The 55,855-nt window shown below is 74.6% G+C and carries 53 protein-coding genes, 1 tRNA gene, 1 other RNA gene and 1 pseudogene (2 of these 56 cut by a window edge); 23 read left to right on the top strand and 33 right to left on the bottom strand.

The window, feature by feature from the left end:
* Both GL259_RS12945 and GL259_RS12940 read left to right on the top strand, forming a co-directional pair.
* Window positions 1-599, top strand: the 3' portion of a protein-coding gene (locus GL259_RS12945; protein ID WP_208026467.1) for a sensor histidine kinase. 544 nt of this gene lie to the left of the window's left edge; only the last 599 of its 1,143 coding nucleotides appear in the window; the start codon falls outside the window, past its left edge; the stop codon is at window positions 597-599.
* Window positions 590-1,237 (top strand): response regulator transcription factor, encoded by a 648-nt coding sequence (locus tag GL259_RS12940; RefSeq protein WP_166461480.1) that lies wholly within the window; start codon window positions 590-592, stop codon window positions 1,235-1,237. The genes GL259_RS12945 and GL259_RS12940 overlap by 10 nt, the downstream gene beginning before the upstream one ends.
* A gap of 24 nt (window positions 1,238-1,261) precedes the next feature.
* On the opposite strand, the gene GL259_RS12935 is transcribed toward GL259_RS12940, so the two are convergent.
* From GL259_RS12935 to GL259_RS12925, 3 genes are all read right to left on the bottom strand, one after another.
* Entirely contained in the window at window positions 1,262-1,483 is a 222-nt protein-coding gene (locus GL259_RS12935; protein WP_159532286.1) for a zinc ribbon domain-containing protein, read from the bottom strand.
* Window positions 1,484-1,510: 27 nt separating this feature from the next.
* Window positions 1,511-2,947, bottom strand: coding sequence for a hypothetical protein (locus GL259_RS12930; RefSeq protein ID WP_159532284.1), 1,437 nt, complete (start codon window positions 2,945-2,947; stop codon window positions 1,511-1,513).
* 74 nt (window positions 2,948-3,021) lie between these two features.
* Window positions 3,022-3,846, bottom strand: coding sequence for a DUF4097 family beta strand repeat-containing protein (locus GL259_RS12925; protein WP_159532282.1), 825 nt, complete (start codon window positions 3,844-3,846; stop codon window positions 3,022-3,024).
* A gap of 196 nt (window positions 3,847-4,042) precedes the next feature.
* Between GL259_RS12925 and GL259_RS12920 the strand changes: the two genes are divergently transcribed.
* A tRNA-Val gene (locus GL259_RS12920) sits at window positions 4,043-4,114 on the top strand.
* Between the two features lie 64 nt (window positions 4,115-4,178).
* Here GL259_RS12920 and GL259_RS12915 read toward each other — a convergent pair.
* Complete coding sequence (locus GL259_RS12915) at window positions 4,179-4,538, bottom strand: hypothetical protein (protein WP_159532280.1); 360 nt, start codon at window positions 4,536-4,538, stop codon at window positions 4,179-4,181.
* A gap of 518 nt (window positions 4,539-5,056) precedes the next feature.
* Here GL259_RS12915 and GL259_RS12910 point away from each other — a divergent pair.
* A complete protein-coding gene (locus GL259_RS12910; protein ID WP_159532278.1) occupies window positions 5,057-5,287 on the top strand; it encodes a DUF2277 domain-containing protein in 231 nt (76 codons plus the stop codon).
* Between the two features lie 95 nt (window positions 5,288-5,382).
* Here the strand turns inward: GL259_RS12910 and GL259_RS12905 are convergent, their stop codons facing one another.
* The 4 genes from GL259_RS12905 to GL259_RS12890 form a co-directional block, all read right to left on the bottom strand.
* Window positions 5,383-5,985 carry a VTT domain-containing protein gene (locus GL259_RS12905; protein WP_159532276.1) on the bottom strand — a complete coding sequence of 201 codons (603 nt, stop codon included), beginning with the start codon at window positions 5,983-5,985 and terminating at the stop codon, window positions 5,383-5,385.
* A 237-nt stretch (window positions 5,986-6,222) separates the two neighbouring features.
* Window positions 6,223-6,675, bottom strand: a complete 453-nt coding sequence (locus GL259_RS12900) for a DoxX family protein (protein ID WP_159532274.1) — start codon at window positions 6,673-6,675, stop codon at window positions 6,223-6,225.
* A 254-nt stretch (window positions 6,676-6,929) separates the two neighbouring features.
* Window positions 6,930-8,576 carry an alkaline phosphatase D family protein gene (locus GL259_RS12895; RefSeq protein WP_159532272.1) on the bottom strand — a complete coding sequence of 549 codons (1,647 nt, stop codon included), beginning with the start codon at window positions 8,574-8,576 and terminating at the stop codon, window positions 6,930-6,932.
* Window positions 8,577-8,643: 67 nt separating this feature from the next.
* Complete coding sequence (locus tag GL259_RS12890) at window positions 8,644-9,288, bottom strand: HNH endonuclease family protein (RefSeq protein ID WP_159532270.1); 645 nt, start codon at window positions 9,286-9,288, stop codon at window positions 8,644-8,646.
* 400 nt (window positions 9,289-9,688) lie between these two features.
* On the opposite strand from GL259_RS12890, the gene GL259_RS12885 reads away from it, so the two are divergent.
* Window positions 9,689-10,270, top strand: coding sequence for a TMEM165/GDT1 family protein (locus tag GL259_RS12885; RefSeq protein ID WP_159532268.1), 582 nt, complete (start codon window positions 9,689-9,691; stop codon window positions 10,268-10,270).
* Between the two features lie 251 nt (window positions 10,271-10,521).
* Window positions 10,522-11,190 (top strand): HAD-IA family hydrolase, encoded by a 669-nt coding sequence (locus GL259_RS12880; protein ID WP_159532266.1) that lies wholly within the window; start codon window positions 10,522-10,524, stop codon window positions 11,188-11,190.
* Window positions 11,191-11,342: 152 nt separating this feature from the next.
* Here the strand turns inward: GL259_RS12880 and GL259_RS12875 are convergent, their stop codons facing one another.
* Entirely contained in the window at window positions 11,343-12,566 is a 1,224-nt protein-coding gene (locus tag GL259_RS12875; protein WP_243762292.1) for a peptidoglycan-binding protein, read from the bottom strand.
* A gap of 159 nt (window positions 12,567-12,725) precedes the next feature.
* Here GL259_RS12875 and GL259_RS12870 point away from each other — a divergent pair, with 159 nt between their 5' ends.
* A complete protein-coding gene (locus GL259_RS12870) occupies window positions 12,726-14,816 on the top strand; it encodes an MFS transporter (RefSeq protein ID WP_159532261.1) in 2,091 nt (696 codons plus the stop codon).
* Here GL259_RS12870 and GL259_RS12865 read toward each other — a convergent pair.
* Window positions 14,800-15,300, bottom strand: coding sequence for a GNAT family N-acetyltransferase (locus GL259_RS12865; RefSeq protein ID WP_159532259.1), 501 nt, complete (start codon window positions 15,298-15,300; stop codon window positions 14,800-14,802). The genes GL259_RS12870 and GL259_RS12865 overlap by 17 nt on opposite strands.
* Before the next feature lie 181 nt (window positions 15,301-15,481).
* Between GL259_RS12865 and GL259_RS12860 the strand changes: the two genes are divergently transcribed.
* Entirely contained in the window at window positions 15,482-16,150 is a 669-nt protein-coding gene (locus GL259_RS12860; protein WP_159532257.1) for a hypothetical protein, read from the top strand.
* 603 nt (window positions 16,151-16,753) lie between these two features.
* On the opposite strand, the gene GL259_RS12855 is transcribed toward GL259_RS12860, so the two are convergent.
* Complete coding sequence (locus GL259_RS12855; protein ID WP_159532255.1) at window positions 16,754-17,173, bottom strand: DUF1992 domain-containing protein; 420 nt, start codon at window positions 17,171-17,173, stop codon at window positions 16,754-16,756.
* Between the two features lie 143 nt (window positions 17,174-17,316).
* On the opposite strand from GL259_RS12855, the gene GL259_RS12850 reads away from it, so the two are divergent.
* Window positions 17,317-17,709: an FHA domain-containing protein gene (locus GL259_RS12850; RefSeq protein WP_159532253.1), complete on the top strand. Its 393-nt coding sequence runs from the start codon at window positions 17,317-17,319 to the stop codon at window positions 17,707-17,709.
* Window positions 17,710-17,765: 56 nt separating this feature from the next.
* Here the strand turns inward: GL259_RS12850 and GL259_RS12845 are convergent, their stop codons facing one another.
* Entirely contained in the window at window positions 17,766-18,446 is a 681-nt protein-coding gene (locus GL259_RS12845) for an O-methyltransferase (RefSeq protein ID WP_159532251.1), read from the bottom strand.
* Between the two features lie 79 nt (window positions 18,447-18,525).
* Window positions 18,526-19,938, bottom strand: coding sequence for a glycine betaine/L-proline transporter ProP (proP, locus tag GL259_RS12840; RefSeq protein WP_159532249.1), 1,413 nt, complete (start codon window positions 19,936-19,938; stop codon window positions 18,526-18,528).
* A gap of 388 nt (window positions 19,939-20,326) precedes the next feature.
* On the opposite strand from proP, the gene GL259_RS12835 reads away from it, so the two are divergent.
* Window positions 20,327-22,462 carry a phosphatase PAP2 family protein gene (locus GL259_RS12835; protein WP_159532247.1) on the top strand — a complete coding sequence of 712 codons (2,136 nt, stop codon included), beginning with the start codon at window positions 20,327-20,329 and terminating at the stop codon, window positions 22,460-22,462.
* A 412-nt stretch (window positions 22,463-22,874) separates the two neighbouring features.
* Window positions 22,875-23,528, top strand: coding sequence for a maleylpyruvate isomerase N-terminal domain-containing protein (locus GL259_RS12825; RefSeq protein WP_159532243.1), 654 nt, complete (start codon window positions 22,875-22,877; stop codon window positions 23,526-23,528).
* 128 nt (window positions 23,529-23,656) lie between these two features.
* On the opposite strand, the gene GL259_RS12820 is transcribed toward GL259_RS12825, so the two are convergent.
* From GL259_RS12820 to GL259_RS12785, 8 genes are all read right to left on the bottom strand, one after another.
* Window positions 23,657-24,073 carry a transglycosylase SLT domain-containing protein gene (locus GL259_RS12820; RefSeq protein ID WP_159532240.1) on the bottom strand — a complete coding sequence of 139 codons (417 nt, stop codon included), beginning with the start codon at window positions 24,071-24,073 and terminating at the stop codon, window positions 23,657-23,659.
* A 327-nt stretch (window positions 24,074-24,400) separates the two neighbouring features.
* A complete protein-coding gene (locus GL259_RS12815; RefSeq protein WP_159532238.1) occupies window positions 24,401-25,249 on the bottom strand; it encodes an ECF transporter S component in 849 nt (282 codons plus the stop codon).
* Window positions 25,246-26,907, bottom strand: a complete 1,662-nt coding sequence (locus GL259_RS12810; RefSeq protein ID WP_159532236.1) for an ABC transporter ATP-binding protein — start codon at window positions 26,905-26,907, stop codon at window positions 25,246-25,248. The genes GL259_RS12815 and GL259_RS12810 overlap by 4 nt, the downstream gene beginning before the upstream one ends.
* Entirely contained in the window at window positions 26,904-27,953 is a 1,050-nt protein-coding gene (locus GL259_RS12805) for a CbiQ family ECF transporter T component (RefSeq protein ID WP_243762562.1), read from the bottom strand. The genes GL259_RS12810 and GL259_RS12805 overlap by 4 nt, the downstream gene beginning before the upstream one ends.
* A gap of 103 nt (window positions 27,954-28,056) precedes the next feature.
* Entirely contained in the window at window positions 28,057-28,719 is a 663-nt protein-coding gene (locus GL259_RS12800) for an SCO2322 family protein (protein WP_159532232.1), read from the bottom strand.
* Window positions 28,716-29,942 carry a prenyltransferase/squalene oxidase repeat-containing protein gene (locus GL259_RS12795; RefSeq protein WP_159532230.1) on the bottom strand — a complete coding sequence of 409 codons (1,227 nt, stop codon included), beginning with the start codon at window positions 29,940-29,942 and terminating at the stop codon, window positions 28,716-28,718. Before GL259_RS12795 ends, GL259_RS12800 begins: the two co-directional genes overlap by 4 nt.
* Window positions 29,943-30,339: 397 nt before the next feature.
* Entirely contained in the window at window positions 30,340-31,734 is a 1,395-nt protein-coding gene (locus tag GL259_RS12790; RefSeq protein ID WP_159532228.1) for an endo-1,4-beta-xylanase, read from the bottom strand.
* Between the two features lie 202 nt (window positions 31,735-31,936).
* Window positions 31,937-32,710, bottom strand: a complete 774-nt coding sequence (locus GL259_RS12785) for a TetR family transcriptional regulator (RefSeq protein WP_159532226.1) — start codon at window positions 32,708-32,710, stop codon at window positions 31,937-31,939.
* 205 nt (window positions 32,711-32,915) lie between these two features.
* Between GL259_RS12785 and GL259_RS12780 the strand changes: the two genes are divergently transcribed.
* Genes GL259_RS12780 through GL259_RS12770 form a run of 3 tightly spaced genes read left to right on the top strand, consistent with a single transcriptional unit; the run spans window position 32,916 to window position 36,239 of the window.
* The gene (locus tag GL259_RS12780; RefSeq protein WP_243762291.1) at window positions 32,916-34,373 is read left to right on the top strand and encodes a glycosyltransferase family 4 protein; all 1,458 of its coding nucleotides are present in this window, start codon (window positions 32,916-32,918) and stop codon (window positions 34,371-34,373) included.
* 37 nt (window positions 34,374-34,410) lie between these two features.
* A complete protein-coding gene (locus GL259_RS12775) occupies window positions 34,411-35,157 on the top strand; it encodes a class I SAM-dependent methyltransferase (protein WP_159532224.1) in 747 nt (248 codons plus the stop codon).
* Window positions 35,154-36,239 carry a prenyltransferase/squalene oxidase repeat-containing protein gene (locus GL259_RS12770; RefSeq protein ID WP_159532222.1) on the top strand — a complete coding sequence of 362 codons (1,086 nt, stop codon included), beginning with the start codon at window positions 35,154-35,156 and terminating at the stop codon, window positions 36,237-36,239. The genes GL259_RS12775 and GL259_RS12770 overlap by 4 nt, the downstream gene beginning before the upstream one ends.
* Before the next feature lie 25 nt (window positions 36,240-36,264).
* Here the strand turns inward: GL259_RS12770 and GL259_RS12765 are convergent, their stop codons facing one another.
* The 4 genes from GL259_RS12765 to GL259_RS12750 all read right to left on the bottom strand — a co-directional run bounded on the left by GL259_RS12765 (window position 36,265) and on the right by GL259_RS12750 (window position 39,430).
* Complete coding sequence (locus GL259_RS12765) at window positions 36,265-36,558, bottom strand: hypothetical protein (protein ID WP_145869494.1); 294 nt, start codon at window positions 36,556-36,558, stop codon at window positions 36,265-36,267.
* Between the two features lie 145 nt (window positions 36,559-36,703).
* The gene (locus tag GL259_RS12760) at window positions 36,704-37,534 is read right to left on the bottom strand and encodes a DUF5336 domain-containing protein (RefSeq protein ID WP_159532201.1); all 831 of its coding nucleotides are present in this window, start codon (window positions 37,532-37,534) and stop codon (window positions 36,704-36,706) included.
* Between the two features lie 142 nt (window positions 37,535-37,676).
* Window positions 37,677-38,678 (bottom strand): N-acetylmuramoyl-L-alanine amidase, encoded by a 1,002-nt coding sequence (locus GL259_RS12755; protein ID WP_159532199.1) that lies wholly within the window; start codon window positions 38,676-38,678, stop codon window positions 37,677-37,679.
* 101 nt (window positions 38,679-38,779) lie between these two features.
* The gene (locus GL259_RS12750) at window positions 38,780-39,430 is read right to left on the bottom strand and encodes a class I SAM-dependent methyltransferase (protein ID WP_159532197.1); all 651 of its coding nucleotides are present in this window, start codon (window positions 39,428-39,430) and stop codon (window positions 38,780-38,782) included.
* Window positions 39,431-39,791: 361 nt separating this feature from the next.
* On the opposite strand from GL259_RS12750, the gene GL259_RS12745 reads away from it, so the two are divergent.
* Entirely contained in the window at window positions 39,792-41,240 is a 1,449-nt protein-coding gene (locus GL259_RS12745) for an MFS transporter (RefSeq protein ID WP_159532195.1), read from the top strand.
* A gap of 119 nt (window positions 41,241-41,359) precedes the next feature.
* On the opposite strand, the gene GL259_RS12740 is transcribed toward GL259_RS12745, so the two are convergent.
* Entirely contained in the window at window positions 41,360-42,859 is a 1,500-nt protein-coding gene (locus tag GL259_RS12740; protein WP_159532193.1) for an alpha/beta hydrolase, read from the bottom strand.
* 326 nt (window positions 42,860-43,185) lie between these two features.
* Between GL259_RS12740 and GL259_RS12735 the strand changes: the two genes are divergently transcribed.
* Window positions 43,186-44,043, top strand: coding sequence for a MaoC/PaaZ C-terminal domain-containing protein (locus tag GL259_RS12735; RefSeq protein ID WP_159532191.1), 858 nt, complete (start codon window positions 43,186-43,188; stop codon window positions 44,041-44,043).
* Between the two features lie 145 nt (window positions 44,044-44,188).
* Here GL259_RS12735 and GL259_RS37640 read toward each other — a convergent pair whose 3' ends face one another.
* On the bottom strand, window positions 44,189-44,356 hold the full coding sequence (locus GL259_RS37640) for a hypothetical protein (protein WP_166461479.1): 168 nt from the start codon (window positions 44,354-44,356) through the stop codon (window positions 44,189-44,191).
* 97 nt (window positions 44,357-44,453) lie between these two features.
* Complete coding sequence (locus tag GL259_RS12730) at window positions 44,454-45,791, bottom strand: hypothetical protein (RefSeq protein WP_159532189.1); 1,338 nt, start codon at window positions 45,789-45,791, stop codon at window positions 44,454-44,456.
* A 196-nt stretch (window positions 45,792-45,987) separates the two neighbouring features.
* On the opposite strand from GL259_RS12730, the gene GL259_RS12725 reads away from it, so the two are divergent.
* The 3 genes from GL259_RS12725 to GL259_RS12715 are packed head-to-tail and all read left to right on the top strand — an operon-like array spanning window position 45,988 to window position 48,898.
* On the top strand, window positions 45,988-46,893 hold the full coding sequence (locus tag GL259_RS12725; RefSeq protein ID WP_159532187.1) for a Nif3-like dinuclear metal center hexameric protein: 906 nt from the start codon (window positions 45,988-45,990) through the stop codon (window positions 46,891-46,893).
* Complete coding sequence (locus GL259_RS12720; protein ID WP_159538595.1) at window positions 46,890-47,633, top strand: C4-type zinc ribbon domain-containing protein; 744 nt, start codon at window positions 46,890-46,892, stop codon at window positions 47,631-47,633. The genes GL259_RS12725 and GL259_RS12720 overlap by 4 nt, the downstream gene beginning before the upstream one ends.
* Window positions 47,634-47,656: 23 nt before the next feature.
* The gene (locus GL259_RS12715; protein ID WP_159538593.1) at window positions 47,657-48,898 is read left to right on the top strand and encodes a bifunctional RNase H/acid phosphatase; all 1,242 of its coding nucleotides are present in this window, start codon (window positions 47,657-47,659) and stop codon (window positions 48,896-48,898) included.
* Here GL259_RS12715 and eda read toward each other — a convergent pair.
* From eda to GL259_RS12690, 5 genes are all read right to left on the bottom strand, one after another.
* Window positions 48,873-49,532: a bifunctional 4-hydroxy-2-oxoglutarate aldolase/2-dehydro-3-deoxy-phosphogluconate aldolase gene (eda, locus tag GL259_RS12710; protein WP_159532185.1), complete on the bottom strand. Its 660-nt coding sequence runs from the start codon at window positions 49,530-49,532 to the stop codon at window positions 48,873-48,875. The genes GL259_RS12715 and eda overlap by 26 nt on opposite strands.
* Before the next feature lie 73 nt (window positions 49,533-49,605).
* Window positions 49,606-50,388, bottom strand: coding sequence for a peroxide stress protein YaaA (gene yaaA, locus GL259_RS12705; RefSeq protein WP_159532183.1), 783 nt, complete (start codon window positions 50,386-50,388; stop codon window positions 49,606-49,608).
* Between the two features lie 26 nt (window positions 50,389-50,414).
* A complete protein-coding gene (locus tag GL259_RS12700) occupies window positions 50,415-51,083 on the bottom strand; it encodes a TetR/AcrR family transcriptional regulator (RefSeq protein WP_159532181.1) in 669 nt (222 codons plus the stop codon).
* A 29-nt stretch (window positions 51,084-51,112) separates the two neighbouring features.
* Entirely contained in the window at window positions 51,113-51,685 is a 573-nt protein-coding gene (locus tag GL259_RS12695) for a hypothetical protein (RefSeq protein WP_159538591.1), read from the bottom strand.
* Between the two features lie 107 nt (window positions 51,686-51,792).
* Window positions 51,793-52,548 carry a MerR family transcriptional regulator gene (locus GL259_RS12690; protein WP_159532179.1) on the bottom strand — a complete coding sequence of 252 codons (756 nt, stop codon included), beginning with the start codon at window positions 52,546-52,548 and terminating at the stop codon, window positions 51,793-51,795.
* Window positions 52,549-52,711: 163 nt separating this feature from the next.
* On the opposite strand from GL259_RS12690, the pseudogene GL259_RS12685 reads away from it, so the two are divergent.
* The 4 genes and pseudogenes from GL259_RS12685 to GL259_RS12665 form a co-directional block, all read left to right on the top strand.
* Window positions 52,712-53,288 (top strand): annotated as a pseudogene (locus GL259_RS12685) (Uma2 family endonuclease).
* A gap of 24 nt (window positions 53,289-53,312) precedes the next feature.
* Window positions 53,313-54,143: an AraC family transcriptional regulator gene (locus tag GL259_RS12680; protein WP_159532177.1), complete on the top strand. Its 831-nt coding sequence runs from the start codon at window positions 53,313-53,315 to the stop codon at window positions 54,141-54,143.
* A 917-nt stretch (window positions 54,144-55,060) separates the two neighbouring features.
* Window positions 55,061-55,469, top strand: an RNA gene (gene rnpB / locus GL259_RS12670) — RNase P RNA component class A.
* 163 nt (window positions 55,470-55,632) lie between these two features.
* Window positions 55,633-55,855: the 5' end (the start) of a hypothetical protein gene (locus GL259_RS12665; RefSeq protein ID WP_159532175.1), read on the top strand. The gene runs 509 nt beyond the window's last position; 223 of the gene's 732 nt are visible here — the first part of the coding sequence; the start codon lies at window positions 55,633-55,635; the stop codon falls past the right edge of the window.

Below are 55,855 nucleotides of genomic sequence, written 5' to 3'. Positions count from 1 at the left end.
CGAGCCGCGCGGCCGTGGTCGACGCGGTGAACGACGAGCGGCGCCGCATCGAGCGGGACCTGCACGACGGGGTGCAGCAACGCCTGGTCGCGCTCGGCATGCTGCTCGGCCGCGCCCTGCGCAGCGAGGACCCCGACCGCGCGGACCGGCTGCTGCGCCAGGCCCACGAGGAGAGCCGGCAGGCCCTGGACGACCTGCGTGAGGTGGCGTGGCGGATCTACCCCACCACCCTGGACGAGGCGGGACTGCGGGCGGCGCTGGAGACGGTCGCCGAGCGGGCGTCCGTTCCGGTGAGGGTGGAGTACGGGCTCACCGGGGAGCCCGGGCGGGCCGTGGCGACCGTCGTCTACTTCGTCGTCTGCGAGGCCGTCACCAACGCGGTGAAGCACGCGGCGCCGACCCGGATAGTCGTCGCCGTCGGATCGGAGGAGGGAGCGTTGCGGGTGAGCGTGCAGGACGACGGCCGGGGCGGGGCGGACGCGGCGGGCAGCGGGTTGTTCGGGCTCGCCCGGCGGGTCGCCGCCCTCGACGGACGACTGGAGGTCCGCAGTCCGCCGGGCGGACCGACCCTGGTGACCGCGGAGCTGCCGTGCGTGTGATCCTGGCCGAGGACTCCACCCTGCTGAGAGAGGGCCTGGTGCGGCTGCTGGCGGAGGAGGGGCACGAGGTGCTCGCCGCCGTCGGCAACGCGGAGCTGCTGCTGAGGGCCGTCGAGGAGGACCCGCCGGACGTGGTGGTCGCCGATGTGCGGATGCCGCCCACCCACACCGACGAAGGGCTGCGCGCGGCACTGGAGATCCGCCGTCGCCGGCCGGCGGTGGGGGTGCTGGTGCTCTCCCAGTACGTGGAGAAGCGGTACGCGACGGAGCTGCTGACCGGCGAGTCGGAGGGGGTCGGCTATCTGCTCAAGGACCGCGTCGTCCAGGTCGACGAGTTCCTGGACGCCCTGGAGCGGGTGGCCGACGGGCGCGCCGCCTTCGACCCGGAGGTCGTGCGGCAGCTCCTCGGCCGCACGACCCACACCGACCCGCTCGCCCGCCTCACCGCACGGGAGCACGCGGTCCTGGCCGAGATGGCGCAGGGGCACACCAACGCGGCCATCGCGCGGCGGCTGCACATCTCGCAGAGCGCGGTGGAGAAGCACACCAACGCGATCTTCGACAAGCTCGGGCTGGCGGGAGGGGGTGAGGGCTACTCCCGCAGGGTGCTGGCGGTGCTGCGCTACCTGGGGAGCTGACCCGCCGGCCGGCGGGTTCGGACGTCAGCCGCAGCAGCCGCCGCCGCAGCAGCCGCCGCCCCCGCCGCCCGCGCGGGGAGCCGGGGCCGGGGCGGAGCCGGTGCCGGCCACCGCGACCGTGGACAGGAGCTTCACCGTGTCGTCGTGGCCCGCCGGGCAGGACGCGGGGGCGGAGGACTCGGCCATGGGACGGCTCAGTTCGAAGGTGTCGCCGCAGGTCCGGCAGCGGTACTCGTAGCGAGGCATGAGCACAGGTTAACCGGCTGGTGACGGTCAGTGGGCGGTCGCGCCCCGTTCCTCCCGGATGAGGGCCACCACACGGCTCACCGTCGCGCGCACCGCCTCCGTCTCGGTCAGGAAGTGCCAGTAGTCGGGGTGGCGGCCCTCCAGGCCCGCGACGGCCCGTTCCAGGCGGGCCACGGCGTCGTCCAGGGGGCGGGCGTGGCGCGGGTCGGGCGTGTTGCGGCCGGCCATGGCCAGGCGCTGGGCGTCGCGGATGGTGAAGCGGGTGCGTTCGATCTCCTGCTCCGGATCCTTCTGCACCGCGTTCAGACGCCGCAGACGGTCACCGGCGGCGGACACCGCCTCGTCGGTGGTGTTCAGCAGCGCCCGCGCGGTCGACAGCAGGACGGTCGCGTCCGCCCACCGCTGCTCCTCGCGGGCGGCCCTGGCCTCGGCGAGCCGGGCTTCGGCCCGGCGCACGTTCTCCGCGGCCACGTCGGGGACGTGCTGCAGGTCCTGCCAGCAGGCGGCGGTGAAGCGGCGGCGCAGTTCGCTGAGCACCGGTTCGACCTGCTCCGAGCGGGTGGTGAGGGCCTGGGCGCGCGTGCGCAGGGAGACCAGCCGGTGGTCGATCTCGGCGGCCCGCTCCGGGAGCCGTTCGGCTTCGGCGCGGACGGCCTCGGCCTCGCGGGTGACCCGTTCGGCCCGCTCCAGGGTCTGCGGTACGCCGTGCTGCCCGGCGCCCTGGTTCAGCCTGGTCAGTTCCGGGGAGAGGGCGGCGAGCCGGGCGGCGAGGTCGTCGGCCCTCAGTCCCGACCCGCGTGCGGTGTCGAGGGCGTTCGAGGCGGCGAGCAGTGCCTGCCGGGCGCGTTCGACGGCGGGTGCGAGCCGGGCCAGCCGGGTCTCGGCCTTGCCGAGGAGCGGGCCGAGCCCGTCGGTGAAGCGGTCCAGCTCCTGCTTGACCCGCCCGAGCTCGTCCTTGGCGGCGGTCAGCTCGGCGCGGGCGCGGGAGGCGGCCGCGGCCTCCAGGTCGTCGCGGTCGAGGTCGTGGGCGTCGACGGCGTCGATGTAGCGGCGGCTGGCCTCGTCGATGCGCCGGCCGAGCGCCTCGAAATCGGCGACGGCGCGGCGGGCGGCGGGGGAGTCGTCGACGGCGGTGATCGTCTCGATGGAGATCCGCAGGTCGCGCTGGGCGGTGTCGAGTTCGTAGAACGCGGCCGCCGCCGCGTCCTTGGCGGCCTGGGCCTCGGCCCGCTGGTTCTCGGCCCGCCCGCCGAACCAGCGCCGGGTGCCGCCGCCGGCGAAGGCGGCGGGCAGCGCCAGCGCGGCGACCAGCGGCAGTCCCACGAGGACGAGCGTCTCCCGGAGCGGACCGGGGGCGCCGTGCCGGCGGCGGGGGCGGGAGCGCGGGGGAGGGGGCGGAAGACGACGCGTGCGGGGCACGCGTGGCACCGACGGCGAGTACGGCTGCGCTGGTGTCGCCGTCACATCCCTCTCCCGTACTGTCGTTCGCCCTGCCCGGTGTCATTCTCCCACCGGTAGAGGACGAACACACGGGTCGGTCAGTTCGCCGTGCGGACGGTGAGTTCGCCGTCGCCGGTGCGGGCGGTCACCACGTGGGAGCTGGAGTCGTCGCGGGGCACGGACACGTCCTCGGCGCCGTCACCGGTCTCGGTGTCCACGCGGTAGGCGGCCCGGGGCAGGTCGATGGTCAGGGAACCGTCGCCGCTGCGGGACTCCACCAGGTCGGGCACGGCCTCGAGTTGGAGACGGACCGAGCCGTCGTCGGTGCGGGCGCGCACCGTGCGGGAGGCGACCTCCGCGCGCACGGACCCGTCACCGGCGCGCAGCTCGAGGGGGCCCGTGGAGTCCGTGACCCGGATCGAGCCGTCCGTCGTGCGGATGCTCAGCGCGTCGCGGAAACCCCGTGCCCGCACGCTGCCGTCCTTCTCCTCGACCTCGACGGCGACCCCGCGGGGCACCTCGATGCGGTGCCGGGCGGAGCAGTTGGCGACGACGCCCGAGCACTTCTCCCGCAGCACCAGCCGGTCGCCGTCCATGGACCAGGTGACCTCCGGGTCCTCGCCGATGGCGACCGTGCCCCGGAACCACCGGGTGACCCGGATCTCGCCCGTCGGGTGCCCGTCGGCGGCGACGATCTCGAGGGCGGAGTCGTCGGAGTCGATGGTGAGGGTGCGGCCGGGCAGGCCGAAGGACCGGCGGTCGGGATCGTCGTCGTCCCCGGCCGAGGCCCCGCAGGCGCTCAGGCCGGCGACGAGCACCACGGCCGCCCCGGCGAGGGCGAGGGCGCGTGTCCGCGCGGTGCGGCCGCCGTGCGTGGGGCCGACGGTCCGGTGGGTGCCGGCGGTGCGGATCGTGCGGGTCATGACGGTCTCCCCCTGGGACGGACGGTGGCGCTCTCCGGTGCTCTCCGGCGCCCTTCGACCGTACGGATCCGCGGGCCGGCGGGGGATCCGGGCCGCTACCGGACGGGAGGTGGGGATAACCCCCGGTGGGGTTTTCCGGACCGTGCCCCGGGCCATGTAGGCTGTCCACTCGACCTGGGCGCGCAGCCCGGGCCTCGGGTGCGTAGCTCAGGGGTAGAGCGCCTGCCTTACAAGCAGGATGTCGGCGGTTCGAAACCGTCCGCGCCCACCGCGATCGACGGCGCGGCGCCGTCGCACAGGGCCTCCGGAGCTGCTCCGGAGGCCCTTCTCGTTCAGCCGGAGCCCTCCGCGCGGTCCGGCGGAGCACCCCCGCCCGTCGCGTGCTTGAGCCGGGAGCGGGCGTGCATCCGGTCGGGGCCGGTGAGTTCGTTCCAGTAGCGGTGGGTGCTGACGAACACCGCGAGCTCGTGTTCCCGTCGCCGGAGCTTCTCCACCTCGGCCTGTTCGTCGTCGGTCCAGCCGGGTGAGGCGGGGCGCTCGACCTTGCGCCAGCCGTTGTCGTCGCTGAAGCCGTCGAGGGGTTCGACCGACCAGGGGAGCCGCTTCAGCAGGGCCGACAGCTCGGCCCTGACCTGATGCAGTTCCTCCTGACCGGCGAGGAGGTCACTCGGAAAGTCATAGGTCGCAGCCACGGCCCAATGATACGCCTGTTCGATTTTGGGAGGCGAGTTGCCCGGGGGGTCCGCCCGGTGGTTCACCCGATCGTGAAACGCCGCCCGGCCGGCCCCCGGACCCGGATCGTACGGCGAGCGCCACGGGCGTCGCGGGCGGGGGCGCGGCGAGGGGCGGGACGGGTCGGCCGGGCGGTCCCGCCCGGGCCGCGGGGCCGGCTCCGTCCTGCGCGGACAGGGGACTTCGCGTGCCCGAGGGGCACCGGCCCGGATCCCGCGACGGGCGGGTGGACCCGAACGCGCGCCGGAACCGCGGCCGTTGCGGCGTGGTGCGGGTCAACTCCCGTACCACGCGGGCGCGGTCGCGGGCTCCGGTACGCCGTGCCGTTCCGCCGTGCGGCGCAACGCGCCGCCGGTGGCGTCCGGTTCCGGGGCGGCCGGTCCCCGCGTCGCGCCGCGGCGACGACTTCGTGCCCGCCGGGACCGTCGCGGTCGCCGATTCCGTGGCAGGCGCGGCCCCGGGACGTCAGACTGGGGGCATGTGCCGGAGTATCAAGACCCTGCGTCCGCCCGCGCTGCCCGAGGAGGCCACCGAGGAGGACATCAGGGCCGCAGCCCTGCAGTACGTGAGGAAGGTGTCCGGCTTCCGGGCGCCGGCCGCCCACAACCGCGAGGTCTTCGACCGGGCCGTGGACGCGATCGCCGAGGCCACCGCCGAGCTGCTGGACGGTCTGGAGGTACGGGGCGCCGCGGCCCGGCAGGCGGGGTAGCGCACCGTGGAGCGCCGGGGCCGCGGCCGGGCGGACTCCGCCGCACGGCCCCCGGAGCCCCGGCCCCGGGACCTGCCCCCTGGTCCCCCGGGGCCCTACGAGGCCTCCGAGGGCCGAGGCCGCCTCCGCACCAGGAACGCCGCCCCCGCCCCCGCCCCGAACAGCGCGCCCACCGACACCGCCGTCGCCAGCCAGGTCGCGCCGAGCCAGTGGGCGCCGAAGTAGCCGAGGGCCACGCTGTACGCGGCCCAGGACAGGCCGGCCAGGGCCGACCAGGGGAGGAACTCGCGGGCGCGGCGGCGTGCGGCGCCGGCGCCGAGGGAGACGAGCGAGCGGCCCGCCGGGGCGAAGCGGGCGAGGACGACGAGGGCGCCGCCGCCCCGGGCCAGCGCCGCGCCGAGACGTTCCTGCGCGCGGGTCAGCCGCCGGGAGCGGGCGATCGCCCGGTCCAGGCGGGGGCCGCCGCGCCAGGCGAGGCGCCAGGCGACCACGTCTCCCAGGACGGAGGCGGTGGCGGCGCAGAGGGTGAGCGCCAGGATGTCGAGCACGTCGGTCGCCGTCCCCGCGGCCGCCGCCGTGGCCGCGGTGATCACCAGGACTCCGCTGGGCAGGACCGGCAGGAACACGTCGAGCAGGACCGAGAGGGCCACCACCGCGTAGATCCACGGGCTGCCGATCAGCGACCCGAAACTCTCCACCCGAACTCCCCGTGCTCCCCCGTGGGCCAGACCGTGCCGCGATGTCGCGGGGGGAGCGGCAGGAGTGACCGTTGACAGCCATACAGCGTACGCGTGAGGTGTGACGGAAGCGTCACGGGGGGTTCACGCGTCCGGTGCCGGGAGTTCGCCGTCTTGCGGAGGGCGTTCGGGGCCGCCGCCCGGGCGAACGGCGGAGGGTGTCCTCCCCGGGCCGGGAAGGACACCCTCCGGTGCCGGTCAGACCGCCACGCGGGCCTGGTCCGCCGGCTGCCCGCCCTCCGCCGGCGAGTGCCTGGCGAACAGCCGGTCCAGGCCGAAGGCCCCGGAGCCGGTGAACACCAGCAGGAACATGGCCCAGCAGTACAGGGCCGCGCCCTCGCCGTTGTTCTCGATCGGCCACAGGGCCTCGGGCTGGTGGACCTTGAAGTACGCGTACGCCATCGCGCCGGACGACAGGAACGCGGCGGCGCGGGTGCCGAGGCCGAGCAGGACCAGGCTGCCGCAGACGAGCTCGATCAGGGCCGCGTACCAGTTGGGCCAGGCGCCGGTCTCGAGGGTGCCGCCGTCGCCGTCCACGCCGCCGAGCGCGCCGAACAGGGAGACGGCGCCGTGGCAGGCGAACAGCAGCCCGACGACCATGCGGAACAGGCCCAGGGCATACGGCTGGGCGCTGTTGAGGCGTCCGGTCATGTGGGGGGGTCTCCTTCGGTCAGGCCGGCCCCCGGATGGGACCGGTCCGGGGGACGGAACCGAGTCGACCCTCACGTTAGGTGTCCCTAACTATTGCTTGCAAGTTCAACATTTGGCCATGGGTTCGCCTCGGTCCGCGGCGTTCGCGCGTCCGCCGCCGCACGTGAATACGGCCGCCACCGCGGCGTCATGTTCAACGGCGTGACCGAATACACACCTCCCCGCACAGGCGGCACACAGGTTTCCCGGCGGGCTCACCGGCTCAGCCGGGTCTCCATCACCGTCCTGAGGCGCGCCCCGGCCTCCTCCTCGCGGGTGTGCTCCAGCCGCAGCACCGCCGAACGCCCCCGGGTCGTCAGCGTCATGAGCTGGTTGCCGAACCACGGTCCGTCCGTCTTGCGCCAGGTGACCGGCGGCCGGCCGAGACCGGCGTGCCGCGCGAAGACACCGCCGAGCCGCCGGGCGGCGGCGCTCCAGCCGAAACGGAAGCCGAGCCTCATCGACCGGGGGATGGAGTTGTGCACGGGGGAGCAGGTCAGCTGCACCACCCGGGCGTCGGGCCCGGCCCGCCCCGGCCAGCTCGGCTCGGCCACGTAGGCGTGGTGGACGTCGCCGGAGAGCACGCACACCGTCGCCGGCGCCCCGGGTCCGGTGCCGGCCTCGGCGATCAGCTCCGCCAGGTCGGCGAAGGAATCCGGGAACGCCGCCCAGTGCTCCAGGTCCGCCCCGCGCCGCAGCCTCTCCCCGAGCCGCGCCCAGCGGGCGCCCTTGTCGCCCCGGCACAGCACGGAACTCCATCCCTCGATGTCGTGCACCAGGTGCGGCAGCAGCCAGGGCAGGGAGGTGCCGATCAGGAGGTGGTCGTAGGAACCGCGCCCGTCGAGGACCTGTTCGCGCAGCCAGGCCGCCTCCCCGGGGTCGAGCATGGAGCGCTCGCCCTCCGCCAGGACGCGGGCCGCGCGGCTGTCCACCATCACCAGCCGCACCCGCCCGAAGTCGCGCCGGTAGCTCCAGCGCACGGTGGCGGCGTCCGCCTCGGCCCGCGCGGCGAAGGCGCGCAGCGCGTCCGTGCCGTCGGCGCTCCCGCGCACGGCCGCGTACAGCGGGTCCGCCGCCGCCTCGGCGGGGGAGAGGTTGCCCAGGTGCTGGTGCACCCAGTACGACATCAGGCCGCCGAGCAGGCGGTCCCGCCACCACGAGGTGGCGCGCATGTCCTCGACCCAGGAGGCGGAGGTGTTCCAGTCGTCGATGATGTCGTGGTCGTCGAAGATCATGCAGGTGGGGACGGTGGACAGCAGCCAGCGCACCTGCGGGTCGAGCCAGGACTCGTAGTAGAGGTGGGTGTACTCCTCGTAGTCCGCCACCTGGCTGCCCGGGGGCTCGTTCAGGTCGCGGCGGGCGGCGAGCCACTCGCGGGTGGCGTCGGAGGTCTCGTCGGCGTACACCTGGTCGCCCAGGAGGATCAGGACGTCGGGCCGTTCGCCGTCCGGGTCCGCGACGATGCGTGCCGCCAGGGTGTCCAGGGCGTCGGGGCCGACGGGGTCGTGCTCACCGGTGGGCGGGGAGGCCCAGCGGCAGGAGCCGAAGGCGATGCGCGCCTGGTCGTCGGAGCCCGGGGTGGGGATGACGGAGGGCGGCAGGGACGGGAAGGGGTCCTCGGCCGGCGGCCAGACCCGGGTGCCGTCCAGGAACACCTCGTACGGCGTGGCCGTGCCCGGGGACAGGCCGGTCACCTCGACCAGCGCGTAGTGGTGCCCGGCGATCCGGAAGGTGCCGGCGGTCCCGCCGGCCCCGTCCGCGCAGCGCACCTCGGCGGTGCCCGGGCGGCTCGTCTCGACCCACACGGTCGCGGACGAGCCGTCGACGTACCTCAGCAGCGGCCCGAGCCGCAATCCGGCCATGGTGACCCCTTCCTCCGTCGCCCCGTACGGTACGCAGCGACGGAGGGCGGCGGGGGGATTACGGCACTCAGCAGTTCGCGAGGTGGTTCTGCAGGGCGGACTTCTCGGCCGGGTCCACCGACAGGCCGTAGTAGTACTTCACCTGGACCCAGGCGCGCACGTAGGTGCAGCGGTAGGTCGTGCGCGAGGGCATCCAGGTGGCCGGGTCCTGGTCGCCCTTGGCCTGGTTGACGTCGTCCGTGACGGCGAGGAGCTGCGGGCGGGTCAGGTCGTTGGCGAAGGCCTGCCGGCGCGAGGTGGTCCAGGAGTCGGCGCCGGAGTCCCAGGCCTCGGCGAGCGGCACGAGGTGGTCGATGTCGACGTCGGAGGCGGCGTACCAGGTCGCGCCGTCGTACGGGGAGTACCAGCTGCCGCTGGTGGCGTAGCAGGCGGAGTCCGTCTGCACGTTGGAGCCGTCGCGCTTGAGGACGGTCTCGCGGGTGTTGCAGGAGCCGCTGATGGTGATCCAGTGGGGGAACAGGTCGCGGTTGTAGCCCGTGCGGTCCTCGGCGGCCACGGGGAGGGTGGCGAGGTAGCTGCGGGCGGTGGAGCCGCTGATCGGGGTGGGGAGGGCGGCGGACGCGCTCGGGCCGTTGAGCAGTCCGACGGAGGCTATGAGGCCGGTGAGTGCCGCGACTATGCTGATCCGTCGACGCGCGTAGAACTTCGGCATGCGAACTCCCTTGTGGAGTGAGGGTGCTGGAGCGCGAGCAGGGCAATGCTCACCACTCCGCGTTGCGGGGAGGGGTGTGTCCGGTGAGAAGTTAGTGACGCGTCCATGACATGTCTATGGTTCGGTTGTGAAGTTTCCGCGTCCCGGGCCGGCGGAGGTCTCGCGTACCATGGACGGCGCAGAAGGGGAGTAGCTCTTCGCCGGACCGTCGACACACTGCTCAGCCAGCCTGAGCCGGCGCCCGGAGGCGGACCTCGTGCGAGGTCGGCCAGCGAGACCTTCGGCAAGCAGTGCACGCCCGTGCCGTACGGCACGGGTGCCGCGTGTGCTGCCGTGCCGAGGTGTCCCGTGGAATCGCACAGCACTCTCGGCGGGGCAGCCCCGACCGATTGAGGAACCGTTGATCAGCCTGACCGTGACGGCCGTCGTCTTCGGCGTCGTCTTCCTCGCCGAACTGCCCGACAAGACCGCGCTCGCCGGCCTCGTCCTCGGCACCCGCTACCGGGCCTCCTACGTCTTCGCCGGCGTCGCCGCCGCCTTCGCGCTGCACGTCGCGCTGGCGGTGGCGGCCGGGAGCGTGCTCACGCTGCTGCCCCAGCAGATCGTGCACGCGCTCACGGGTGTGCTCTTCCTGGGCGGCGCGGCGATGCTGCTGCTGAAGAAGGACGAGGGCGAGGAGGAGGTCCGCAAGCCGCAGGACCAGAGCTTCTGGAAGGTCTCCGGGGCGGGCTTCATGCTGATCCTCGTCGCCGAGTTCGGCGACCTGACCCAGATCATGACGGCCAACCTCGCCGCCCGCTACGACGACCCGCTCTCCGTCGGCCTGGGCGCGGTGCTCGCGCTGTGGGCGGTGGCCGGGCTCGGCATCGTCGGCGGGAAGGCGCTGATGAAGCGGGTCCCGCTGCGGCTGATCACGCAGATCGCGGCGCTGCTGATGCTGGGCCTCGGCGTGTGGAGCCTGTGGGAGGCGATCGCCGGGTGACGGCCCGCCGTGCGGGCCGGTGGGGGCGACGGGTGGCCGAAGTCTCGGTGAACGGTCGGCGAAGGCGGTGGCGGGATGCCGGGTTTGTTTTGTACCGTGGATGAACAAAGTGGTCCCCGCCCGTTTTCCCTGACCGGCGGGCGGGGCCGCCTTGTACCCCGGGTCACGCGCCCGGTGCCCTCCCGGGCCCCCGCGCCCGACAGCCGCCCGGGCTCCCGCCCGCGCCCTCCCTCCGTGCCTTGGAGCTGCCGATGACGGCCACCGCCGTACTCACCGCCCGCGCCCTCCTGCTGGACATGGACGGCACGCTCGTCAACTCCGACGCCGCGGTCGAACGCGTCTGGCGCCGCTGGGCCGAGCGGCACGGGCTCGACGGGGACGAGGTCATGAAGGTCGTGCACGGGCGCCAGGGGTACGCGTCGATGGCGCTGCTGCTGCCGGACCGGCCGATGCGGCAGAACCACGCGGACAACGCGCGCATGCTCGCCGAGGAGACGGCGGACACCGAGGGCGTCGTCGAGATCCCCGGCGCCCGCGCCTTCCTCGCCTCGCTGCACGGGCTGCCGCACGCGCTCGTGACCTCCGCCGACGTCGCCCTGTCCACCGCCCGGATGGCCGCCGCCGGGCTGGACCTGCCCGCGGTGCGGGTGACCGCGGAGTCCGTCGGCGCGAGCAAGCCGGACCCCGAGGGCTTCCTGAAGGGCGCGGCGGAACTGGGCGTCGACCCCGCCGACTGCGTGGTCTTCGAGGACTCCGGCGCCGGCATCGCCGCGGGCCGCGCCGCCGGGATGCGGGTCGTGGGCGTCGGCCCGCGGGCCGGCCTCCACCGGCCGGACGTGGTCGTGCGGGACCTGACCCAGGTACGGGTGGAGGCCGGGCCCGACGGCACGATCCGGCTGCACGTGACGGAATCGGCGTGACGGGATCCGGGTGACGGGATCCCGTCACGGGCCCCGTGCGCGCCGACACCGTGCCCGGGCCCCCGCCCGGGCTTTCGGGTCTCCTGGACCACCCGGGCCTTGCGGGCTCCGGGCCTGCCGGCCTCCGGCCCCCGAGGCGCCGGGGACGCCCCCTACGGCTCCCGGGTCTCCGACTCCAGCCGGGCGCGGGTCGCGGGGCCGTACACGCTCAGCTCGTCCTGGAGGCCGCGGGACCACTGGTAGTTGCGCAGGGCGTCCTCCAGGCGGTGGGTGAACTGGCCGTTGATGTCGTCGTTGTACAGGTACAGCTGGCGCAGGCGCAGCTGGAGTTCGGTGACCTCCGGGCCCCGGTCGCCGCGGCTCAGGACGGGGCCGGTGGTGTCGCGGTCGTCCTCGTCCGTCTCCTCGGGGGAGTCGGCGGGCGCGGTGCTCGCCGGGGTCGCGGACGGTTCGGCCGGCTCGGACGGGCTCGGCGCGGCGCTGGACGCCGAGGGTGACGGGGAGGCCGACGGGCTCGCGCTCGCGGACGTCGAGGGCGACGGTGAGGCGGAGGCCGGCGCGGCGGAGGACGCGCTCGTCGCCGGTGCCGCGGACGGCGCGGCGGACGAGGGGTCCGGCACGCCCGCCCTGATGTCCTGCGGCGGCGCGTCGTCCCGGGACGGCGTCTCGTAGGAGAACAGCCCGCTCGCCCACCCGGCCGCGCCCACCACGGCGACGACGGCCCCGGCGGCCGCGAGCAGGGCGGTGCGGCGCCGCCGGGGCGCGGGAGCGGCCGCCCGGTCCGTGGTGTCGTCCACGGCCGGGGCGGCCTCGGACGGGTGCGGGTGCCCGCTCTCGAACAGGTGCAGGTCCGCGGCGCTCGGCTCGGTGGCGGGCGGCGCGAGCGGTGCGGGAAGCACGGACGTGGGACTCCCGGCGTCCGGTGCGCCGGCGCCGGGGGAGCCGGCCGGAGCCGGCGTGCCGGTGGGGGCGTGGGCGCCGGACGCGTCGGGAGCGCCCGCGGCGTCCGGGGTGACGGCGCGCAGCGGCATGGTCGCGTCGGCCGCCCGCGGCACCCCGGACTCCGCGGTGACGTCCTGCCCGCCCTGCGCCTTCCCGTTTTCCCGCCCGCCGTCCGGCGCACCACCCGGCGCAGCACCCGGCGCGCCCTCCGGCGCACGGTCCGGCGCGTCCGGTGTGTCCCCCGCCGTCCCGCCGTCCAGCTCGACGTACGGCCGTATGCGCAGCGGGTCGAAGTCCTCCGCCGCGGCCGCCTGTGCCGTGCGGGCGTCGCGGAGGGCGTCGGACGCGCGGAGGGTGCAGGCGCAGGACGGCGTGTTGTCCCTGTGCCTGGGCGCACCGCACTCCGGGCACGGGTTCCCGTTCGGCTGTTCCACGTGTCGTCCCTCCCCTCGCGAACTCCAGAGATTATGCAGATCTTCTTCACAGATCGGTGCGCACGCCCCCGGAATGCAGGCTTCCGCCAGGACTCGGCAGGCCATAACGGGACACACCGATCACGATGGAGGGGGGAACGAGAACCTGGGGAGGTCTTCATGGCCGGGGACGCGCAGGGAACGACGCCGGAGGCGGACAACGCGCGGCCCTCGCCCGGCGCCGCACCGCCGGCCCGCACCGCCGGTGCCGGGGAGCAGGTGTCCGGCAACGTCCTCGTCTCGATCGGCGCACTGCTGCTCGGCCTGCTGCTCGCCGCCCTCGACCAGACCATCGTGGCCACCGCGCTGCCCACCATCGTCAGCGAGCTGGGCGGCCTGGAGCACCTGTCCTGGGTGGTCACCGCCTACCTGCTGGCCTCCACCGCGGCGACCCCGCTGTGGGGCAAGCTCGGCGACCAGTACGGGCGCAAGAAACTCTTCCAGACCGCCATCGTGATCTTCCTGGTGGGCTCGGCGCTGTGCGGCGCGGCGCAGGACATGTCCCAGCTGATCGCGTTCCGCGCGCTCCAGGGGCTGGGCGGCGGCGGGCTGATCGTGCTGTCGATGGCGATCGTCGGGGACCTCGTCCCGCCCCGCGAACGCGGCCGCTACCAGGGCCTGTTCGGCGCGGTCTTCGGCACGACCAGCGTCCTCGGGCCGCTGCTCGGCGGGCTGTTCACCGAGCACCTGAGCTGGCGCTGGGTGTTCTACGTCAACCTGCCCGTCGGCGTCGTCGCGCTCGGCGTGATCGCGGCGGTGCTGCACATCCCGCGCAGGGCGACCCGGCACGTCATCGACTACCTCGGCACCCTCCTCATCGCCTCCGTCGCCACCTGTCTGGTCCTGGTCGCCTCCCTCGGCGGCACCACCTGGGCCTGGGACTCGCCGCAGATCGCCGGACTCGCGGTGCTGGGCGCCGTCCTCGCCGTCGCCTTCGTGGCCGTCGAGCGGCGGGCCGCCGAACCGGTGCTGCCGCTCAAGCTGTTCCGCGTGCGCACCTTCACGCTCTCCGCCGTGATCAGCTTCATCATCGGCTTCGCCATGTTCGGCGCGATGACCTATCTGCCGACCTACCTCCAGGTGGTCCAGGGCGTCACCCCGACCATGTCCGGCGTGCACATGCTGCCGATGGTGGCCGGCATCCTGCTGGCCTCCACCGGCTCCGGGCAGATCGTCAGCCGCACCGGCCGCTGGAAGGTGTTCCCCGTCGCGGGCACCGCCGTCACCACCCTCGGGCTGCTGCTGCTCCACCAGCTCGACGCGCACAGCTCCACCGCCGTGACGAGCCTCTTCTTCTTCGTCCTCGGCTTCGGGCTCGGCCTGGTGATGCAGGTCCTGGTGCTGATCGTGCAGAACGCCGTCCCCTACGAGGACCTCGGCGTCGCCACCTCCGGCGCGACCTTCTTCCGGTCCATCGGCGCCTCCTTCGGCGTCGCCATCTTCGGCACGGTCTTCGCCGGCCGCCTCGGCGACGAACTCACGGACGCCCTCCGCGGCGCGCGGCTGCCGCCCGGCGTCTCCGCCGACGCGCTGGAGGCCGACCCGCGCGGCATCGCCGCCCTGCCGCCCGCGCTGCGCGCCTCCGCCCTCGACGCCTACGCCTCCGCCATCACCGACGTCTTCCTGTACGCCGCTCCCGTCGCCCTCCTCGGCTTCCTGCTGGCCTGGTTCCTCAAGGAGGACCGGCTGCGCGCCTCGGTCACCGCGCCCGACGCCACCGAGACGCTGGCCAGCAACCCCGTGGAGCGGTCGTCGTACGACGAGGTGTGCCGCGCGCTGTCGCTGCTCGGCAGCCGGGAGGGACGGCGCGAGATCTACCAGAGGATCACCGCGCGCGCGGGCTACGACCTGCTGCCCGCGGCGAGCTGGCTGCTGCTGCGGATCAGGAGGTACGGCGCGGTGGAACCGGCCGTGCTCGCCGAGCGCGGCCCCGTCCCGATGAACGCCGTCATCGAGGCCGCCCGCCAGCTCGAGATACGGCACCTCGCCGTGCGCCAGGGCCTCGACCTGGTCCTGACCGGCGAGGGCCGCGAGGTGGCGGAGCGGCTGGCCCGGGCGCGGGAGGACTCCCTGGCCGAACTGCTCGGCGACTGGTGGGGACCGGACCGCCCGACCGACCTCGTGCAGTTGGTGCACGAGTTGAACGACGAGCTGTGCGGCTCGCGGGCGGAACGCCCGCACCACGAGCGCCCGGTCACGCGGGCCGGGTGAGGTCCCTGGCGAACCAGTGCTCGGCGTACGGGGCGGCGTTGTGCGGCTCGGTCTCCGCGTAGCCGAGCCGGGCGTACAGGGCCCGGGCCTCGACGAGGTCCCCGCGCGTGTCGAGGACCATCCGGGTGGCGCCCAGGGAGCGGGCCGCGTCCTCGGCGGCCCGCACCAGCAGCGCCGCACCGCCCCTGCCCCGCATCCCCTCGCGGAGGAACACCCGGGTGAGTTCGGCGGTCGCGTCGTCCAGCAGCCGGACGCCCGCGGTGCCGGCCGGCTCCCCCGCGTACCGCGCGACCAGCAGCAGCCCCCTCGGCGGCACGAGGTCGTCGCCCGGTTCCGCCGCGATCCCGCGCTCCAGTTCCCCGGGATCGGTCCGGCGCCCCTCGTGCAGCAGGTACCAGCGGTCGCTGACCTCCGTGTAGTACGCCCGCCAGAGCGCGGCGGCGACGGGGGAGTCGTGCGGTTCCGGGGCGAGGGTCCAGGCCATGCCCGCATTCTCGGCCGGGCCCGCGGTGGGCGCGCAAGCGAATATGCCACGCCCGCACCGCACTTGTACCGTGCCGGTCCGGTGGCGGTTCGGGACTGTTTGTGGGTGAACCTTCGGGCAACCCGATAGGCGAACCGGCTCGCGAGGAGTGCCGGTTGGGCCGAGAACCCGGAAGGCATTCATGTCAACTGGCCTGATCATTGCTTTGATCGTGATTGTCGTGCTCGTCGCCGCGGCCGTCCTGGTGATGCGTGCCCGCGGCCCGCGGCGCGGCGCGAACCTGAAGCGGCGCTTCGGGCCCGAGTACGAGCGGGCCGTCGCCCGGCACGACGGGGACACCAAGGCCGCCGAGCGGGAACTCGCCGAGCGCGTGGAGCGCCACGGCGACCTGCGGGAGCGGCCGTTGGAGGCCGTCGAACGGGAGCAGTACGAGGCGCGCTGGACGGCCGCGCAGGAGCGGTTCGTCGACTCGCCCGGCGAGGCGGTCGCCGAGGCGGACCGGCTGCTCGCCGAACTGGCCGGGGCCAAGGGCTTCCCCGACGGCGGGCACTACGAGGACCAGCTCGCCGCGCTGTCCGTGCACCACGCGCACCACGTCGAGGGCTACCGGCGCGTGCACCGGGTGGCCCAGGCACGTGCCAGGGGCGCGCAGGACGGCGGCGGCGCGGGCACCGAGGAGATGCGCGAGGCCATGGTCGAGGCCCGTGCCCTGTTCGACGAGCTGGTCCGGCCGTCCGCCCATGACCACGGCCGCCACCGCGCCGACGCGGACGGCGCACGCCGGTCCCCGGCCGGCCGCGGCCACCACACGCCGTCGGTGTTCCACCGGCGCCAGGCGAAGGAGAGCTGAGCGAGATGCCCGACGCGACTCGACGCCCCGGCGAGGAACTGCCCCTCGAGAACACCGGAACCACCACGGGCGCCCACGGAGCCACCACGGGCGCCCACGGAGCCACCACGGGCGCCCACGGAGCCACCACGGGCGCTCCCGGAACCACCGGGGGCACCCCCGGAGCCACCGGAGGTGCCTTCGGAGCCACTGCGGGCGCCCCCGGCGCGGGTGGTGAGAGCCCGTCGGCCGCCGCTCACCCGCGGGCCGACGGCATCCCGGACGGCGGCACCGGGCACCACGCCCCGGAGCGGACCCCCGGTCCGGGCCACGACGGCGGGGAGACCCCGGAGCGGCGTCTCCTCACGCACCACGACGGCGACCGGTTCGCCACGCGGTTGCAGCACGCCATGGCCGGCTTCGTCGACGGGCCGCGGGGCGCCGTCGAGGAGGCCGACCACCTCCTGCAGGAGCTCACCGAGCGCCTCACGGACGCGGTGAGCGAACGCCGCCGCACCCTGCGCCGGTCCTGGCAGGGCCGCCGACGGCGGGAGCGCCGCGGCGACCGACACCGAGCAGCTGCGGCTCGCCCTGCGGGACTACCGCGAGCTGACGGAGCGGCTGCTACGCGTCTGACCCGCCCGCCGCCCGGCGCTCCCGCCACTGCCGTACGACGTCCTCGACGTCGTACGGCTTCTTGCCCAGCGGGGGGCCGGGCGGTGGCTTGAACATCATGTCGCGGATCCTGCCGTTGATCTCCGTGAGGATCTTCCGCACGATCCGCTCCGAGGGGGCCGCGAGGGCCGCCTCCAGCGCGTCCTCGGCCTCCTTGCGCAGGGCCAGCGTCGGCGGGAGCACGGAGATGCCCTCGCGGGCCATCTTCCGCTTGACCCACCACAGTTCGTCGTACGTGGTCTCCACGTCACGCGGGAGCGGTCGGCCCGCCCCCGGCAACCGGTCGAACTCCCCGCGGGACTCGGCGTCGCGGATCTGCTTGTCGACCCAGGACTCGAAGCCGACGCCGGGTGGCTTTCGCTCGGTCATGAGGCCATTGTGCCGGACACCGCGGACCCGGGCGTTTTATCATGCGGCGGCAGCGAGCCGACCCGGCCGCCGCACCGGGCCGTTTCGGCCACCGCCGGTCCCGGGCCCTCCCGGCCCGCCAGGACGTCTCAGGAGGAGCGCACGTGCTCGAACTCACCATGGCCGCCGTGTCCGCGGCGGAAGCGGGCGCCACGGCCGGCATGCTCATGGCCGACGCGCCCAGCGAGCCGGGCGCCGTGCTGCGGGTGGGCCGGGACAAGTCGGTGTGCCGGCTCTCCACGCCGGACGACTGGCTGTTCGTCTCCCGGGTCCACCTGGAGTTCCAGTGCCTGCCGGACGGCACCTGGCAGCTGACCTGGCTGCGCGGCTCGCTGCCCGAGCCGTCCTCCGAGGTCCGGCTGACCCTCGGGGAGCACACCCACCCGGTCGCCTACGGCGGCACCGTGGCGCTGCCCCGGGGCGGCAGCGGCGAGGTCGTCGTCCAGGACCGCAGCGCCCCGCGCAGCGTCAACGTGGGCTTCTACCACGAGGTGTGAGACGAGGCCCCGGGCGCTCCCGGAAGACCCGGACGCCCCGGGGAGCCCGGACGCCCCTAGGGGAGCACCCGGGCCAGCGCGAAGCCGTCGTAGTCCTTGGCGCCGACCGTCTGGATCGCCGTACCGCTCAGCCGCGGGTGGCTGCCGATCATGTCGAGGGCGGCGCGGGTGCCGACCACGTCCGGGTCGGTGTTGCCGGGATCGGCCACCCGGCCGCCCCGCACGACGTTGTCCAGGACGATCAGGCTGCCCGTGCTGGTGAGCTTCAGGGCCCACTCCATGTAGTGCGGGTTGTTGACCTTGTCCGCGTCGATGAAGACGAGGTCGAACGGGGGCGGGTTCTCGTCGGCCAGCCCGGGCAGCGACTCCAGCGCCGCGCCCACCCGCACCTCGACCTGCTGGTCGAGTCCCGCGCGGGCGATGTTGCGGACGGCGACCTCGGCGTGCCGGGGGTCGTGCTCCAGGGAGATCAGCCGCCCGTCGGCCGGGAGGGCGCGGCCCAGCCAGATGGTGCTGTAGCCGCCGAGCGTGCCGATCTCCAGGATGTGCCGGGCGCCCTGCACCTGGGCGAGGAGCTGGAGCAGCTTGCCCTGGACGGGCGACACGGCGATGGGCGGCAGGCCGGCGGCCTCGCTGTCGCGCAGGGCGGCCGCCAGGGCGTCGTCCTCGAGGGCGTCGGGCAGGAGGCGGGCGGTGAAGTAGTCGTCCACTTCGTGCCAGAGCCGCGGCTCGCTCATGCACCTGTACCTTCCGTACGGCTGGTTAGCCTGTCTAACTAATACCGCTGACGAAGATACGTGGTGTGCCCGTGCCCCGTCAGGCGTTCTCCCGGCGTGTCCCGGTCTCCAGCGACGGCGGCGAACCCGGCAGCGGGCGTCCCGCCGACTCCGCCATGCGCCACACCGCGAACCCGCCGATCACGGCCGCCGCCATCATGTAGTAGGCGGGCATCATCATGTCGCCGGTCGCGCCGATCAGGGCCGTGACCACCAGCGGGGTCGTGCCGCCGAACAGGGACACCGGGACGTTGAAGCCGATCGACAGCGAGCCGTAGCGCACGCGCGTCGGGAACAGCGCCGGAAGCGCGGAGGGCATGGCCGCGGTGAAGCACACCAGCAGCAGGCCGAGGGCGCCCATGCCGACGGCGACCGCGAGCAGGCCGCCGTCGCGGATCAGCAGCAGCGCCGGGACGGACAGCACCAGGAACCCGGCGCACCCGGCCGCGATCACGGGGCGGCGGCCGATCCGGTCGGTCAGCGCACCGGCGAACGGCTGGACGATCATCATCAGCACCATCACGCCGAGGACCACGAGCAGACCGTGCGTCGCGTCGTAGCCCAGCTCGCTGGTGAGATAGCTCGGCATGTACGACAGCAGCATGTAGTCGGTGACGTTGAAGACCAGCACCAGGCCCACGCACAGCAGCAGCGCCCGCCACTGGCCGGCCACCGTCTCGCGCAGCGGCACCTTCGGGCGGCTGCTCTCCGCCTTCTCGACCTCGGCCGCGAACGCCGGCGTCTCCTCCAGGCGCATGCGCAGGTAGAGGCCGATGATGCCCATCGGGCCCGCGATCAGGAACGGGATGCGCCAGCCCCAGGACAGCAGGTCCTCCGAGGAGAGCAGCGCGGTCATCAGGGTGACCAGGCCCGCGCCGCCGATGTACCCGGCGAGCGTGCCGAACTCCAGCCAGCTGCCGAGGAAGCCGCGCCGCCTGTCGGGGGCGTACTCGGCGATGAAGGTGGACGCGCCGGCGTACTCGCCGCCGGTGGAGAAGCCCTGCACCAGGCGGGCGGCCAGCAGCAGGACCGGGGCGCCGACGCCGATCGCGGCGTAGGAGGGGATGAGGCCGATGGCGAAGGTGCCCGCCGCCATCATGATCATCGTGAGGGCGAGGACCTTCTGCCGCCCCACGCGGTCGCCGAGCGGGCCGAAGACCATGCCGCCGAGCGGGCGGACCAGGAAGGCCGCGGCGAAGGCGCCGAACGTGGACAGCAGCTGGGCGGTGGGGTCGCCCGAGGGGAAGAAGACCTTGCCGAGCGTGACCGCGATGTAGCTGTAGACACCGAAGTCGAACCATTCCATCGCGTTGCCGAGCGCCGCCGCCTTCACGGCGCGCCGGACGAGCGCGGGGTCGGTGACGGTGGGGGCGGTGGGGCCGTGCGTCGGCGCGGTGCCGGTCTTCCGCGGCGTGTGCGAGGACGGGGAAGCGGCGACTTGGGCAGTCGTCAAGACTTCGCTCGCCTACCTTTCGACGGGGACAGGGACGGGTCCGCGCGGCGGCGCTGTCGGGCGGGCCGGAAGAGCGACGATAGGCACTGACGCTCCCCTTACGGGTCGTACGCATTTAGTTGCATACAGCATCTAAATGTGGCGTACGCAGGACCGCAGTCCCTCCCCGCGGCGCCCCGGCCGGCCGTTCACTGTGATTCATCTCGCGCGGCCGGAGAACAACCCGGCTCCCTGCGGTCTATCGTCATCCGGACAAAAGCGAGAGGGACGTCAGGTGACGCGGGGGTTGCCCGCGTCTCTCTCCAGGGGCGGTGCGGGCCTCACAGGATTCACGGGGCGCACCCCCACACGGAAGGCGTGGGCGGACGGGGCGGGAGGCCGACGAGGCGTGGCGAATGCGGAGCACAGCGGGCGACCGGTGGAGGCGTTAGGGGCGACGGCCGGCGACGGCCCCCGGACGCGGCTGCGAGCAGCCCGTCTCGGACTGTGGCTGCTCGCCGCCGTCCTCGCGGTACGACAGGTGGCCGTCGTCCTGAGCACCCCGCGCGGGGAGCGGCTGACGGACCTGGAGACCTGGGTGGGCCCGGAGGGCGTGCTGCACGTCAGCGGCTCCCTCTACGACTCCACCCGCTTCACCGGCACCCCCTTCGGCGGGCTCGTCCTCAAACCCCTCGTCCGCTCGGCCGAGCAGGCGCTCGGCTGGGGCTGGACCTTCGGCACGCTGCTGCTGGTCGTCGCCCTCGGCGTGATCGCCGCCCGCGCCCTGCCCCGGCCGGTCGGCCGGCGCACCGCGCTGCTGGCCGCCCCGGTCGCCGTCAGTCTGCTCGTGCTGTCCCTGCCGGTGCGCAACACCCTGTGGCTCGGCCAGACCAGCATCATCCCGGTCCTCCTGGTCCTGCTGGGCTGCTTCGCCGCACGCGGCCAGCGGGCCGGCGGCGTCCTGATCGGCGTCGCGGCGGCCCTCCAGCCCACCCTGCTGCTCTTCGCGCCGCTGCTGTGGTTCACCGGCCGCCGCCGGGCCGCCGCCGCCACGGGCGTCACCTTCGCCGCGGCCACCGCGCTCGCCTGGGCCGCCATGCCGCAGGACTCCCACACCTACTGGGTCCACCACATGGCGGGCGTCGGCCTCGGCGGACCCGCCGACGACCTCGCCAACCAGTCCCTGCACGGCGCCCTGCTCCGGCTCGGCCTGGAAGGCCCCCTCGAGATCGCCCTCTTCCTGCTGCTCGGCGCCGCCGTCGTGGTCCTCGCCCTGCGCCGCGCCGTCCGCTACGCCCACGACGGCCAGCTGCTGCTCGCCGTCGCCGTCACCGGCTGCGCCGCCATCGTCGTCTCCCCGACCGCCTGGCAGCACCAGCTGCTGTGGGTGCTCCTCACGGCCGTCGGCCGGGTCGGCAGACGCGCCTCCGACCGGCCGGTGTGGCCCGTCGCCGTCGTCCTGGTGATGACGCTGCCCGCCAGGATGATGCTGCCGAACCTGGCCGCGCTCCACCCGCTGCGCGACAACGTCGTCCTCCTCGCCGCCCTGGCCGCCGCCACCGCCGTCCCGTTCCTGTCCCGCACCTCGCCGTACTTCCGGTCGCCCGTCCCGACCCGGTACGCCGACCCGGTGCCGGCCCGCTTCGCGTTCGTCCCGCTGCTGCCGTTCCTGCGCCGGGTGCTCACCCGCCCGAACCTGCTGCTCGAGCTCCTGCTGATCCGCGTCACGTACGCCGCGTACGCCAAGGTCCGGCTCGCCGCGACCGGCGGCAGCAACTCGGCCGGCCGCGCCCGCGCCGAGGAACACGGACAGCAGATCCTCGATCTCGAGCGCGTGCTCGGACTGGACATCGAGCACGCGGTCAACCACGCCGTGGTGAAGATCGGCTGGTTGCGGAACTTCTTCGACTTCTACTACACCTCGTTCCACTTCGCGGTCCCGCTCACCGTCCTCGGCCTGCTGTACTGGCGCCGCCCCGTCGACTACCGCTGGGCCCGCGCGAGCCTCGGCTTCACCACCCTCCTCGCCCTGGTCGGCTTCTGGCTCTACCCGCTGGCCCCGCCGCGCCTGATGCCGGACCTCGGGATCATCGACACGGTCCACGGCGTGCAGGACTTCTCCCAGCCCGACTACGGCACGCTCACCGCCCTCACCAACCAGTACGCGGCGATGCCGTCGCTGCACTTCGGCTGGTCCCTGTGGTGCGGACTGGTCGTCGCGATCATCGCGCCCAGGGTGTGGATGAAGGCGCTCGGCCTGCTCCACCCCCTGTTCACGGCCGCCGCGATCGTCGCCACCGGCAACCACTGGATCCTGGACGCGGTGGGCGGCGCGGTCGTCGTCGGCGCCGGTTTCGGACTGACGTACCTGCTCCAGGGCCCGCGCGCCCGAGCGGTCACGGCCGGTGGCGGGACCGGCGGTGAGTCCGGTGACAAGGCCGGCGCCGAGACCGCCGGCGAGACCGGTGGCGAGTCCAGTGCCGCCGCCGGCGCCGGGGCCCGCAGCGAGCCGCCGGCCCCGGAGAGGGACCGCACTCCGAGCTGATCCGGTGCTCGCCGGACGCGGACCCGCGGCCCGGCCTCCGGCGCGCGTGCTGCTCGGCGGCCGGGTTCCACGCGTACCGGGCATCCGCCCGGCAGGAGAGGGGAGAGGGGGCGGCGGCGTTCACGGCCGGGGCCCACGGGATGCCCTGACCGATGCGGTGAGGTGGCCCCACGGCCACCTCACCCACCGGCTCTCGCCCAAGGGTGCGGCGGAGCCGGTCCGGCGCGTGAGGGAGGAACGCCATGGAGATCAACCGGTGCAGGTCCGGCTGCAGCGGCGACCGAGGCGGCGACCGCGCGGAGGCGGCCGAGCCCCCTCTCGCAGGCGTCCGGGACTCCGGGAACCCGGTGGGCCCGATCCCCACCGCCCGCCCCGCCGCCTTCCTGAGCCGGACGACCGCTGAAGGGTCGCGATGAACCCCTTCTCGCGTTCCTGGACCGCGCTGCTCGCCGCAGTCGCCGGCCTCCCGGACGAGGACTTCGAACGCCCGTCCGGCTGCAGGGGCTGGCTCGTACGGGACCTGGTGTGCCACCTGGTCATCGACGCACAGGACGTCCTGATCACGCTGGTCACACCCGCCGACACCGAACCGACGGCGGACGCGGTCACGTACTGGAACCTGGTCGACCCGCCGACCGGCGAGGACCCGCTGGACGCGCTGATCCCCCGTCTGGCAGCCGCGTACGGTGACCCGGCGCTGCTCAGGTTCCATCTGGACGACGTGGGGTCCGCAGCCGGACGCGCCGCCGGACTGGCCGACCCCGCGGCCCGCGTGAGCACCCAGGACAAGGTCCTGACCGTCGGCGACTACCTCTCCGCGTACGTCCTCGAATGGGCCCTGCACCACCTGGACCTGATCGCGCACCTGCCGTCGGCCGCCGAACCGCCCGCCGACACCCTCGCGGTGGCCCGCACGGCCCTGGAGCGGATCGCCGGGGCCGCGTTCCCCGCCGCGTTCTCCGACGCGGACGCACTGCTGATCGGCACGGGACGCCGTGCGCCGACCGCTGGGGAGAGAACCGCGCTGGGCGATCTCGCCGGGCGGCTCCCGTTCGTCCTCGGCTGAGCGGGGAGGGGGTCCGGTGCCGCAGCGCGGGCCCGGCGTGGTGCCGTCCGGGCCCGCCGAAGGGCGAAGGCGGCGGCCCCGGGGATCGGGGGGCCGCCGCCTTCGGTACGGGGGGTGTGGGACCCGGATCAGTACCAGTGGTTGGTCTGCCAGAAGTCCCAGGCGGCGCAGGGGCTGCCGTAGCGGCTGTTCATGTAGTCCAGACCCCACTTGATCTGGGTGGCGGGGTTGGTCTTCCAGTCGGGACCGGCCGAGGCCATCTTGGAGGCCGGCAGGGCCTGGACCAGGCCGTAGGCGCCGCTGGAGGCGTTGGTGGCGGTCACGTTCCAGCTGCTCTCGTGCTGGACGATGTTCGAGAAGCACTGGTACTGCGCCGAGTCGCCGATCATCTGCTTCGCGGTCGCCTGGGCCGAGGCGGCCGTCGTCGGCGCGGCCTGCGCGGGTGCGGCGGCGATCAGCGTGCCGCAGGCGGTGGCGGCGAGGGCGGCACCGGCAACGGCCTTCTTCGGGGCGGCGAGGGTGCGGAGGAGGGAAACGGCGGACACAGGCGGCCTTTCGGTCGGAAGCAGGGTGGTCGCGGTGCGCACGCCGATGCCGCGTGGTGTGCGGCGGGGGCATGCGTCGGCGCCGCGGCCCGGGAGGGCACATCGGCGCCTGGCGACGGCTCAACAGAAACAAATCAGCGGTTTGCCCGCAAAGGTCTCTTTTACTAACCGGGGTCGCATATCGGGCATCGCGTTCGCGTGGGACGGGGGCCGCGACGCCCAGGACGGTGGGATCTGCCGCCGTGCCGCGGCTACGGTCCCGCTTCGTACGTGACGCGCGTCATGTGGGGTGGTTCACCGGCCCGGTCACGGACCGCGTGCGGGGCCTCACGGAGGGGGAGGGGCGAATGTGACCGGCGCCTCGAAGGCCGCCCTCCGGGTGGCCCGGCGCAGGGCCCGCAGGACCGGGGCGCCGAGGGCGAGGGTCAGGACGACCGTGACCAGCGCCCGGCCCAGGTCCCAGCCGAGGGACGTGGCCAGGCAGTAAGCCAGGAAGCGGGCCAGGTTCGCGGGGACCGCCGCGTCCGGGTCGAAGGCGATGTTCGAGGCGAGGGCGGACATGAAGGGCCAGCCCGCCATGTTCATCACCGTGCCGTAGGCGAAGGCCGCCAGGAAGCCGTACCCGGCGAGCATCCAGAGCTCCGCGCGGCCGCGCAGACGGTGCGGGCCCGGCAGCAGGCCCGCGCCCATCGCGAACCAGCCCATCGCCAGCATCTGGAACGGGAGCCACGGACCGACCCCGCCCGTGAGCAGGGCGGACGCGAACATCGTCACCGAGCCGAGGACGAAGCCGAAGCCGGGGCCGAGGACCCGGCCGCTGAGGACCATGAGGAAGAACATGGGCTCCAGGCCGGCCGTCCCGGCGCCGATGGGCCGCAGCGCCGCGCCCGCCGCCGCCAGGACGCCGAGCATCGCCACCGCCTTCGGACCGAGGCCGGACTCCGAGATCGCCGCCGCCACGACCGCGACCAGCAGGACGAGGAGGCCCGCGAAGAGCCACGGCGCGTCCTGGGCGTGGGCGTTCAGGGCGGAGGCGGGCGGGGCGAGGAAGGGCCAGCCGAAGCCGGCCACGCCCACCGCGCTCACCAGGGCCAGGGCCGCCAGCGAGCGCGGGCCCAGCCGGACGGCCCGGGCCTGGCGCTGCGCACCGGTGCCGCCGGTGTCCTTGGTGGTCATGACAGGGCCTCGCGGACCTGGGAGACCGTGAGCCAGTGCTGCGGGGCCAGGATCTTCGCCACCTGCGGGGCGAAGGACGGGGACGCCACGACCACCTCCGCCGCCGGACCGTCCGCGATCACCTCGCCCTCGGCGAGCAGGACCACCCGGTGGGCGAGTTCCGCCGCCAGCTCGACGTCGTGGGTGGCCAGGACGATCGCGTGACCCCCGGCGGCCAGCCCGCGCAGGAGCGTCACCAGGCGGGCCTTCGCCGCGTAGTCCAGGCCGCGGGTCGGCTCGTCCAGCAGGAGCAGGGGCGGGCGGGCGGTCAGGACCACCGCCAGGGCGAGGGTCAGGCGCTGGCCCTCGGACAGGTCGCGGGGGTGGGTGTCGTCGGCCACCCCGGGGAGCAGCTCCGACAGCAGGGCGCGGCACGTGCCCGGCTCCGCGTCCGCGTCCCGGTCGGCGGCCGCGCACTCCGCGGCGACCGTGTCGGCGCAGAGCAGGTCGCGCGGCTCCTGCGGGACCAGGCCGACGCGGCGCACCAGGTCGCGGGGGCGGGTGCGGTGGGGGACCGCGTCACCGGTGCGGACCGAGCCGGCGGACGGTGCGACGAGGCCGACGAGCGCGCCGAGCAGCGTCGACTTCCCGGCGCCGTTGCGGCCCATGAGGGCGACGGTCTCGCCGGGGACGACGGTCAGGTCGACGTGGCGCAGGGCCTGCACGCGGTCGCGGCGGACGGCGAGGGAGCGGACCTCGGCCACGTACGCGGGGGACGGGGCGTCCGGCGCCGCGCGCTTGAACAGGCGCCTGCCGGCCGGGGGCGGCGCGGGGACCGGGGGCGTGTCCCGGCGGGGCTCCCGGTCGGCCAGGCGTTCTCGCAGCGGGGCCGCCCTGCGGCGCGCGTCCCGGACGGTGAGCGGCAGGGGGGACCAGCCGGCGAGACGGCCCAGGTCCACCACCGGGGGGAAGACGGGGGACACCGCCATCACCTCCGCCGGGGTGCCGAGGAGCGGGGGCTCGCCCGGGCCCGGCAGCAGGATCACCTGGTCGGCGTACTGGACGACGCGCTCCAGGCGGTGTTCGGCCATGAGGACCGTGGTGCCCAGGTCGTGGACCAGGCGCTGGAGGACCGCCAGGACCTCCTCGGCCGCCGCCGGGTCGAGCGCGGAGGTCGGCTCGTCCAGGACCAGCACCCGCGGGTGCGGGGTGAGGACCGAGCCGATGGCGACCCGCTGCCGCTGGCCGCCCGAGAGGGTGGAGACGGGACGGTCCCGCAGGCCGGCCAGGCCCAGCAGGTCGAGGGTCTCCTCGACGCGGCGGCGCATCACGTCCGCGGGGAGGCCCAGCGACTCCATGCCGTAGGCGAGTTCGTCCTCGACGGTGTCCGTCACGAAGTGGGAGAGGGGGTCCTGGCCCACCGTCCCCACGACGTCGGCCAGTTCGCGCGGCTTGTGGGTGCGGGTGTCACGGCCGGCGACCGTGACCCTGCCGCGCAGGGTGCCCCCGGTGAAGTGCGGGACCAGGCCGCTGACCGCGCCCAGCAGGGTGGACTTGCCGACGCCGGACGGGCCGACCAGGAGGACCAGTTCGCCCTCGGGGACCTCGAGGTCGACGTCCCGGACGGAGGGCCGCGCCGCACCGTCGTACGTCACCGACACGTTCTCGAAGCGGATCACGACGGCTCCTTGCGGGGGGTGCCCTCGGGGGCGGGGGTGACGAAGGCGGGGAGCAGGCCGAGCAGGACGGCCGCCGCGGGCCACAGGGGCAGCACCGGCGCGACGAGCGGGACCACGCCGGGGTGCAGGGCAGCCGGGTCGCGGGTGGCGGCGAGCGTCAGCAGCGCCGCGACCGCCGCGCCCGAACCGGCGACCAGCCAGGCGCGGACGTCCCAGCGGTCGGGGCGGTAACGGGTGCGCAGGGAGCGCCGCCCGCCCAGCCGCAGGCCCGCGAGGGCGGCGGCGAGACCACCGAGGAGCACGGGGAGGCCGTAGGTGCCGCCCTCGGCGGTGAGCAGTCCGTACGTTCCGGCGCAGACGCCGAGCAGACCGCCGAGGGTGAGGGCGGCGGTGGTCCGGCGGACGGCCGGCGGGACCTCGGCGCTGCGGCCGTAGCCGCGGGCGTCCATCGCGGCGGCCAGGGCGACGGAACGCTCCAACGCGCCCTCCAGGACCGGCAGTCCGACCTGCAGGAGACCGCGCACGCCCCGGTCCGGGCGGCCGCGCAGCCGGCGGGCGGCGCGCAGGCGCTGGACGTCGGCGATCAGGTGCGGGGCGAAGGTCAGCGCCACGACGACGGCCACGCCCGTCTCGTACAGGGCGCCGGGGAGGGACTTGAGCAGGCGGGAGGGGTTGGCGAGCGAGTTCGCGGCGCCCACGCAGACGAGCAGCGTGGCGAGTCTCAGGCCGTCGTACAGGGCGAACGTGAGGGCCTCGGCGGTGACCCGGCCGCCGAGGCGGATGCCCTGCGCCCAGTCGGGGAGGGGGACTTCGGGAAGGTGGACGAGCACGTGCGTGCCGGGGACGGGGGAGCCGAGGGCGACCGCGAAGACGAGGCGGACGAGCAGCACCGCCAGGGCCAGCCTGACGAACGCGCCGTAGGAGCGGGCCCAGGGGGCGTCCGGGCGGCGGGCCGCCACGACGTACGCGGAGACCGTGACGAGCAGGGCGAGGAGGAGGGGGTTGGTGGTGCGGGTGGCGGCGGTGCCGAGGGCGAGGGCCCACAGCCACCAGGCGCCGGGATGGAGCGGGGTGCCGCGGTGACGGCGGGAAGCGGGGACGCCCGGCGGCGCCGGGGCGGCGCCGGTGCGTTCCCGCGGACGGGCGTCGCTAGCCACGGCGGCGTACCTGCCGGATCGCCGCCGCGCCCAGGCACACCACCACCGCGATCCCGGCCACCAGGCCCAGGGACGGGCCGCCGTCCGAGGAGGCGGAGGGGTCCGGCGGGTTCGACGGGCCGGAGGCGTTCTTCCCGGGCGCCGGAGCGTCCTCGTCCGACACCTGCTCCCCGCAGCCCTGTCGCGGGTAACCCGCGATCGCGCACAGCAGGGCGTTGGCGTCGTAGCGCAGGGGCTCGGCGACGGAGGCCAGGGCCTCGGCGGTCGTCGCGTCCGGGGAGACCCGGGCGCAGGCCGTGCGGCCCGCGGGCGGAGTCTCGCCGGAAGGGGCGTCGGCGGGCGTCCCGAAGTCGACGACCAGGGCCACGCGCTTCGTGCCCTCCCGCGGCGGGGTCTCGGCGCAGACGGCGGCGAAGTCGGCGGTGCCGCGGGGCTCCGCCGCGTCGGCGGAGTCCTCGCTGACGGAGAAGCGGAAGCCCTGGACGGCGCCGTCGGAGGGACGGACGAGGGACGGGCCCTGGGTGGCGTACGTCCACGCCCCGCCGTCGCGCTCCCAGAAGGACCAGTAGCGGTAGCCGGCGGCCTGCGCCTGGCCCGCGCCCGCGGGCAGGGACAGGAGCGCGGCCAGGAACAGGACGGCGGAGCGGCGTGTCACGGCTGCTGCCTCTTCGCGCGGCCGCTGATCAGGAAGCCGATGCCGGCACCGGCGACCAGGCAGACGCCGACGAACCACCAGACGCCGAAGGCGGAGCCCTTCTCGTCCTTCTCGTCCTTCTCCTCCTGGTCCTTCTCCCCCTTGCCGTCCTGGTCCGCCGGTACGGCCGGGCCGGTCGCGGTGAGCTGCTCCACCAGGTCGGCACCGCCGAAGTCGCGCGGGTCGGCGCCGGTGGCGTGGGCGGCGAAGATCAGCTGGGCGTAGGCGGCGGGGCCGCTCCGGGCGGCCCAGTCGGCGGCGTTCTCCTCCAGCCAGGCCAGGGACTTGCGCGCCGGTTCGACGGCGCCCTGCGCGGCGAGCGCGACGACCGCGTCGGCGGTGTTGCCGTGGTCGGGCTGGTCCTCGGCGCCGGCGAGGGCGGAGGTGAGGTGGCCGTCCCCGGCGAGGACGGAGGTGAGGTGGGCGGCACCGTTGGCGGCGGCCTGTCCGGGGGTCTCGGCCTTCTCGCAGCCGGCCTCCGGCTTCGCGCCCTTTCCGGGCCCGGCCGCCAGGCCCTTGCCGAGCGCACCGAGGACGCCCGCCGCCGTCGCGTCCGCGTTGGCGGCCAGCTCGCCCTTCTTGTCCGGCTGGAAGGCGAAGGCGCCCGCGCCCTCGGCATCGCACGGGAGGGCCAGCGTCAGCAGGGCGTCGTAGGGGGACTCGCCGTCCTTCCGCACGTCGGCCGGGTTCTCGCCGGCGGCGGCCAGCGCGCCGATGACGACGGAGGTGGAGTTGGTGTCACTGGCTCCGCCCGCCGTGTAACCCCAGCCGCCGTCCTCGTTCTGCACGGACTTCAGCCAGTCGACGGCCTTCGCGGTCACGTCGTCGTGGCCGCCGAGCGCGGCGAGGGCCTGGACGGCGGCGGCGGTCTGGTTGGTGTCGACCGTCGTCTTCGCGTCGCACGCCTTCGCGGTGTCGGCGCGGTACGGGGCGAAGGAGCCGTCGGCGCACTGCTGCCCGGCCAGCCAGTCGACGGCCGGCTCCGGCGGCTCGACGCCCACCGTGTGCTGCGCGAGCAGGGCGAGCGACTGGCGCCAGACACCGTCGTACTGCGGGTCGCCGTCGCCGTACAGCGCGGACGGGAGCGCCCGGGACGGGGAAGGGGACGGGTCGGCGGCGGCCGGTGCGGCGGCGCCGATCACGGCGACGGCGGCCAGGACCGCTGCGCTGCGGCGGACGTTCATGATCGGCGGGTGCCTCTCCCTGTGGGGGGAGCCGGGCAGCGCGGGACACCCCGGCGGCTCGGCTCCGTATACCTCGACGGCGCCGTGCACCGGCGGAGCGCCGGGCACGTGAGCCGGTCACGGCCCGTCCGGGACCTTCCGGTTCACCGTCCCGGCGGACGGATCGCGGTCGGGTCCCCCCGGGTCGAGCGAAGTCGAGACGTGGGGAAGGGACAGGGCCGGAATTGCACCGGCTTTCCCCCGTACGGGTGTGATGACGACGCCGTCACTCTACCCGCCCGTAGGAAAGGGGCCGGAGGCGGCTTCCCGGGGGAGCGGCACCGAGGGAGGCCGGGCGCCGGGGAGGGCCGGCCCGCACCCGTCGGCGGGATGCGGGCCGGCCGGGGTGGGGAGGCGGTCAGGAGGCCGTGCAGGCGCCGAGCTGCGGGGGCGTCGAGCCGCCGTTCCTGTTCACGGTGAACCCGAAGGTGGTCGAGGCCCCGGCCTGCAGGGTGCCGTTCCAACTGGACTTCACCGTCATGACGTTGCCGCTGCCGTCCCAGGTGGGTGAGCCGTTCCAGACCGAGACGACCTTCTGCGGGGCGGTCAGCGTGACGTTCACGCTCCAGCCGCTGATCGGCGAACTGCCCGCGGTGACGGTGACCTTGCCGTTGTAGCCGCCGCCCCAGTCCTCCGCCGTGGTGTAGGTGGCGGTGCAGGCCGCGCCCGGATCGCCCGGGCCGCCGGGGTCGCCGCCGGAGGAGCCGCCGAGCGCGCTCAGCACGGCGTGGTAGGCGGGCTTCTTGTTGTAGTTGTCGTCGAAGAGCAGCGGTGTCCCGCTCGCCCGCCACGAGTACTTGTCCGGGATGCCCCACACCGTGATGCCGGTGCAGCGGGTCACCGCCAGGCAGGCCCGCACCACGTTGCCGTAGTGGGTGGCCTGGGTCGTGCCGGAACCCTCGATGTCCAGCTCGGTGATCTGCACGTCGACGCCGAGGTCGGCGAAGCGCTGGAGGTTGGCCTGGTAGTCGGAGGGGACCGGCGAGTTGCTGTTGAAGTGGGACTGGAAGCCGACGCAGTCGATCGGCACGCCACGGGACTTGAAGTCCTTGACCATGTTGTAGACGGCGTTGCTCTTCGCGTTGACGCCGTCGGTGTTGTAGTCGTTGTAGCAGAGCTTGGCGTCCGGGTCGGCCGCGCGGGCGGTGCGGAAGGCCTCCTCGATGAAGCCGTTGCCGAGCCTGTCCTGGAAGGGCGAGCTGCGCCGGGCGCCGCTGCCGCCGTCCTGGAACGCCTCGTTGACCACGTCCCAGGAGTGGATGTCGCCCTTGTAGTGGGTCATGACCTGGGTGATGTGGTTGTTCATCGCGGTCCGCAGGTCCGTGGCGCCGAGCCCGGAGACCCAGCTCGGCAGCTGGGAGTGCCAGACCAGGGTGTGCCCGCGCACGCTCATGCCCCGGCTCTGGGCGTGGTTCACGATCTGGTCGGCGCGGCTGAAGCTGAAGGAGCCGCGGCTGGGCTCGACCGCGTCCCACTTCATCTCGTTCTCCGGCGTCACCGAGTTGAACTCGGTGTTCAGCGTGGAGACGTACTGTGCCTCGCCCAGGTGGTTCGCGGCGACGGCGGCGCCGAAGTAGCGGCCCTTCTCGGCCGCCGCGGCGCCCAGGGTGCCGGCGGCGTGGGCGGTGGCCTGGGGGAGTGCCGCGAGCGCGGTGACGGTGAGCAGGGCGGTGGTGGTGACGCCCAGGCCGGCGCGCAGGCGGCCTCTTCCTCCGGCGGCCCTGGATCCGGCTCTGTTTCTGATCATGAGCATGTCATCCCTTTTTCCGGTGGGGTCCGTGGTGCGGATGGCGGGATCGTCTGCCGTGCTGGTACTTCGAAAATTTCGGACTCGGTTCCGAATGGCTTCGGAGACCATACGGAGGCCTGGAGGGGCGGTCAACCGTTCGCACGTGGCCGAGAGGGGTATGGCTGAAGTGCCACCGGTGTCACGAGCGGCATGTGTTGACGGAAGGTCATCGAAACTTTCGGATACGGGTGCCGGTCTCCTCCGGTGCCGTCAGGTCCATCAGGCGGCACGCCGTCTCGATGTCCACCTTCACCTGGGCGATGGAGGCGCGGCCCGAGAGCCAGGTGATCAGGGTCGAGTGCCAGGTGTGCTCGATGACGCGGACCGCGGCGAGCTGGTCGGGCGTGGGATCGGTGAGGCCCGCGGCGTCCAGGATGATCGCCGTGGTCTGCCGGGAGACCTGGTCGACCTCCGGGCTCACGCTGCGGTCCGCGAAGGTCAGGGCGCGCACCATGGCGTCGGCCAGGTGCGGCTCGCGCTGGAGCGCGCGGAAGGCCCGCATCAGGGTCTCGGCGGTCCGCTCGGCCGCGGTCTCGCCGGTCGGCGGCTTCTTCCGCAGGGTGGCGTGCAGGTGCTCCAGCTGGTCCTGCATGGTGGCGACCAGGAGATGGATCTTGGACGGGAAGTAGCGGTAGAGCGTGCCGAGCGCCACCTGGGAGGACTCCGCGACCTCACGCATCTGCACCGCGTCGAAGCCGCCCCGGCCGGCCAGCCGTGCGCTCGCGTGCAGGATGCGGCGCCGGCGCGCCTCCTGCCGCTCGGTGAGCGGTGAGGCCGGGGCGGTGCGCGGGGCGCCGGTGTCCGTCCTCGCCGCCCGGTCCGCCGCGCCTGCCGGGGCGGCCTTGTCCGTCCTGGCCGCCCCGGCCGTCTCAGCCGTCTCAGCCGCCTCGGCCGCCTTGGCCGCCTTGGCCGCCTTGTCCCTGTTGGCTTCCGCGGGCATGGGTCCCGTCCGTGACAGTCGGTGAGGGTGGATGATCAGACAGCATGGCACGCCGTCCGTCGTGGCGTGAATCACCTGATCAACTGGTCACAGTGCCCTTACCTGCCGGTAGATTCGGAGCCTCCGAACGATCAACTCTGAAACTTGTTCTAGATGGGCGTCCCGCGTAGTCTCGCGGGACAGTGCAGGGAGAAGGGGGCCCAGAGTGACCGCTGAGGCCAGTCAGGCCGGGCCCTCGGAAGGGCCCGCATCCGACGGCTTGCGACCGCTCCGCATCGCACTCCTCACCTACAAGGGAAACCCGTTCTGCGGCGGGCAGGGCGTCTACGTGCGCCACCTCTCGCGCGAACTCGCCCGCCTCGGCCACCGCGTCGAGGTCATCGGCGCCCAGCCCTACCCCGTCCTCGACGAGGGGTACGACGGGCTGAGCCTCACCGAGCTGCCCAGCCTCGACCTCTACCGCCAGCCGGACCCCTTCCGCACCCCGAAGCGCGACGAGTACCGCGACTGGATCGACGCGCTCGAGGTCGGCACGATGTGGACCGGCGGCTTCCCCGAGCCGCTGACGTTCTCCCTGCGCGCCCGCCGCCACCTGCGCGCCCGGCGCGGCGACTTCGACGTCGTCCACGACAACCAGACGCTCGGCTACGGCCTGCTCGGCGACGTCGGCGCGCCCCTGGTGACCACCATCCACCACCCCATCACCGTCGACCGGCGACTGGAGCTGGACGCCGCCGAGACCTGGCAGCGCCGGTACTCGGTGCGCCGCTGGTACGCCTTCACCCGGATGCAGAAGCGGGTGGCGCGCCGCCTGCCGTCCGTGCTCACCGTCTCCGGCACCTCCCGCCAGGAGATCGTCGACCACCTCGGCGTACGGCAGGACCGGATCCACGTCGTCCACATCGGTGCCGACACCGACCTGTTCGCGCCGGATCCGTCGGTGCCGGTGGTGCCGGGCCGGATCGTCACCACGTCCAGCGCGGACGTGCCGCTCAAGGGCCTGGTCTTCCTCGTCGAGGCGCTGGCGAAGGTCCGCGTCGAGCACCCCGCGGCGCACCTCGTCGTGGTCGGCAAGCGCCCCGCGGAGGGACCCGTCGCCCAGGCGATGGAGCGGTACGGACTCGAGGGCGCCGTCGAGTTCGTCAAGGGCATCTCGGACGCGGAACTCGTCGACCTCGTGCGCTCGGCCCAGGTCGCGTGCGTGCCGTCGCTCTACGAGGGCTTCTCGCTCCCGGCCGCCGAGGCGATGGCGACGGGCACCCCGCTGCTCGCCACGACCGGCGGCGCCATTCCCGAGGTCGCCGGCCGGGACGGGGAGACGTGCCTCGCCGTGCCGCCCGGTGACGCGGACGCGCTGGCCGGCGGGCTGACCCGGCTGCTGGGCGACGCGCAGCTGCGTGCGCGGCTCGGGGCGGCCGGCCGGGAACGGGTGCTGCGGCACTTCACGTGGGCGCGGGCGGCGCAGGGCACGGTGGCCCGCTACCGCGAGGCGATCGCCCTCGCGGGCCGTGACGCCGCGGACGCCCGCTCCGCGGGCCCCGCCCGGCGCCGCCCCGCGGCCGGCCGCGGCCGCCCCGCGACCACGCCTCTGGGCCGCTCCGCGGCCCCCACCGACACGGACGCCGCCCCGGCACCCCCGCGGACACGGGCACGGTGCCGGTGACCACAGCCGAAACCTCAGACCGCGAAAGCAGGGCCACGTGCTGACCGTCGACTTCTCCCGGTTCCCGCTCGCCCCGGGCGACCGTGTCCTGGACCTCGGCTGCGGGGCCGGCCGGCACGCGTTCGAGTGCTACCGGCGCGGCGCGCGGGTCGTGGCGCTGGACCAGAACGGCGAGGAGATCCGCGAGGTCGCCAAGTGGTTCGCGGTGATGAAGGAGGCCGGGGAGGCGCCCGCCGGGGCCACCGCGACCGCCATGGAGGGCGACGCCCTCGCCCTGCCCTTCCCCGACGAGTCCTTCGACGTCGTGATCATCTCCGAGGTGATGGAGCACATCCCGGACGACAAGGGCGTCCTCGCCGAGATGGTGCGCGTGCTCAAGCCCGGCGGCCGGATCGCGATCACCGTCCCGCGCTACGGCCCGGAGAAGGTGTGCTGGACGCTGTCCGACGCCTACCACGAGGTCGAGGGCGGCCACATCCGCATCTACAAGGCGGACGAGCTGCTGGCGAAGATCCGCGAGGCCGGCCTGCGTCCCTACGGCACCCACCACGCGCACGCGCTGCACTCGCCCTACTGGTGGCTGAAGTGCGCGTTCGGCGTGGACAACGACAAGGCGCTGCCGGTGCGGGCGTACCACAAGCTGCTGGTCTGGGACATCATGAAGAAGCCGCTGGCCACCCGGGTCGCCGAGCGGGCGCTGAACCCGGTGATCGGCAAGAGCTTCGTGGCGTACGCGACCAAGCCGCACCTGCCGCGCGCCGAGGCCGAGGCGGACGCCACGTGACCACCCCCCGGACCCCCCGGACGGAACACCTCGTCCTGCCCGGGGTTCTCACCGCGGGGCAGGCCGCCGCGACCGTCGCCGGCATCCTCGCCGTCCAGCGGGAGGACGGTGCGATCCCGTGGTTCCGCGGGCACCACCTGGACCCCTGGGACCACGTCGAGGCCGCGATGGCGCTGGACGCGGCGGGCGAGCACGAGGCCGCCGAGCGGGCCTACCTGTGGCTGGCCCGGCACCAGCTGGAGGACGGCTCCTGGTACGCGGCCTACGCCGACGGCGACCCGGACGACGTCACCGACCGCGGCCGGGAGAGCAACTTCGTCGCCTACGTCGCGGTCGGGGTCTGGCACCACTACCTCGCCACCGGCGACGACACGTTCCTGGACCGCATGTGGCCCTGCGTGTACGCGGCGGTGGAGTTCGTGCTGCGGCTGCAGCAGCCCGGCGGGCAGATCGGCTGGCGGCGCGACGACGACGGCACGGCCACCGCGGACGCGCTGCTCACCGGCTCCTCCTCCGTCCACCACGCGCTGCGCTGCGCGCTGGCCGTCGCCGAGCAGCGCGAAGAGCCGCAGCCCGGCTGGGAGTTGGCGGCGGGCGCGCTCCGGCACGCGATCCGGCACCACCCGGAGCGGTTCCTGGACAAGGACCGCTACTCGATGGACTGGTACTACCCGGTGCTCGGCGGCGCGCTCACCGGCGTCGAGGCCAAGGCCCGCATCGAGGAGGGCTGGGACCGCTTCGTCGTCCCCGGACTCGGGGTGCGCTGCGTGGTGCCCAACCCGTGGGTGACCGGCGGCGAGTCGGCCGAACTCGCCCTGGCCCTGTGGGCGATGGGCGAGTCCGACCGTGCGCTGGAGGTGCTCCAGTCGATCCAGCACCTGCGCGATCCGGAGACCGGCCTGTACTGGACGGGCTACGTCTTCGACGACGACGCGGTCTGGCCGCGCGAACTGACCACCTGGACGGCCGGCTCCCTGCTGCTCGCCGTCGCCGCGCTCGGCGGCCACGAGGCCACCTGCGCGGTGTTCGGCGGCGACCGCCTGCCACTGGGCCTCGACCCGGACTGCTGCACCCCGGCCTGACCGGCGGGACCCGGCCGGGGCCGGGTCAGTGACGGCGCAGACGGCCCGCGATGGCGTGGCCGACGAACAGGTAGACGACGGCGGCGAGTCCGTAGCCGGCGACCACCCGCGCCCACGCCTCGTCGAAGGTGAACAGGTCACGCGACCAGCCGGCGAGCCAGTTGGCCGCGTCATGGACGAACTGCACCAGGTCGTTGGCCCGGTTGGCGTCCAGCAGATACATCAGGATCCACAGTCCGAGGATGACGGCCATGATGTCCGCGATCACCGCGACGACCGTCCCCGCGGAGTTGGAGCCAGTGCGATATCGAGGGGACATGCTTTCCGTCTGGCCCCGGAACCCGGGTTGAAACCCGCGACGGCGACGGTCCCCGACGCGGTCCCGCCCCGGGGGTGTTCGCCGGCCGCACGGCGACGGCCCCCCGCCCGGAGGGGCGAGGGGCCGTGAGGACGGGGGCCGGGGCTCAGCCGCGCTGGATCCCCGAGGTGTCCTGGAGCACACCGCGACGGCCGTCCTGCGTCTGGGCGACGAGGGCCTGACCGCGCTGCTCCACCGCCAGGTACCAGGTGCCGGGGGCCAGTTCGGCGATCGGCGTGGGCGAGCCGTCCTCGGGGAACAGCGGCCGGGGCACCGGCACGGCGAACCAGAACGGCGAGAAGTCACCGGCGGGCGCCGGGGCGGGCTGCCCCTGCTGCGGCTGGCCCGGGAAGGGCTGCTGCGGCTGGCCGGGCTGGCCCGGCTGCGGCTGACCGCCGAAGGCGGCCTGCTGCGCGCCGGGGTAGCCGTAACCGCCGGGCGGCTGGGCGCCGTAGGGCTGCGGGGCGGCGGGACGGGGGGCCGGGACGAGGGAGCCCTTGAGGGCCGGGACCAGGGGGGTGGCGACGGCGGCGGCGGCCATGACGAGCGTGGCGACGAGGGCCAGGATCAGACCGGTGCCGGCGTCGGGGCCGTCGCCGGCACCCTCGAAGTTGTCGGCGCCGCCGGCCACGTCGAAGACGTTGCCGAGCGCGCTCCAGGCGGCGAAGACCGTGAAGGCGATGCCGAACTGACCGAGGTCCAGGCCCGCGACCTTCGGCGGCTGCGGCAGGGCACGGGCGAGGACGATGAGCACGGTGCCGATGATGCCCGCGAGCACCACGCCGAGCAGGACCGGTCCGCTTCCCCACAGGTTGGGAAGGTCGAGACTGTCGGGAGCGCCGTCGACGGAGTAGAGGTCGAGGAACGACGCGATGAACAGCAACACCGCTGCTCCGATCACCACGCCGTCGCCTCGAGTGAGGGAGCGGATATTCACTTCAGGTCCTTGTAGGTCGTCTCGTCGTCGGAAGAGGCGTCGCTGTCACCATGTCGCCCGAAGGCCCCGGTGCGAAGCGCGGGGGTGGCCCCTCATGGTACGGACGACACTACCGTCCGTACGATCGGCCTGTCCGCCGGGATCAGCGCGCTGATTCCGGTCCCCGCAGGAAGCTCACGATTCCGTCGGAAATCCCTTGCGCCGCCTTCTGCCGCCAGGCACCGCTGGTCAGCAGTGCCGCGTCCTTGCTATCGCGCATGTTGCCGCACTCGATGAACACCTTGGGAACCGTTGACAGATTGAGACCGCCCAGGTCCTCACGCGTGACGAGACCGGTGCCGCCGCCGACGTAGTTGGAGGGCGCGCTGCCGGTGACGCGGACGAAGTTGCCGGCGATGCGCTCACCGAGGTCGCGGGAGGGCCCGACGATGGCCCGGGTGTCGGCGGCGCCGGCGTGCACGGCGCCCGGGAGGATCACGTGGAAGCCGCGGTTGCCGGCGCCGGAGCCGTCGGCGTGGAGGGAGACGACGGCGTCGGCCTTCGCCCGGTTGCCGATCCGGGCCCGCTCGTCCACGCACGGCCCGAACGGCCGGTCGGCGTCCTGGGTCAACTTCACGGTGGCGCCCTGCTCTTCGAGGAGCGCGCGCATGCGGTGGGCGACGTCCAGGGTGAACTCGGCCTCGGCGTAACCGTCGTTGGTGGACGTGCCGGTGGTGTCGCACTCCTTCCGGTTGGTCCCGATGTCCACCTGGCGGTTGATCTCGGCGGTGTGCCGGAAGTTGCCCGGGTTGTGTCCCGGGTCGATGACGACGACCTTGCCCTTGAGCGGCCCGGACGCGGCGGGCGCGGAGGCGGAGCCGGAGGGGGAGGGTGACTCGGCCGTGGGGGAGGCGCCGGGCTTCCCGCCGCCGGGCCGGCCGGACGGCGGGGCGGCGGCCGAGGAGGGCGCCCCGGACGGGGCGGACGCGGACGCCGTCGCGGACGCGCTCGCGGAACCCCCGCCGTCCCCCGGTCCGTCCACGGCCGCGTACACCGCCCACCCGAGCAACGCCCCCGGCACGAGCGCGGCGAGCGCCACGGTCAGCGGTCCGCGCCGGGACCGCCGCGACGGGGGAGGATCGAAGCCGGGACCTGTGTACGACACGCAGCCACCCTAGCGGCCCGGACGGGGCTCCACCGGCTCGACGGCCCCACCGGGGCGCCTCCCGCGTCCCGGCCGCGCGCCCCCGGACCCGGGTACCGGTCTCAGAGGCCCGGGCCCGTGCGGCGCAGCACCCGCAGGGAGCCGGTGGCCGAGGTCTGCGTGAAGGCGCCGGACTCCAGGGCGCGCAGGTAGACGCGGTACGGGGCCTGGCCGGTGAACTCGTCCACCGGGTCGGGGAAGACGTCGTGGATGACGAGGAGGCCGCCCTCGGCGACGTGCGGGGCCCAGCCCTCGTAGTCGGCCGTGGCGTGCTCGTCGGTGTGGCCGCCGTCGACGAAGACCAGGGCGAGGGGGGAGTTCCACAGGGCGGCGATCTGCGGGGAGCGGCCCACCAGGGCCACCACGTGGTCCTCCAGGCCCGCCCGGTGCAGGGTGCGGCGGAAGGCGGGGAGGGTGTCCATCAGGCCGAGTTCCGGGTCGACCGTCTCCGGGTCGTGGTAGTCCCAGCCGGGCTGCTGCTCCTCGCTGCCGCGGTGGTGGTCCACGGTGAGCGCGGTGACGCCGGCCCCGCGGGCGGCGTCGGCGAGCAGGATCGTGGAACGGCCGCAGTAGGTGCCGACCTCCAGCAGGGGCAGGCCCAGGCGGCCGGCCTCGGCCGCCGCCGCGTACAGGGCCAGGCCCTCGTCCGCGGGCATGAAGCCCTTCGCCGCCTCGAACGCGGCCAGGATCTCCGGGGGTGGGGCCATCGGCATGGGGCGTGCCTTTCCCGAGGTCGTACGTGTGTGCACGGCCTCATGCTGCCGTATCCGCCGGCGGCCCGGCCGGCAGGGGTGCCGCCGGTGACGGGAGTCCGCCCGCCCCCGGTGGCGGCGGTGCGCCGCGGGGGCGGGCGGACCCTTCGTCCGGCGGCCACCCGCGCGTGCCGCCCGCGGTGGTCCGGTGGGCCCCGCGCTCGCTCCTCCGGGGGGTCGGCCCGGCTGCTCGGCGGCCCGTCCGAGGGCCGCGCCGGTGCGCCGCATCCCCCTCCGCGGCGGAGCCGGGCGGGTCCGGGCCGGGAGACCGAGACGGGGTCGGACGAAATGCCGATGTACGGAGTGCCCTCCGGTTGAGAGCATGGCCCACATGCTCGAAACCACCGACACCACCCGTACGTCCGGTCGCGGAGCTCCCCCCACGTGGCTGGTGGTGGCGCTGGCGTGTGCCGGGCAGTTCCTCGTCGTGCTCGACATCTCCGTGGTGAACGTGGCCCTGCCGTCCATGCGCACCGGCCTGGGCCTCGACGAGCAGGGCCTGCAGTGGGTGGTCAACGCGTACACCATCGCCTTCGCCGGCTTCATGCTGCTCGGCGGACGGGCCGGCGACCTCTACGGGCGCAAGCGCATGTTCCTCGTCGGCCTCGGGCTGTTCACGCTGGCCTCGCTGGCCGGCGGGCTGGCCCAGGACGGCTGGCAGCTGCTGCTGGCGCGGGCCGCACAGGGACTCGGGGCGGCCGTCCTGGCGCCCTCCACGCTCACCATCGTCACCTCCGCGGTGCCGGAGGGGGCGGCCCGTGCCCGGGCCATAGCGACCTGGACGGCCGTCGGGGCGGGCGGCGGCGCGGCCGGCGGATTCGTCGGCGGGGTGCTGGTGGACGCGCTGTCGTGGCGCTGGGTGCTGCTGATCAACGTACCGGTCGGAGCGGTGGTGCTGGCCGCTGCCGCCCGGTGGCTGGCGGAGAGCCGGAACGGGGACGGGCGGCGCCTCGACCTGCCGGGCGCGCTGCTGGTGACGGCCGGTCTCGCCACGCTGGCGTACGGCATCTCGCAGACCGAGGCCGAGGGGTGGACGGCGGCGGCCACCCTGGTGCCGCTGTGCGCCGGGCTCGCCCTCGTCGTGCTCTTCCTCCTCGTCGAGGCGCGGGCGAAGGCCCCGCTGATGCCGCTCGGACTGCTGCGGCTGCGGCCGGTGTCGTCGGCGAACGCGGCGATGTTCCTGAGCGGCTCCGCGATGTTCTGCATGTGGTTCTTCATGACCCTCTACGCGCAGAACGTGCTCGGCTACACCCCGCTGGAGGCCGGACTCGCCCTGGTGCCCAGCTCGCTCGCCGTGGTCCTCGGCTCCAAGGCCGCGCCCCGGCTGATGCGCACCTCGGGCCCGCGCGCCGTGGCCGTGCTCGGCACGCTGGTCGCGGTGGCCGGCTTCGGCTGGCAGTCGACGATGACCGCCGACGGGACCTACCTGACCACCATCATGCTCCCCGGCGTCCTCATGATGCTGGGCGCGGGCCTCGCCGGGACCCCGCTCGCCGCGCTCGCCACGTCCGGTGCGCCGCCGCAGGAGGCCGGTGTCGTCGCCGGGCTGGTCAACACCTCCCGCACGATGGGGGGTTCGCTGGGGCTCGCGGTCATGTCGACGATCGCGGCGGCCCGTACGGGGGATGAGCGGACGCCGCAGGCGCTGACGGAGGGATACGCGCTGGCGTTCCGTACGGGAGCGGTCGTGCTGGCCGCCGGGGCGGTGCTGATGTGGCTGTGGCTGCCGCGGCGGACGGCCGCCGCCCCCCGGGGCCCGTCGTCCGGATGAGCCGCGGCACGCCGGCGGCGCCGCGCCGGTACCGGTGAGCGGGCCGCCGGGCGACGGGGTCCCCGGCGGGGGCGGCCCCCGTTCCTCGCGGGTGCGGGCCACCGGGGCGCGAGGGGCGCCTACGCGCAGGTGACGTCCCGGTCCGGCCGTTCCCCCGTCGCCAGGAAGCGGGACACCGTCCGGTCGCCGCAGGCGTTGCCGTTGGCGAGGTAGGCGTCGTGGCCGGTGGAGTCCACGGTCACCATGACGGCGCGCCGGCCGAGGGCCTCGCGGAGCTCGAGGGCACCGCTGAGCGGGGTGGCCACGTCACGCCGGTTCTGGACGAGGAGGACGGTGGAGGGGCCGCGGTCGGTGATCCGCACCGGGGGCTCCTTCGGCGGGTAGGGCCAGGCGGCGCACATCGGCGCGTTCCTCGGCATGCCGGCGGTCAGCGGGTACGCGGCGCGGCTTTCGGCGACGCCCTTCTCGTACACGGCCGCCGACGCGGGCCAGGCGGCGTCGTTGCAGAGGGTGCCGGCGGCGATCGCGGTGACGTTCTGCAGGAGGGACTCGGGCGGCGCCTGGGGCGCGGGCGGCACGGTGCCCCTCCGGACGGCCCGCATCAGCCGGGCGAGGGCGGGGTAGTCGTCGGGGTCGTAGAGGCTGTCCAGCATGGCCTGGCGGAACACGTTGCCGTTCAGCTCCTCCGGGTTGGCGCCGGGCCAGGGGAGGGGCTCGCGGTCGAGGCGCGCGGCGAGGCGGAGGAAGAGCGCGCGCACCTTCGCCGGGGTGCCGGCCACCCGGTCCGGATTGCGGGGCGCCGACGCCCACTCGGCGAACTCGGGGAAGTTGTCCTCGGCGCCGGCCTCGAACGCGGCGAACCAGCCGCCGGCCGCCCATGTGGGATCGGGGCCGGGGTTGCTGTCCAGCACGAAGCGGTCGGTGCGGTGCGGGAAGAGCTGGTTGTAGACGGCACCGACGTACGACCCGTAGGAGAGGCCCCACGCGGAGATCTTCCGCTCGCCGAGCGCCGCCCGGATGCGGTCGAGGTCGCGGGCCTCGTCGGCCGTGCTGATGTGCCTCATCAGCTCGCCGCCGTTGCGCGCGCAGGCCCTCGATATCCGCCGCGCGGTGGCCATGCTCTCCGTGACGGAGCCGTCGGGGGCGGGCCAGGGAAGGAGCTTCGTCCGGGCGAGGTCGCCCCGCTCCACGTCGCAGCTGACCGGGGTGGAGCGGCCGTACCCGCGGGGGTCGAACCCGATCAGGTCGTAGGCGTCCCGTACCTGCCGCGGCAGCTTCCACCCCTTGTCCGAGGGGTCGTCGATGCTGCCGCCGCCGGGTCCGCCGGGGATCATGAACAGGGCGCCGCGGCGCGCCTCGGGGTCCTCGGCGGGTATGCGGGAGACGGCCAGGGTGATCCTCTCGCCGCGCGGGTCGGCGTGGTCCATCGGCACCTCGACGGTCGCGCACTCCTGGCGCGGATCGAGCCCCGTCCCCTCGCACCGCGTCCACTCGAGGGGCGGCGGCCCGGGAGCGGCGGCCGCCGGCGCCGAAGCGGTCGCGGTGGTGAGGGACACGGTGAGGCTCAGGACGGCCGCCGATGCGGCGAGCAGCGCCGCGTTCCACTTGATTCTCGTCATGCGAACGAGGCTCGCCCGCTCCGCCGGTCGCCGGAATCCCGCCAACCGCCCTCTCCGCACGGGGGTTTGCCCCCGGGGGTCCCCCCAGGAGCGGCCGGCTGCCGGGACCGCTTCCGCACCGGCCGCTCCCGTGCGGTGCCGTCCTCCGCGGCCGGGGGCGGGCGGCGCCCGCCCGGACCGTCCCGGCACGGCACCGGCGGCCTTCACACGGGCCGGAGGCCGGGTTATACCGGGTCGTGCGGGAAGCCCCCGTGACGGTCCCGGCGACGCCTCCGGTGATCAGGAGGGGCGGAAGAGCCGGGAGAACCAGGAGGATCGGGAGAACCATGCCCATCGACGCAGTCAAGGCGCTCGCCGCCGGACCCCGGACCGGCGAGATCTCCTGGACCGCCAAGGACGTCCTGCTCTACCACCTCGGCATCGGCGCGGGGACGCCCGCCACCGACCCCGCCGAACTGCGCTACACCCTGGAGTCCCGGCTGCACGTCCTGCCGAGCTTCGCCACCGTCGCGGGCGCCGGGGCGCCGGGCGTGACCAGCGCGCTGTCCCTGCCCGGCGTCGAGGTCGACCTGGCGAAGGTCCTGCACGGCGGCCAGTCCCTCACCCTGCACCGCCCCCTCCCGGTCGAGGGCACCGCCACCCTCACCGACCGCATCACCGCCGTGTACGACAAGGGCAGGGCCGCCGTCCTCGTGATGCGCACCGAGGCCGCCGACACCGACGGCCCGCTGTGGACCGCCGACGCGCGGATCCACGTACGCGGCGAAGGCGGCTGGGGCGGCGACCGCGGTCCGTCCGCGCGGCGCGAGGCCCCCGCCGGGGAGCCGGACCGGACCGTCGAGCTGCCCGTCCGGGAGGACCAGGCCCTCCTGTACCGCCTCTCCGGCGACTGGAACCCGCTGCACGCCGACCCCGGCTTCGCCGAGCGCGCCGGGTTCGAACGGCCCGTCCTGCACGGGCTGTGCACCTACGGCATGACGCTCAAGACGGTCGTCGACACCCTGCTCGGCGGTGACGTCACCCGCGTCCGCGCCTGTGCCGCCCGGTTCGCCGGGGTCGTGTACCCGGGCGAGACGCTGCGGATCCGGATGTGGCGCGGGGACGGCGAGACGCGCGTGGCCGTGAGCGCGGCCGAGAGGGACGACGCGCCCGTGCTCGCCGACACCACCGTCGGACACTCCTGAAGCGGCCCGCGGCCGGGGAGCCCCGCCCCGCGTGCGGCCGCACCGCCGGCGACCGGACGGGGCCCGGACACGGTGCGGCCCCGCCCGTCGTGCGACGGGCGGGGCCGGTCGTGCTCCCGGTTGCCGGGCCGGACCTGACGTACCGTCAGGCGGCCGCCTCCGAGCGCTCGTCCTCCTCCACCGGCCTGCGGTGACGGCCCCGCGGGGCCGTCCCGGCGTCCTGCGTGGAGACCGGCCCCCGGTGCCTGCCGTGCCCGGCAGCGGCCTGCCCGCCCTCGGCGGTCTGCGGCTGGTTCGTGCTGGCGTCGTTCATCGGAAGGAATTCACCCCGTATACATGATCTTTCCTACAGCCGGGCGAGTGTAACCGGCACACCACGCCCCGGATCCAGGCGACCACGCCGACCGCCGCTACTTCGTTACAAGCCGTCCCAGGGGCGCCTGCTGGAGGGGCACGGGGCGGGGCGCGGAGGAGGAGCCGGAGGCGTCGGGGGCGTGCGGGGCCTCGGGGCCGGGGGGAGCCGGGAAGGCGCCGAGAACCGAGAACACGCCGGTGGTCGAGGGGAGTTCACCGAGGGTCCGGTGCTCGCCGGGAACCGCCGGCGCGGCCGGGGCCGAGGCCGCTCCCGGAGCCGTGGGCTCCGGTGCCGTCGACGGGCGCAGCCCCAGCCCCTCCGGCCGCATCCGCTGCCCGGGCGCGGTCAGCCGGGCCACCCCGCACGGCACCGCGCGGGTGGCGTACGGCAGTCGCAGCACCCCGTCCGCCGTCCACAGCCCGCTGCCGGTCAACCAGCCGTCGGGCGGCGGGAGGTGGTGCACCTTCCGCTCCGCCGGCCGCCACACCCCGACCCAGCTGCCGAACGCGCCGTCGATGCGCAGCGCCACCGCGCAGCTCTCCGGCGTCAGCATCTGCCCCGGCTGGATCGCGAACGGGGTGACGGCGCAGTCCGCCATCCGCAGGCACTCCGGGAAACGCACCGGCAGCGTGCTGCCCAGCACTCCCCAGCCCAGCCGGGCCCGCCCCGGCGAGGGCGCGTCCGAGCGGACCAGCAGCAGCCCGCTGTCCGGGTCGGCCAGCAGCACCCGGTCGTCGCTCCCGTCGGCGATCTGGAGCAGCGGGGACACCTCGCCGCCGCGCTCCAGGTCCACCACCACCGCCTTGGTGCGCCCGCCGGTCTCCCGGTCCAGGGCCAGCATCCGGCCCGCGCGGTCCAGCCACACCCCGCCCGAGCAGCGGCCGGGGACCTCGGCGACGTGCTCGGGCCCGAACGCGCCGCCCGCGACGAGCCACACCGCCGTCGACCCCCGGCCCACGGCCAGGGCGTAGGCCCGCTCCCCGTCCGGGGCGGGCGGCAGCAGCCGCAGCCGGGCCCCCTCCCGGGGGCGCTCGACCGTGCCCAGCGGCAGCTCGCCGGTGCCGGGTCCGGTCGGGTACAGCAGGGAGAAGGCGTGCCGGCCGTCCACCAGCCGGTGGATGAGGACCCGCCCGTCGCTCAGGGGCTGCACCTCGGTGCCGGGCTCCTCGGGCTGGTCGCCGGGCAGGGGCACCGCGTAGGGCTCGGGGCCGTCCAGGGTCCAGCGCTCGGGGAAGAGGGAGTCGCCGGCCAGGGCGAGGCGCGCGGCGTAGGAACCGTCCGCGGTGATGGCGCAGCCCGGCCGCCCGGCTCCGTCCTCGTGTCCCGTCGCGGGTGACGGGGATCTTCCCCGCACGAGCGGAGCCCCGGGCCCGGAAAAGGTACAGACCGTCATCGTTCGGTCACCTCCGGCGACGACCGTAGTTATCGCACGCACAGGCGGGGGCCGACGGCACCGCACTTCACACATAAGGGTGCTCCAGGAACGATTCTCCTGAGGGGACGGGGACACGTGTGCTGGCCGGACCGGGCGCCGTCGCGCGGGCCCGCACCGGTACTGCGGCGCGAAACGGCCAGGTAGCCTTGCACTCGTGCCCCGTCTGTCTGAAGTCATCGCCGTACTGGAGACCCTGTGGCCCGCCGAACGGGCCGAGTCCTGGGACGCGGTCGGCACCGTCGTGGGCGAGCCCGGCCAGGAGGTCACGCGGGTCCTGTTCGCCGTGGACCCGGTCCAGGAGACCGTCGACGAGGCGGTGAAGCTGGGCGCCGACCTGCTCGTCACCCACCACCCGCTCTATCTGCGCGGGACGACCACCGTCGCGGCCTCCACCTTCAAGGGCCGCGTGGTGCACACGCTGATCAAGAACGACATCGCGCTGCACGTCGCCCACACCAACGCCGACACCGCCGACCCGGGGGTCTCCGACGCCCTCGCCGGCGCCCTGGACCTCAGGGTCGTACGGCCCCTCGTGCCGGACCCCACCGACCCCGAGGGCCGCCGGGGCCTGGGCCGCGTGTGCGAGGTGGACCCCCCGCTGACCGTCGGCGAGCTCGCCGCCCGCGCCGCCGCGTGCCTGCCCGCCACCGCGCAGGGCATCCGCGTCGCCGGCGACCCCGAGGCGCCCGTGCGCACGGTCGCCGTCAGCGGCGGCTCCGGCGACAGCCTCTTCGACCACGTCCGCGCCGCCGGCGTGGACGCCTTCCTCACCGCGGACCTGCGCCACCACCCGGCGTCCGAGGCCCGCGCCGAGAGCCCCCTCGCGCTGCTCGACGCGGCGCACTGGGCCACCGAGTGGCCCTGGTGCGAGCTGGCCGCAGCCCAGCTCGACGAGATCTCCGACCGCCACGGGTGGGGCCTTCGGGTCCACGTCTCCAAGACGGTCACCGACCCCTGGACCGCCCACGCGGCGTCCTCCCGCCCGTCGCCCGACACCGCCCTTCCCGGGAGCGCCTCGCGCGCACCCTCCCCCGCCGACACCTCTGGAGCCCCCAACTGAACGCCGCGCCCGCCGACCAGATCCGACTCCTCGACCTCCAGGACCTCGACGTCCGCCTCCAGCAGCTCGCGCACAAGCGGAAGTCGCTCCCCGAGCACGCCGAGATCGAGTCGCTGACGAAGGACCACACCCAGCTGCGCGACCTGCTCGTCGCCGCGCAGACCGAGGAGAGCGACTGCGCCCGCGAGCAGACCAAGGCCGAGCAGGACGTGGACCAGGTGCGCCAGCGCGCCGCCCGCGACCAGAAGCGCCTCGACTCCGGTGCCGTCTCCTCGCCCAAGGACCTGGAGAACCTCCAGCACGAGATCGCCTCCCTCGCCAGGCGGCAGGGCGACCTCGAGGAGATCGTGCTCGAGGTCATGGAGCGCCGCGAGTCCGCGCAGGAGCGGGTCGCCGAGCTGACCGACCGCGTCGCCTCCGTCCAGTCGAAGATCGACGACGCCACCGCGCGCCGTGACGCGGCCCTCGAGGGGATCGACGGCGAGGTCGCCTCGGTCACCAGGGAACGCGAGGTCGTCGCCGGATCCGTCCCCGCCGACCTGCTCAAGCTGTACGACAAGCTGCGCGAGCAGCAGGGCGGCATCGGCGCGGCGAAGCTGTACGCCCGCACCTGCCAGGGCTGCCGCCAGGAGCTCGCCATCACCGAGCTGAACGAGATCCGCAAGGCCGCGCCCGACACCGTGGTGCGCTGCGAGAACTGCCGCCGCATCCTGGTGCGCACGTCCGAGTCGGGTCTGTAGACCGGGGCGTGGGGGCTTTTCCGGTGCGGGAGTTCATCGTCGAGGCGGACGGCGGGTCACGGGGCAACCCGGGGCCCGCGGGCTACGGGGCCGTGGTGAGCGACGCGGCGACGGGGCAGGTCCTCGCGGAGGCGGCCGAATACATCGGCGTCGCCACCAACAACGTCGCCGAGTACCGGGGTCTGCTGGCCGGCCTGCGCGCCGCCCGCGAGCTGGACCCCGAGGCCGCGGTCCACGTCCGGATGGACTCCAAGCTCGTCGTCGAGCAGATGACCGGCCGCTGGAAGATCAAGCACCCCGACATGAAGCCGCTCGCGGCCCGGGCGGCGCGGGTCCTGCCACCGGAGCGGGTGACGTACGAGTGGATCCCCCGCGAGCGGAACAAGCACGCCGACCGCCTGGCCAACGAGGCGATGGACGCGGGTGCGCGGGGGGAGGCGTGGAGCGCGCCGGCCTCCGCGGCGGAGGCCGGCGGCGAGGCGGCCGGGGCCCCCACCGCCGCCGGTGACGAGCAGGGCGCCGCCCTCGACGCCGACGCCCGCGCCGCGCGCGCCGTGGCCGCGTCCGGTGCGGGAGCCGCGGCCACGTCCGGTGCGGGGACCGCGGCCACGCCCGCTGTCGGGTGGGCGCCCGCCGACATGGGGCCGCCCGCCACCTTCGTCCTGCTCCGGCACGGTGAGACCCCGCTGACCCCGCAGAAGCGTTTCTCGGGCAGCGGCGGCAGCGATCCCTCCCTCTCCGACATCGGCCGGGAGCAGGCCGAGAGGGTCGCCGCGGCCCTCGCCCGGCGCGGCACCGTCCAGGCGGTCGTCGCCTCCCCCCTCGCCCGCACCCGTGAGACCGCCGGCATCGTCGCCGCCCGCCTCGGCCTCGAGGTGACCGTGGAGGAGGGGCTGCGCGAGACCGACTTCGGCGCCTGGGAGGGCCTCACCTTCGCCGAGGTCCGCGAGCGCCACCCCGAGGACCTGAACGCCTGGCTGTCCTCCCCGGACGCCGAACCCACCGGCGGCGGCGAGAGCTTCGCGGCCACCGCCACCCGGGTCGCCGCCACCCGGGACAAGCTGATCGCGGCGTACGCGGGCCGCACGGTCCTGCTCGTCAGCCACGTGACGCCGATCAAGACGCTGCTGCGGCTCGCCCTGGGCGCCCCGCCCGAGGCCCTGTTCCGGATGGAGCTGTCGGCGGCCTCGCTCTCGGCGGTGGCGTACTACGCCGACGGCAACGCCAGCGTCCGCCTGTTCAACGACACCGCGCACCTGCGCTGAGCCCCGCCGCCTCGCGGGCCAGCCGCTCGATCCGGTCCCAGTCCCGGGCCGCGACCGCGTCGGCCGGGAGCATCCAGCTCCCGCCCACGCACCCGACGTTGGGCAGCGCGAGATAGTCCGGCGCACAGTCCGCCCCGATCCCCCCGGTCGGGCAGAAACGGGCCTGGGGAAGCGGTCCGGCCAGCGCCTTCAGATACGCCGTCCCGCCCGCGGCCCGTGCCGGGAAGAACTTCATCTCCCGTACCCCGCGCTCGAGGAGCGCCACCACTTCGGAGGCGGTGGACACCCCCGGCAGGAACGGCACCCCGGACGCCCGCATCGCCTCCAGCAGCGCGTCCGTCCACCCGGGGCTGACCAGGAACCGCGCCCCGGCGTCCACCGCCTCGCCCACCTGCCCCGGCGTGATCACCGTCCCGGCACCGACCACCGCGTCCGGCACCTCGCCGGCGACCGCCCGGACCGCGTCGAGCGCGGCGGGCGTCCGCAGGGTCACCTCGATCGCGGGCAGCCCGCCGGCCACCAGCGCACGCGCCAGCGGTACGGCGTCGGCGGCGTCCTCGACGACGACCACGGGCACGACGGGGGCGAGGCCCAGCACGGAATCCGGCACGGAGGAGGGCAGGGGAGAGCTCATGGCGTCATCCTGCCCCCGCCGATGCAGCACGCGCAAAGCTCGTTGCGCATGCTGCAACGAACTGCCGGGAGGCTCAGTGCACCTCGTCCACCAGCACGTCCAGCGCCCAGGGCGTCCCCGCCCTGGCCGGCGCCGCCGCCTCCACCTCGTACCCGAGGTCCCGCAGCGCCTCCACCAGCCCGGCGGGATCCGCCGGGGCGGCCCCCGAGGTCAGCAGACTCCGCACGATCCGTCCCTTGGTCGCCTTGTTGAAGTGGCTGACCACCTTCCGCGTCGGCGCGTGCAGCACCCGCACGGTCGCCGTGCGCGCCGCCACCTCGCCCTTCGGCCTCCAGGCCGCCGCGTACGCCGCCGACCGCAGGTCCAGCACCAGCCCGGTCCCGGCCGCCTCGGGCAGCACGGAGGCCATCGCCGCGCGCCAGTGCGCGTTCAGCGCGCCGAGCCCGGGCAGCTTCACGCCCATCGAGCAGCGGTAGGAGGGGATCCGGTCGGTCACCCGGACCGCGCCCCACAGCCCGGAGAAGACCAGCAGGGACGCCGCGGCCCGCCGCTTCGCCGCCGCGTCGAGGGAGGACAGGTCCAGGGCGTCGTACAGCACCCCGGTGTAGACCTCCCCGGCGGGCCGCGCGCCGGCCGTCCGCAGCTCCGCGTTCTTCGCGACCTCGCCCCGCAGCCCCTCGCTCAGTCCGAGCACCTCGCGCGCCTTGTCCTCGTCGCCGGTGCACAGGTCCACCAGCTCGGTGAGAACGGCCTCCCGGGCGCCGGCCAGCCCCGGCAGCGACAGCGACTCGGGCTTCAGCGGGGCACCGCGGCCGGAAGCGGCCTTGCCTTCGGACGGCGGCAGCAGGACAAGCACACGTACTCCTTCGGTAGAGCTCCGGGTCAGGGTACGGCGTGTGCCAGCCGGTCCAGTTCGGCGCCGTAGAGCACGGCCGGGTCGAAGCCCATCCCCGTGAAGTGGCCCGCCAGCTCCAGGGACAGGACGCCGTGGAGGCGGGTCCAGAAGGACAGCGCGCGGCGCAGGGCGGGCGGGTCCGCGGGGTGGTCGCCCGCCCACCGGCGGTGCCGCGCGAGGTGGGACTCGAGGGGGCCGGCTCCGTCGGGGCCGTCCGCGGGGCCGTCGGCGAGCCGGGCGGCGTCGAGGAGGATCGCCATGATCTCGCGCGCGATCGCGGTCACGTCGTCGGGGGCGTGGTAGCCGGGGACGGGGGTGCCGTAGACGAGGAAGTAGCGCTGGGGGTCCTCGAGCGCCCACGTGCGCAGGGCGCGCCCCAGCCCGTCCAGGTCCGCGCCGGACGCGGCGGCGGTGCGGAAGGCGTCGGCGAGGCTGCCGTAGGCGTCCCGGATCAGCTCGGTGATCAGGTCGTCACGTCCGGCGAAGTACCGGTAGAGCGCGGGTCCGCTCATGCCCATCTGCCTGGCGATGGCGTTCAGCGACAGTCCCGGCGCTCCCGACGTGGCGATCTGCTCCCGGGCGCGCTCCTTGATCTCCGCGCGCACCTGGCTCCGGTACCGCTCGCGAGGCGTCGTCCGCCCGTCCTTGCCCGCCACGTGCCGCGTCCCCTCCGGTCGTCGTCCCGTTAGACGCTATCACCGGAGAGAGGGCTTTCAGCGGTCCCGGAGGCGCGCTCGCGTCCCGCCAGAGCGCGCACGAGCCCGCCGGCGTCGTCCGCGTGGAAGCGCACCACGCGGACCTCGCGGCGACGGCCGAAGAAGGTGACGTGCGTGACCGGTTCGGTGAGCTCGACGGTGACGGTCGTCCGCGAACCGACGTCGAGGTCGAGTTCGCCGTCGACCTTCTCGTGGGTCATGCGCAGCTCACGGCGGACGGAGGCGATCCGCTCCAGCGGTATCCGCAGGTCGACGTGGGCCGCCCGGCGGATCCGCAGCGCGCCGGCGTCCAGCACGTGGGGGCGTACGGCGGAGGCGGCGTGCAGGGCGACCACGAAGACGACGGTGTACACGTCCAGGAAGAGCACCACCGCGTGCACGGCCGGCCAGTCGTCCAGCAGCACGGACATCGCCACCGTCTCGACCACGCACACGAACGCGAACCCGAACATCAGGGCCGCCTGCCCGCGGGCGTACCCGAAGGCCGTGCCGCCGCCGGTGCCGTGGGTGCGCCGCGCCACCCACAGCCCGAGGCTCGCCATCAGCCGCAGCTCGTGCCGGGCGAGGACCCAGGCAATGCGCAGGCCCCTCACGACCGAACCCCTCACGCCGGTCCCCCTCACGCCCGTCTCCCTCATGCCCGCCCCTCTCACGACCGCCCCTCCGTGACGATCCGCAGCGCCCGGCGGATCGCCTCCGCCTGGGCCGGGGCGAAGTCGGCGTAGAACGCGCGCAGGAAGCTGTCGCTCCGCTCGGTGCCCCATTCCGTCGGGACCAGCTCGGAGGGCACGCACGCGGCGAGGGCACGGGCGGCCTCGTCCACGCGCGGGTCGTCCGGGCCGGCGTCGGCGAGCGCGTCGAGCAGGCCGTACACGGCGAGCGCCCGCTCCGCCCCGCCCGGCGCGCCCACGACCCCGCCGAGCAGGCCCACCATCCGCTCCCGCTCCTCCGGCGACGCCGCCGTCTCGATGAGCGCGAGCACCTCCCGGTCCTTGGCGGCCATCGGGGAGTCCGACCCGTGCCCCATGTCACGGAACAGCGCGGCCAGCCCCGGCGAGACCGGCCCCTCGGGGGCCGGCCCGCCCTCCGCCTCCAGCAGCGCCCGCAACCGCACCCGGCGGTCCCGCAGCGCCGCCTCCTGCCGCGCCAGGTCCTCGTCCAGCTCCGTCAGCACCTCCACGAGGTCCTTGCCCGCGTCGTCCGCGAGCACGTCCCGCACCTCGGCGAGCCCCAGCCCCAGCTCGGTCAGCCGCCTGATCCGCGCCAGCACGACGGCGTGCCGCAGGGTGTAGTCCCGGTAGCCGTTGGCCCGCCGCTCCGGCTCCGGCAGCAGCCCCAGGTGGTGGTAGTGCCGCACGGTCCGCGTGGTGACGCCGACGGCGGCGGCGAGTTCTCCGATCCGCATGGGACCAGTAGAGACGTTGACGTCGCGGCAGGGTCAAGCGAGCGCCGTGGTGTCCGACGGGGGTCATGATCCTGTGCCACGATCGAGGGAACGGCTCCCGATCTCACGGACAGGTGATCAGCCGATGTCCCAGTCCGACGGGCGACAGAAGGAGGGGCGTGACATGACCGCCATGGCCCACGAGCCGCTCCCGCAGGCGGACGTCCTGCCGGAGGGCTTCCTCGCTCTGGAAACCCCGGAGGGTTTCCGGCCGAGCTGATCGAGGGGGAGATCGTCGTGACGCCGCCGCCGGACGGGGACCACGAGGACTGCATCGAGCTGATCGTGGCGCAGGTGTACGAGCGCTCCCGGACGAGGATGCAGCTTTCCGGGAACAAGGCACTGGAGCTGCACAGCGGTGGTGGCTGCCCGAAGGACCGCGTGATCCCGGATGGCACCTCCGCCCCCGGAGAGACGCGGCTCCACCGGGGGCGGACTCGTGGGTGCCCTGCGAAGGCGTCGCCATGGTCCTTGAGGTGACGTCCACCAAGCCGAAAGCCGACCGTGAGACCAAGCGCCGCTGCTACGCCCGCGGCGGCATCCCCCTCCACCTGCTCGTCGACCGCGAAGCCTGCTCGGTCACGCTGTTCAGCGACCCGGAGAAGGACGAGTACCGCGAGCACTGCACCCGCCCCTTCGGCAGACCGGTCGCCCTCCCCGAGCCCTTCGCCTTCGACCTGGACACCGGCGACCTCCTCTGATCCCCTGTGGACGGGGGGTGCGAGGTGGCGAACGGACGGGAACAGGCCCGCTGGACCAGGGCGCGGCTCGGCCGCTGCGGTCCTCCGCTCGACCTGCTCACCGCCCGCTTCGACCGGCACGAGTACGCCCCCCACGCCCACGACGAGTTCACGGTCGGCGTCACGGTCGGCGGCCGGGAGGTCATCGCCTACCGGGGCGGCCGGATCCACTCCGGCCCCGGCTCGATCGTCGTCCTCGAACCCGGCGAGATGCACACCGGCGGCCCCGCCGCCCCCGACGGCTACGCCTACCGGGCCCTCTACGCGGACCCCGCCCTCCTCGCCGACGGCACCCTCGGCGGCGGCCTCCCGCACTTCCGCGAACCCGTCCTCGACGACCCCGAGCTGGCCACCGCCCTGTGCCGCGCCCACACCGACCTCAGCGCCCATCCCGATCCCCTGGAGGCGGAGTCCCGCCTGCCCTGGCTGCTCACCGCCCTCGCCCGCCGCCACTCCACGTCCCGCGCGAGCGACGACACCCTCCCCGGCGCCGGCCGCATCGCCCTCGCCGTCCGCGACCGCCTCGCCGACGAACTGCTCGCCCCGCCCTCCCTCGCCGCCCTCGCCACCGACCTCGGCCTGTCCCGCTACCAGCTGCTGCGCGCCTTCCGCACGACGATGGGCGTGCCGCCGTACGCCTGGCTCGCCCAGTACCGGGTGACCAGGGCCCGCGCCCTGCTGGAGGCCGGACTGCGCCCCGCCGAGGTGGCCCCCCTCGTCGGCTTCGCCGACCAGGCGCACCTCACCCGCTGGTTCCGCCGCGTCCTCGGAGTGACCCCGGCGGCGTACCGCAACAGCGTTCAAGACGGCGGCTGAGGGCGGCGCGCAGACTGCCGCCATGACTGCACGCGGCTGGGCCCTGTTCTCCCTCATGGGAGTGGTCTGGGGCATTCCCTATCTGATGATCAAGGTGGCGGTGGACGAGCTGTCCCCGTCCGTGGTGGTGTTCGCGCGGTGCGCACTCGGCGCCGTGCTCCTGCTCCCCTTCGCCCTCCGCCAGGGCGGTCTCGCCCGCACCGTGCGGACACACTGGAAGCCCATGCTGGCCTTCGCGGTGATCGAGATCGTCGGACCCTGGTGGACCCTGACCGACGCCGAACGGCACCTGTCCAGCTCCACCGCCGGACTCCTCATCGCGGGCGTGCCCATCGTCGCCCTCGTCCTGGCCCGCTTCTTCGGCGCCGAGGAACACGTGGGCGCCCGCCGCGTCACCGGACTCGCCCTCGGCCTCGCCGGCGTCACCGTGCTCACCCTGCCGCACCTCACCGGCGGCGACGCCCGCTCCCTCGCCGAGGTGCTGGTCACGGTCGTCGGCTACGCCACCGCCCCGCTCATAGCCGCCCGGCACCTCAAGGACGTCCCGACCCTCCAGCTCATCACCCCCTGCCTCACGCTGGCCGCGGTCGTCTACGCCCCCGCCGCCTTCCTCACCCGGCCCGCCACCCTGCCCTCGGGCGAGGTCCTGGCCGCCCTCGCCGGCCTCGGCGTCGTCTGCACCGCGATCGCGTTCGTGGCCTTCCTGGAACTGATCAAGGAGGTCGGCCCGACCCGGGCGGGCGTCATCACCTACGTCAACCCGGCGGTCGCCGTGGCCGCGGGCGCCCTCCTCCTGGACGAGGAGCTGACCCTGGGCATCGGCGTCGCCTTCACCCTGATCCTGGCGGGCTCGGTGCTGGCCACGGCCGCCGCGCCGAAGCCCCGCCCGCGCCCGGTACCATGGTCGGCACGGCAGACGAGCCGGGCGGACGGCCGCGTGGAGTCCCCCTAGGGGGCTTCCCGAGGAACGTCCGGGCTCCACAGGGCAGGGTGGTGGCCAACGGCCACCCGGGGTGACCCGCGGGACAGTGCCACAGAAAACAGACCGCCGAGGGCTCCGGCCCCCGGTAAGGGTGAAACGGTGGTGTAAGAGACCACCAGCGCCTGGGGTGACTCAGGCGGCTAGGTAAACCCCACCCGGAGCAAGGTCAAGAGGAGACGCCTCTTCGGAGGTGTCTCTGCGCGGACGTTCGAGGGCTGCCCGCCCGAGTCCGCGGGTAGACCGCACGAGGCCGGCGGCAACGCCGGTCCTAGATGGATGGCCGTCGCCGGCGGGCCCGCGAGGACCCGCCGGAACAGAACCCGGCGTACAGCCCGACTCGTCTGCCGCCACCCCGCGGTGATCACGCGGGGGCCGGGCACCGCCGATCACCGGTACCACCGGTACGCCGCTGCGGGAGCAGCTTCGGTGCCGTGGACGGGCGATAAAAGGAGTGCGGGCGTTCGAGCCGGTGGGATACGTTCCTGCCTGTTCGAAGGGGGACCCGACATGGCGAAGCTGAACCAGATCATCGCTGTCGAGAAGGGCGTCAAGAGCAAGGCGCTCCAGGACATCACCGCCGCGCACCACAAGGTGCAGAAGCCCGCGCTGATGGCCGGCATCTCGCGCACGTACCAGCCGAAGGACGAGGAGGGCGAGCAGCTGCCGCCCGAGTCCACGCGGGTGCAGGTGCAGGCCGAGGACGTGCTGCGGGAGATGTCGGCGTCCCTGA

The sequence above is a fragment of the Streptomyces sp. Tu 3180 genome, assembly GCF_009852415.1.
Classification (GTDB): Bacteria; Actinomycetota; Actinomycetes; order Streptomycetales; family Streptomycetaceae; genus Streptomyces.
The sequence above is the reverse complement of the archived record's forward strand: the minus strand, read 5'-3'. Positions and strand labels throughout refer to the sequence as shown.

Bases quoted from the DNA above. Each gene is read 5' to 3' on its own strand.
- GL259_RS12845 (WP_159532251.1), bottom strand. From the start codon at position 18,446: ATGAGCGAGCCGCGGCTCTGGCACGAAGTGGACGACTACTTCACCGCC.
- GL259_RS12925 (WP_159532282.1), bottom strand. From the start codon at position 3,846: ATGACCCGCACGATCCGCACCGCCGGCACCCACCGGACCGTCGGCCCC.
- GL259_RS12880 (WP_159532266.1), top strand. From the start codon at position 10,522: ATGACGGCCACCGCCGTACTCACCGCCCGCGCCCTCCTGCTGGACATG.
- GL259_RS12895 (WP_159532272.1), bottom strand. From the start codon at position 8,576: ATGGCCGGATTGCGGCTCGGGCCGCTGCTGAGGTACGTCGACGGCTCG.
- GL259_RS12740 (WP_159532193.1), bottom strand. From the start codon at position 42,859: ATGACGAGAATCAAGTGGAACGCGGCGCTGCTCGCCGCATCGGCGGCC.
- GL259_RS12745 (WP_159532195.1), top strand. From the start codon at position 39,792: ATGGCCCACATGCTCGAAACCACCGACACCACCCGTACGTCCGGTCGC.
- GL259_RS12890 (WP_159532270.1), bottom strand. From the start codon at position 9,288: ATGCCGAAGTTCTACGCGCGTCGACGGATCAGCATAGTCGCGGCACTC.
- GL259_RS12785 (WP_159532226.1), bottom strand. From the start codon at position 32,710: ATGCCCGCGGAAGCCAACAGGGACAAGGCGGCCAAGGCGGCCAAGGCG.
- GL259_RS12870 (WP_159532261.1), top strand. From the start codon at position 12,726: ATGGCCGGGGACGCGCAGGGAACGACGCCGGAGGCGGACAACGCGCGG.
- GL259_RS12730 (WP_159532189.1), bottom strand. From the start codon at position 45,791: ATGACGGTCTGTACCTTTTCCGGGCCCGGGGCTCCGCTCGTGCGGGGA.
- GL259_RS12900 (WP_159532274.1), bottom strand. From the start codon at position 6,675: ATGACCGGACGCCTCAACAGCGCCCAGCCGTATGCCCTGGGCCTGTTC.
- GL259_RS12855 (WP_159532255.1), bottom strand. From the start codon at position 17,173: ATGACCGAGCGAAAGCCACCCGGCGTCGGCTTCGAGTCCTGGGTCGAC.
- GL259_RS12790 (WP_159532228.1), bottom strand. From the start codon at position 31,734: ATGCTCATGATCAGAAACAGAGCCGGATCCAGGGCCGCCGGAGGAAGA.
- GL259_RS12865 (WP_159532259.1), bottom strand. From the start codon at position 15,300: ATGGCCTGGACCCTCGCCCCGGAACCGCACGACTCCCCCGTCGCCGCC.
- GL259_RS37640 (WP_166461479.1), bottom strand. From the start codon at position 44,356: ATGAACGACGCCAGCACGAACCAGCCGCAGACCGCCGAGGGCGGGCAG.
- GL259_RS12735 (WP_159532191.1), top strand. From the start codon at position 43,186: ATGCCCATCGACGCAGTCAAGGCGCTCGCCGCCGGACCCCGGACCGGC.
- GL259_RS12815 (WP_159532238.1), bottom strand. From the start codon at position 25,249: ATGACCACCAAGGACACCGGCGGCACCGGTGCGCAGCGCCAGGCCCGG.
- GL259_RS12825 (WP_159532243.1), top strand. From the start codon at position 22,875: ATGAACCCCTTCTCGCGTTCCTGGACCGCGCTGCTCGCCGCAGTCGCC.
- GL259_RS12795 (WP_159532230.1), bottom strand. From the start codon at position 29,942: ATGAACGTCCGCCGCAGCGCAGCGGTCCTGGCCGCCGTCGCCGTGATC.
- GL259_RS12910 (WP_159532278.1), top strand. From the start codon at position 5,057: ATGTGCCGGAGTATCAAGACCCTGCGTCCGCCCGCGCTGCCCGAGGAG.
- GL259_RS12695 (WP_159538591.1), bottom strand. From the start codon at position 51,685: ATGGCGAGCCTCGGGCTGTGGGTGGCGCGGCGCACCCACGGCACCGGC.
- GL259_RS12860 (WP_159532257.1), top strand. From the start codon at position 15,482: ATGTCAACTGGCCTGATCATTGCTTTGATCGTGATTGTCGTGCTCGTC.
- GL259_RS12935 (WP_159532286.1), bottom strand. From the start codon at position 1,483: ATGCCTCGCTACGAGTACCGCTGCCGGACCTGCGGCGACACCTTCGAA.
- eda (WP_159532185.1), bottom strand. From the start codon at position 49,532: ATGAGCTCTCCCCTGCCCTCCTCCGTGCCGGATTCCGTGCTGGGCCTC.
- GL259_RS12750 (WP_159532197.1), bottom strand. From the start codon at position 39,430: ATGCCGATGGCCCCACCCCCGGAGATCCTGGCCGCGTTCGAGGCGGCG.
- GL259_RS12765 (WP_145869494.1), bottom strand. From the start codon at position 36,558: ATGTCCCCTCGATATCGCACTGGCTCCAACTCCGCGGGGACGGTCGTC.
- GL259_RS12690 (WP_159532179.1), bottom strand. From the start codon at position 52,548: ATGCGGATCGGAGAACTCGCCGCCGCCGTCGGCGTCACCACGCGGACC.